Source organism: Streptomyces sp. NPDC044033, assembly GCF_056434425.1.
Map to the genome: position 1 here is coordinate 1 of NZ_JBWKFF010000036.1, position 57671 is coordinate 57671.

At 69.2% G+C, this 57671-nt stretch carries 41 protein-coding genes and 2 pseudogenes; 21 read left to right on the forward strand and 22 right to left on the reverse strand.

All coding sequences use genetic code 11. The features are described 5' to 3' along the window. Positions 1 to 267: 267 nt before the first annotated feature. On the reverse strand, positions 268 to 1647 hold the full coding sequence (locus tag AC07AB_RS37655; protein ID WP_478576605.1) for an IS1380 family transposase: 1380 nt from the start codon (positions 1645 to 1647) through the stop codon (positions 268 to 270). Positions 1648 to 3420: 1773 nt separating this feature from the next. After that, positions 3421 to 4212 carry an aminoglycoside phosphotransferase family protein gene (locus tag AC07AB_RS37660; protein WP_478576607.1) on the reverse strand — a complete coding sequence of 264 codons (792 nt, stop codon included), beginning with the start codon at positions 4210 to 4212 and terminating at the stop codon, positions 3421 to 3423. A gap of 443 nt (positions 4213 to 4655) precedes the next feature. Here AC07AB_RS37660 and AC07AB_RS37665 point away from each other — a divergent pair, with 443 nt between their 5' ends. Beyond that, on the forward strand, positions 4656 to 5939 hold the full coding sequence (locus AC07AB_RS37665) for an alpha/beta hydrolase family protein (protein ID WP_478576609.1): 1284 nt from the start codon (positions 4656 to 4658) through the stop codon (positions 5937 to 5939). A 154-nt stretch (positions 5940 to 6093) separates the two neighbouring features. Here the strand turns inward: AC07AB_RS37665 and AC07AB_RS37670 are convergent, their stop codons facing one another. Together AC07AB_RS37670 and AC07AB_RS37675 are read right to left on the reverse strand one after the other, a co-directional pair. Further along, the gene (locus AC07AB_RS37670) at positions 6094 to 8073 is read right to left on the reverse strand and encodes a PE-PGRS family protein (RefSeq protein ID WP_478576610.1); all 1980 of its coding nucleotides are present in this window, start codon (positions 8071 to 8073) and stop codon (positions 6094 to 6096) included. A gap of 318 nt (positions 8074 to 8391) precedes the next feature. After that, positions 8392 to 8898, reverse strand: coding sequence for a hypothetical protein (locus AC07AB_RS37675; RefSeq protein ID WP_478576612.1), 507 nt, complete (start codon positions 8896 to 8898; stop codon positions 8392 to 8394). Positions 8899 to 9308: 410 nt separating this feature from the next. Here AC07AB_RS37675 and AC07AB_RS37680 point away from each other — a divergent pair, with 410 nt between their 5' ends. Continuing rightward, positions 9309 to 9884 carry a restriction endonuclease gene (locus AC07AB_RS37680; protein ID WP_478576614.1) on the forward strand — a complete coding sequence of 192 codons (576 nt, stop codon included), beginning with the start codon at positions 9309 to 9311 and terminating at the stop codon, positions 9882 to 9884. A gap of 456 nt (positions 9885 to 10340) precedes the next feature. On the opposite strand, the gene AC07AB_RS37685 is transcribed toward AC07AB_RS37680, so the two are convergent. Then, positions 10341 to 11984, reverse strand: a complete 1644-nt coding sequence (locus tag AC07AB_RS37685) for an alpha/beta hydrolase (protein WP_478576616.1) — start codon at positions 11982 to 11984, stop codon at positions 10341 to 10343. A 609-nt stretch (positions 11985 to 12593) separates the two neighbouring features. Beyond that, positions 12594 to 15266, reverse strand: coding sequence for an ATP/GTP-binding protein (locus AC07AB_RS37690; RefSeq protein ID WP_478576618.1), 2673 nt, complete (start codon positions 15264 to 15266; stop codon positions 12594 to 12596). A gap of 945 nt (positions 15267 to 16211) precedes the next feature. Between AC07AB_RS37690 and AC07AB_RS37695 the strand changes: the two genes are divergently transcribed. Then, entirely contained in the window at positions 16212 to 17366 is a 1155-nt protein-coding gene (locus AC07AB_RS37695) for a lipid II:glycine glycyltransferase FemX (RefSeq protein WP_478576620.1), read from the forward strand. A 15-nt stretch (positions 17367 to 17381) separates the two neighbouring features. On the opposite strand, the gene AC07AB_RS37700 is transcribed toward AC07AB_RS37695, so the two are convergent. From AC07AB_RS37700 to AC07AB_RS37730, 7 genes and pseudogenes are all read right to left on the reverse strand, one after another. Then, positions 17382 to 18755, reverse strand: a complete 1374-nt coding sequence (locus AC07AB_RS37700; RefSeq protein ID WP_478576622.1) for a UDP-N-acetylmuramoyl-tripeptide--D-alanyl-D-alanine ligase — start codon at positions 18753 to 18755, stop codon at positions 17382 to 17384. Positions 18756 to 18937: 182 nt separating this feature from the next. Beyond that, positions 18938 to 19561, reverse strand: a complete 624-nt coding sequence (vanX, locus tag AC07AB_RS37705) for a D-Ala-D-Ala dipeptidase VanX (RefSeq protein WP_478576624.1) — start codon at positions 19559 to 19561, stop codon at positions 18938 to 18940. Next, positions 19554 to 20621, reverse strand: a complete 1068-nt coding sequence (gene vanA / locus AC07AB_RS37710) for a D-alanine--(R)-lactate ligase (RefSeq protein ID WP_478576625.1) — start codon at positions 20619 to 20621, stop codon at positions 19554 to 19556. The genes vanX and vanA overlap by 8 nt, the downstream gene beginning before the upstream one ends. Then, the gene (locus AC07AB_RS37715) at positions 20614 to 21618 is read right to left on the reverse strand and encodes a D-isomer specific 2-hydroxyacid dehydrogenase family protein (RefSeq protein WP_478576626.1); all 1005 of its coding nucleotides are present in this window, start codon (positions 21616 to 21618) and stop codon (positions 20614 to 20616) included. The genes vanA and AC07AB_RS37715 overlap by 8 nt, the downstream gene beginning before the upstream one ends. A 708-nt stretch (positions 21619 to 22326) precedes the next feature. Further along, complete coding sequence (locus AC07AB_RS37720) at positions 22327 to 23418, reverse strand: sensor histidine kinase (RefSeq protein ID WP_478576627.1); 1092 nt, start codon at positions 23416 to 23418, stop codon at positions 22327 to 22329. Beyond that, entirely contained in the window at positions 23411 to 24079 is a 669-nt protein-coding gene (locus tag AC07AB_RS37725) for a response regulator transcription factor (RefSeq protein WP_478576629.1), read from the reverse strand. Before AC07AB_RS37725 ends, AC07AB_RS37720 begins: the two co-directional genes overlap by 8 nt. A 1124-nt stretch (positions 24080 to 25203) precedes the next feature. After that, positions 25204 to 25486 (reverse strand): annotated as a pseudogene (locus tag AC07AB_RS37730) (translation initiation factor IF-2); the annotation flags it as partial. Between the two features lie 380 nt (positions 25487 to 25866). On the opposite strand from AC07AB_RS37730, the gene AC07AB_RS37735 reads away from it, so the two are divergent. Next, entirely contained in the window at positions 25867 to 26505 is a 639-nt protein-coding gene (locus AC07AB_RS37735; RefSeq protein ID WP_478576630.1) for a GDSL-type esterase/lipase family protein, read from the forward strand. A gap of 876 nt (positions 26506 to 27381) precedes the next feature. On the opposite strand, the gene AC07AB_RS37740 is transcribed toward AC07AB_RS37735, so the two are convergent. Beyond that, on the reverse strand, positions 27382 to 28005 hold the full coding sequence (locus AC07AB_RS37740; RefSeq protein WP_478576632.1) for a TetR/AcrR family transcriptional regulator: 624 nt from the start codon (positions 28003 to 28005) through the stop codon (positions 27382 to 27384). Between the two features lie 124 nt (positions 28006 to 28129). On the opposite strand from AC07AB_RS37740, the gene AC07AB_RS37745 reads away from it, so the two are divergent. From AC07AB_RS37745 to AC07AB_RS37755, 3 genes are all read left to right on the forward strand, one after another. Further along, a complete protein-coding gene (locus tag AC07AB_RS37745; protein ID WP_478576633.1) occupies positions 28130 to 29581 on the forward strand; it encodes an amidase in 1452 nt (483 codons plus the stop codon). A gap of 405 nt (positions 29582 to 29986) precedes the next feature. Then, positions 29987 to 30922 (forward strand): alpha/beta hydrolase, encoded by a 936-nt coding sequence (locus tag AC07AB_RS37750; protein WP_478576635.1) that lies wholly within the window; start codon positions 29987 to 29989, stop codon positions 30920 to 30922. 870 nt (positions 30923 to 31792) lie between these two features. Beyond that, entirely contained in the window at positions 31793 to 32134 is a 342-nt protein-coding gene (locus tag AC07AB_RS37755; protein ID WP_478576637.1) for a hypothetical protein, read from the forward strand. A gap of 344 nt (positions 32135 to 32478) precedes the next feature. Here the strand turns inward: AC07AB_RS37755 and AC07AB_RS37760 are convergent, their stop codons facing one another. Continuing rightward, complete coding sequence (locus tag AC07AB_RS37760; RefSeq protein WP_478576639.1) at positions 32479 to 33195, reverse strand: TetR/AcrR family transcriptional regulator; 717 nt, start codon at positions 33193 to 33195, stop codon at positions 32479 to 32481. A gap of 103 nt (positions 33196 to 33298) precedes the next feature. Here AC07AB_RS37760 and AC07AB_RS37765 point away from each other — a divergent pair, with 103 nt between their 5' ends. From AC07AB_RS37765 to AC07AB_RS37775, 3 genes are all read left to right on the forward strand, one after another. Continuing rightward, positions 33299 to 34525: an FAD-dependent monooxygenase gene (locus AC07AB_RS37765; protein ID WP_478576680.1), complete on the forward strand. Its 1227-nt coding sequence runs from the start codon at positions 33299 to 33301 to the stop codon at positions 34523 to 34525. A 266-nt stretch (positions 34526 to 34791) separates the two neighbouring features. Beyond that, complete coding sequence (locus tag AC07AB_RS37770; RefSeq protein WP_478576641.1) at positions 34792 to 35001, forward strand: hypothetical protein; 210 nt, start codon at positions 34792 to 34794, stop codon at positions 34999 to 35001. A gap of 286 nt (positions 35002 to 35287) precedes the next feature. Continuing rightward, positions 35288 to 35788 carry a hypothetical protein gene (locus AC07AB_RS37775; protein ID WP_478576643.1) on the forward strand — a complete coding sequence of 167 codons (501 nt, stop codon included), beginning with the start codon at positions 35288 to 35290 and terminating at the stop codon, positions 35786 to 35788. Between the two features lie 332 nt (positions 35789 to 36120). Here the strand turns inward: AC07AB_RS37775 and AC07AB_RS37780 are convergent, their stop codons facing one another. The 3 genes from AC07AB_RS37780 to AC07AB_RS37790 all read right to left on the reverse strand — a co-directional run bounded on the left by AC07AB_RS37780 (position 36121) and on the right by AC07AB_RS37790 (position 39255). Next, the gene (locus tag AC07AB_RS37780) at positions 36121 to 36552 is read right to left on the reverse strand and encodes a hypothetical protein (protein WP_478576645.1); all 432 of its coding nucleotides are present in this window, start codon (positions 36550 to 36552) and stop codon (positions 36121 to 36123) included. A 619-nt stretch (positions 36553 to 37171) separates the two neighbouring features. Then, positions 37172 to 37732, reverse strand: coding sequence for a TetR/AcrR family transcriptional regulator (locus tag AC07AB_RS37785; protein WP_478576647.1), 561 nt, complete (start codon positions 37730 to 37732; stop codon positions 37172 to 37174). Further along, entirely contained in the window at positions 37729 to 39255 is a 1527-nt protein-coding gene (locus tag AC07AB_RS37790; protein ID WP_478576649.1) for an MFS transporter, read from the reverse strand. Before AC07AB_RS37790 ends, AC07AB_RS37785 begins: the two co-directional genes overlap by 4 nt. Before the next feature lie 713 nt (positions 39256 to 39968). Here AC07AB_RS37790 and AC07AB_RS37795 point away from each other — a divergent pair. From AC07AB_RS37795 to AC07AB_RS37815, 5 genes and pseudogenes are all read left to right on the forward strand, one after another. Next, positions 39969 to 40583 (forward strand): sigma-70 family RNA polymerase sigma factor, encoded by a 615-nt coding sequence (locus AC07AB_RS37795; RefSeq protein WP_478576651.1) that lies wholly within the window; start codon positions 39969 to 39971, stop codon positions 40581 to 40583. Continuing rightward, positions 40580 to 41257, forward strand: coding sequence for a hypothetical protein (locus AC07AB_RS37800; protein ID WP_478576653.1), 678 nt, complete (start codon positions 40580 to 40582; stop codon positions 41255 to 41257). The genes AC07AB_RS37795 and AC07AB_RS37800 overlap by 4 nt, the downstream gene beginning before the upstream one ends. A gap of 96 nt (positions 41258 to 41353) precedes the next feature. After that, positions 41354 to 41533 carry a hypothetical protein gene (locus tag AC07AB_RS37805; RefSeq protein WP_478576655.1) on the forward strand — a complete coding sequence of 60 codons (180 nt, stop codon included), beginning with the start codon at positions 41354 to 41356 and terminating at the stop codon, positions 41531 to 41533. 784 nt (positions 41534 to 42317) lie between these two features. Further along, positions 42318 to 43469 carry a serine hydrolase domain-containing protein gene (locus tag AC07AB_RS37810; RefSeq protein ID WP_478576657.1) on the forward strand — a complete coding sequence of 384 codons (1152 nt, stop codon included), beginning with the start codon at positions 42318 to 42320 and terminating at the stop codon, positions 43467 to 43469. 365 nt (positions 43470 to 43834) lie between these two features. Further along, a pseudogene (locus AC07AB_RS37815) lies at positions 43835 to 44194 on the forward strand (helix-turn-helix domain-containing protein); the annotation flags it as partial. 38 nt (positions 44195 to 44232) lie between these two features. On the opposite strand, the gene AC07AB_RS37820 reads toward AC07AB_RS37815, so the two are convergent. Continuing rightward, positions 44233 to 45024: a GNAT family N-acetyltransferase gene (locus tag AC07AB_RS37820; protein WP_478576682.1), complete on the reverse strand. Its 792-nt coding sequence runs from the start codon at positions 45022 to 45024 to the stop codon at positions 44233 to 44235. A gap of 166 nt (positions 45025 to 45190) precedes the next feature. Then, positions 45191 to 46114 carry a LysR family transcriptional regulator gene (locus tag AC07AB_RS37825; RefSeq protein WP_478576684.1) on the reverse strand — a complete coding sequence of 308 codons (924 nt, stop codon included), beginning with the start codon at positions 46112 to 46114 and terminating at the stop codon, positions 45191 to 45193. A 206-nt stretch (positions 46115 to 46320) separates the two neighbouring features. On the opposite strand from AC07AB_RS37825, the gene AC07AB_RS37830 reads away from it, so the two are divergent. From AC07AB_RS37830 to AC07AB_RS37840, 3 genes are all read left to right on the forward strand, one after another. Continuing rightward, the gene (locus AC07AB_RS37830) at positions 46321 to 47211 is read left to right on the forward strand and encodes a 3-hydroxyacyl-CoA dehydrogenase NAD-binding domain-containing protein (protein ID WP_478576659.1); all 891 of its coding nucleotides are present in this window, start codon (positions 46321 to 46323) and stop codon (positions 47209 to 47211) included. Positions 47212 to 47287: 76 nt separating this feature from the next. After that, on the forward strand, positions 47288 to 48208 hold the full coding sequence (locus AC07AB_RS37835) for a hypothetical protein (RefSeq protein ID WP_478576660.1): 921 nt from the start codon (positions 47288 to 47290) through the stop codon (positions 48206 to 48208). A gap of 468 nt (positions 48209 to 48676) precedes the next feature. Further along, a complete protein-coding gene (locus AC07AB_RS37840; protein WP_478576661.1) occupies positions 48677 to 49546 on the forward strand; it encodes a 3-hydroxyacyl-CoA dehydrogenase family protein in 870 nt (289 codons plus the stop codon). A gap of 664 nt (positions 49547 to 50210) precedes the next feature. On the opposite strand, the gene AC07AB_RS37845 is transcribed toward AC07AB_RS37840, so the two are convergent. Further along, the gene (locus AC07AB_RS37845; RefSeq protein ID WP_478576662.1) at positions 50211 to 51425 is read right to left on the reverse strand and encodes a hypothetical protein; all 1215 of its coding nucleotides are present in this window, start codon (positions 51423 to 51425) and stop codon (positions 50211 to 50213) included. A gap of 455 nt (positions 51426 to 51880) precedes the next feature. Here AC07AB_RS37845 and AC07AB_RS37850 point away from each other — a divergent pair, with 455 nt between their 5' ends. Continuing rightward, positions 51881 to 52684 carry an aminoglycoside phosphotransferase gene (locus AC07AB_RS37850; protein WP_478576664.1) on the forward strand — a complete coding sequence of 268 codons (804 nt, stop codon included), beginning with the start codon at positions 51881 to 51883 and terminating at the stop codon, positions 52682 to 52684. A gap of 421 nt (positions 52685 to 53105) precedes the next feature. Here the strand turns inward: AC07AB_RS37850 and AC07AB_RS37855 are convergent, their stop codons facing one another. Continuing rightward, the gene (locus AC07AB_RS37855; protein WP_478576666.1) at positions 53106 to 53405 is read right to left on the reverse strand and encodes a hypothetical protein; all 300 of its coding nucleotides are present in this window, start codon (positions 53403 to 53405) and stop codon (positions 53106 to 53108) included. An 877-nt stretch (positions 53406 to 54282) separates the two neighbouring features. Here AC07AB_RS37855 and tap point away from each other — a divergent pair. Then, complete coding sequence (gene tap, locus AC07AB_RS37860) at positions 54283 to 56544, forward strand: telomere-associated protein Tap (protein WP_478576667.1); 2262 nt, start codon at positions 54283 to 54285, stop codon at positions 56542 to 56544. Between the two features lie 6 nt (positions 56545 to 56550). After that, entirely contained in the window at positions 56551 to 57108 is a 558-nt protein-coding gene (tpg, locus tag AC07AB_RS37865) for a telomere-protecting terminal protein Tpg (protein ID WP_478576669.1), read from the forward strand. Positions 57109 to 57671: the final 563 nt, after the last annotated feature.

Here is a 57671-nt window from a genome sequence, read left to right on the forward strand (position 1 = left end):
AAGGACCTCGACAATCCTCATTCTTGCTGGTCAGAGGCACTTTTCGCTTACCTGACCACCCGTCGGACAACTCGCTTCATGAAAGCGCGAGGCTAGCCTCGATCGTTCATGAGTCCTCGTTGGTTCGCTGACGGGGACTCTGCGTGTGTCTGGTGCGGTGTTTGCGGAGTCGGCGCAAGTCGAGAGCCCGTCCTCGCGTCGGGTGTGCGCCGGGTTCCACGGCTCCGGAGTGCTGCCGTGGCTTGGTCGGGCGGTTGAAGTTGCTGGTCAGCCGGGATTCGGTAGGACTGCGAGTCGCTGGATCGCACGGGTGATCACATCTGTCCAGGGCCACCGAGCGGTGAAGCGGAGCCAGCGGCGGCGACCGGTGGTGATGATCTGTGCGGCGGCACAGAACAGCCTCAGACGAAGGCGTTTGGGTTCCCGGCGGCGGGTGTCGCCGGTCAGGGCGAGCATCGGCATCCAGGCCAGGAGGTCGAGTGCGAGGGAGACGATCTCCAGCCAGATCTGGTTCTGCGCGGTGTCGTGCAGGGGCAGGTTGCGCAGGCCGGTGTCGCGGGCATTGCGGATCCGGTCCTCGCAGCGAGCCCGTCTGCGGTGGCGTAGTTCCAGGTCGGCGAGCTGGCCGCCCTTGGTGTTGGTCGCGAAGCAGGTCAGCCGTAGTCCGTCGAGGTCGGTGAAGCGCAACTGGGCGCCGGGGTGCGGCCGTTCCTTGCGGACGATCAGTCGCATGCCCTTGGGCCAGGTCGTCAGGTCGGGCACGTCGGTGATCTCCGCGACCCAGGCACCGGGCCGCTCGGTGCCGCCCGCGTCATAGGCCGGCGTCCACGCCTTCTTCGGGATCTTCAGCACGGCCTGATGGACGGCGTCGGTGATGGTCATTCCCACCGAATACGACAGCCACCGGCCCGGCCGGGTGAGCCAGCCGAGGAAGGCATGGGTGCCGCCGGCGGAGTCGGTACGGATCAGTGTCTGCCGTCCGCGCCGCAAGGATTTGGGCAGTTGGGCCAGGGCGATCCGGGTGGTCTCGATGTGATCGGCGGCGGTGTTGGAGCCCGCGTTGCCGGGCCGCAGCAGGGCGGCCACCGGCTCGCCGGACCCGGTCTGACCGTGGTCGACGAACGCGACGAGCGGGTGATGGCCGAAGGTCTTCTTCCAGGTCGCGGAGGCGTCTTGCTTCTCGGAGTGCGCGAGGACCAGCACGCCGTCGATGTCCACGATCACCGATCCGTCGGCAGCCGGACTGTTCTCACCCGCCAGCTCCCAGACCCGACCGCGTACTTGGGAACGCGCGTCCCGGATCGCCGCGAGGGCCTTCGGGCCGGAGGCGGCAAGTGTGTCGATGAGAGGGGGGACCGTCGGATCGGATGCCACCGGGCCGAACACGCCCGGCTCGGCCCGCAGCAGGCCGACATCGGCCAGGCAGTCCCCGCCCAGTGCGACGGCCAGGGCCACATCCAGCAGGACCTTGCCCGAATCATGCACGGCCCGCGGCTTGCGCCACGACGCCAGCGCCGCCGATATCGCAGTGTACAGGCCGGACTTGCGGAGAGTCTCGACCAGCAGCACCGCCCCGGCCTGCGAGACCACCGACCGGCCGCCGCCCTCGACACGGACACGCGGGTACGACCCGCTACGCTTCTTCACCTGGAGAGTGCTTCTTTCCTTGCAGCTGACAGGACCCTCGACAAGTCCCATCGTTGCAGGTCAGCGGCACTCTCCGCTTTTTTGATCAAGACCCGGACAGGCCCACTCGCGAAAGCGCGAGGCTAGGCGTCTGGTCTGATCCTGATGGACGCCAACACCCGTCTCGGCTCTCTTGAGGAGGGGGCAGAGGCCAGGGGGTGTGCCATGGTACTGGTAGATCCTAGGCCGTCGTCGACCTCTGCCACTGCTCTGGGAAACGACTCTGGGAAACGACTCTGGGAAACGACATCGGCGGGGTCCTTACGGGAACGAGGGACCCCTACATGCCCTGCGCGCCGGACGGACGGCCTGCGTTGTGGCCGCCGGAGGGGCGGGAATCAGTGGCTCCGGTGTACGAGCCGTCGACCCGAGCGGCGGTGCGGGAGCTCAACCCACCGTCACCCAGGGGGCGTTCTTCCATCCGGCGCTCCGGAGTCGGCACGGGTGCGACCACTACGGAACCTGTCCGGTCTGTATCGACCAGCAGAGCCGCAGACCACCTTTACCCCTGAACCCTCCTGCGCACTGCGTCGAGACAGGCGGCTATCGCGTCCCGGTCGCGTGCCAGGCACTGGAGGCGTTGTCTCATACGGTCGCATTCGTGTTCCAGCGTGGCCGGCAACTCCGGCGTGACGTCGGGCGAATAGCTGGCCCGGGGCTTGTCGAGGCACGGCAATACCTCCCTGATGATCCGGGCCGGCGGCCCGGCGTCGAGCAGTCCTCTGCTCTGCAGAACCCGTCCCACGGAGCGTTCGACGTACACGCGTTACCCGTTCGAGGAGCGGCGGACAGCGACCAGTTCTTGTTCCTCGTAGCAGTGAAGGGGGCGGCGGCACATACTCGTGCGCCGCGACAGTTCCCCGATGCGCACGTGCCCCAGCCCAACCCATGGCCGTTCCCATTGGCCTTCGCATTTATGTAGCGGTTCGAGCCTGTACACCATACGCAGCCGAAGACCGCATCAGATGTGAGGTGAGCACTGATGGGCATCCGGCTCTACGACTACAGCCCGATTGTCGAGCGCGGCCCCACTCGCCGGCCCGAAGGCGCCCGAACCGCCCCTACTGGGCGCCGAATAGCGAGAAGCCCTATCGGATCTGCCACCCCGCGACGAGCCCCTTCCCGGACGGACGCCGCACCACTGGCCCCGGGTCCGTCGAATTGCGGCTGACGCGACGATGGCACCGGGAAGGCGTCCGATGGCTGATCGACAGCCTCGACCGGCACCGGCACCGGCACCGGCACCGGCACCGGCACCGGCACCGGCACCGGCACCGGATACGCGCGAGCGTGCTGCTCAACTCCGACGTCGCCGATCGCCGATCACCGACGCGGGGCGAGCCCGGAGCTGAGCATGGCTCGCCCACGGCAGGAACAACTCCATCTTCCAGGCCGACAGGCCGCTCGAAGGGGAACGTGCGTGCCTCACTGAGGCGGCCGACACCCGTCGAGAAGGCCGCCGGTCGGCCCATTCGCCACAGGGGCCTGGTCAAGTGCTGGAACTGACTCGGCGCTGGAGTACGTCGCGAACCGCTCCGGGGCGTGGCTGACGGTCAGCGCGACGAGATCGCCGATCACCACACCCGGTTCAGCACTGTTCAGGGTTGGCGGATGTCGATTGTGTGGGGGAGGGGTGTCGACGTCGGTGTGTGGTGGGCGAGTTGCCCGTTGTTCTGCCGGGCCCTCCAGCACTCCCCGCGGGTGCGGCCCTTGTTCATGGACGAGAGCTGCCGCTCAGCCGCGAGCCAGCGCCACGAGGAACCGGGTTTCGGCATCGTCCCGACCCGCACAGAGTCTGGTGACCGCATCCACGACAGCGACAGCGCGGCACCAGGCCAGTACGCGACCGGAAGATTGGCCGGGGACCAGAGCCGCCAGTTCCTCGACGTTCCGCTCCAGTTCGGCGAGCTCCTCCACTCCGGCCATCACCCAGTCCACGGCGTCGAAGTCGGGGTCGCCCAGCGCGGGCCGGGGATCGATCGCGACCATGTGCTGTCCGGGCCCGGACAGCACATTGGCCGGATGAAGATCACCGTGCACGAGTCCCGCCGTGCCGCCGCCGGCGAGATCCAGGGCGGCTGCGCGAGCCCGGTTGAGTACCGCCGGGTCGAACACCTCGCTCAGACCGGCGTTCGACAGCCGGCGGTCGGCGAGCTCGAAGAGGAAGACCACTCGGTGCGCAAGGGGCTGTAGTACGGACCCTTGCCCACGAGCAGGGGAAGGAACGCGCAGTTCCCGCAGCAGGACCGCCACTTCCGGCAGACTCCAGGTGAGCTGCCTCATCGGTGTTCCTGGCTTCACGTCCTCCAGCAGCAGGGCCCCGACGGTCAGATCCTCCGCCAGGAGTTCGACGACCGACGGTGTGGCGGCCCAGGCGCGCAGCGCCTCTGCCTCTCCGGCGGCGATCTCGATGTCAGGGGTGAGCTTCAGCCACACAGTCGCCCCGCCGTCCCGCTGTGCACAGCGGAACACCCGTGAGGTGCTGCCTCCGCCCGCTGCGAGGACGGTCAGGTCCCAGCGATTCACCAACTGCTCGACCAGCGTCGGCAGTCGATCGCACCAGCCCAAAACTTCTGATCCGAAGCGCACAACAAGGCGGCTACGCACCTGCGGCGCTACACAAGCTATCCCCTCCACCGTTTCCCCGTTCGTCGCTGTAGGGCGCAGAACATATCAGGACAGCGGCACTTCGACGGAAATTCTTGCGGTGCATCCCATTCGCTGTGGCCCCGGCCTCAGCGGTACCGCACCGACCCGGAGAGCACGCGGCGCGCGTCGATCGGGTTGCTCACGGTCGTCTGCTGGATCAATCGCGGCCTCGGCCGACGCCGCACCATCGGCATCCATCGGCATCCGGTCAGCGGGCCCTGGGGCTCCGGCCAGCGGACCCTGGGGTGGCCTCAAGACCACCCCAGGGGTGGGGGGTTCTCGGATGTCGGGGCGATCGGCGCGTCCGTAGCGTTCGGGGCATGAGAGACGAGACGTACGGGACCGCCAACCCCATCTGGAGTAACCAGAGTTGGCGGACGCGGCGGAGGATCGCCGCTGCCGCAGCCCTGCTGCTGGCCGCGGTCGCCGCGACACCGGCGGTCGCGGCGGGGGAGCCCCGGGGGCTTTCCCGGGGAGCGGAGACCGCCGCCGCCTCCCGAGGGGCGCTGGTCTCCGTCACGCCGGTCGCCGTCCGCGGCGCCGGGCAGGTCGAGCGGTTCCTCGCCGAGCGCGACGTGGCCACCGACTCGGTACGGTACGGCGTGCGCTCGTACCGGCTGACGTACCGGACCGTCGACCCCTACGGCCGGCCCACCACGGCCACCGGTCTGCTCACACTTCCCACCGGCGGCGGCCACCGCCTCGACCTGGTCTCCGACACGCACGGCACGATGGTGAACCGTTCCTACGCGCCCTCCGTCGAGGACGACTTGGGACGCGTCCCCTCCTATCTGAACGCGAGCGCCGGACGGGCGGTCGCCGCGCCCGACTACCTGGGCCTCGGCCAGGGCCCCGGCCGTCACCCGTACATGCACACCCGCTCCGCGGTGACGGCGTCGGTCGACATGCTGCGAGTGGCCCGTACCGCGGCGGAAGGTCTCGGCCGCCCGCTCACCGGCGACGTCTACGCGACCGGCTTCTCCCAGGGCGGCCAGGTCGCGATGGCGCTCGGGCGGGCCCTTCAAGGGGGAGCTGACCGGCACTTCCGGCTGAAGGCACTGGCTCCGATCAGCGGCCCGTACGACCTGGAGGGGGAGGAGATCCCGGCGCTGTTCGACGGCCGGGTCAACGACACCAGCGGCGTCCTCTACACCTCGTACTGGCTGGTCGCCCAGAACCGCGTGCACCCTCTGTACAAGGACCCGGCCGAAGCGTTCCGCGCACCGTACGGGCAATGGGTCGAGGAACTGTACGACGGCGAGCACGGGGAGGAGACGATCCTGCAAGCGCTGCCCGCCACGGTGGAGAAGATGCTCACCCCCGCCTTCCGCGCGAAGATCCGGCATCCCACCGGGAGCCTGCTGGAGGCCATGCGCGCCGCCGACCACACCTGCGACTGGAAGCCGACCGTGCCGGTACGGCTGTACGCCGCCGCCGGCGACACGGACGTACCCATGGGGAACGCGGGCAGCTGTGCCGCGCAACTGGCCGAACACGGGACGCGGGCGCCGGTGGTGAACCAAGGGGGCGTGTCCCACGGTGGATCGTTCAAGGCGGCGGCACCAAAGGTGGTGCGGTTTTTCGACACCGTACGCGGCGGGTGACGCGGGTCTGCCACGCCGTACGCGGTCGGTGACGCGGGCGAAGGCGGTAGCCCGGAGGAGGGGCCACAGCCCACCGGCGCCACACTCCGAACACGTTCGAGCTATTGGCGGTCCGGGCTGCCAGAAGCTGTGGAACGGCCGTAGTGCTGCCGGATCATGGCCCGGATGTGGCACCGGCGGGAGGCTGGATGCGCTGGAGCATCTGTTCCATGGTGAGGACGGGCAACCCGGGGTGCGCGGCTGCCTCCTGCGCGGTGTCGGCGTCCCGCAGCAGCCGGATCAGCACGTGTGCCGGCAGTCCGGGATGCTGGGCGGCCACGTGGCGCACGTTCCCATGCGGGTCGTCGAGCAGTCGCACTGCCGACGCGGCTGACAGCCGGGGGGCGCTCGCGGCCCGGTACCGCACTTCCGCATCACTGTCCCGGCTGAACCGCTCAACCAGTTCGGCGGTCGACTCCGGGTCGTCCAGGGCCAGTTGGCGCATCCGCGGGCTCGGGTAGTCGGCGTAGCGGAGCAGGTCGCGACGGGGGAAGTTCGGATGGCCGCAGGGGCGATCGGGGGTGCTTTGGCTGCCGGTCCACCACTGCCACACCCTCAACAGCATGTCCGCGGGCGCGTCGTCGCAGGACTCCGCGAGGAAGAGCTGGACGACGCTGTCCTCGTCGCGGGCAAGGCGTTCGACGACGTCCGCCGGGAGGCGCCGGGCTCGGGCGACACTTCTGCGCACGAGGGGGTGGGAGGAGGCGGCCAGGCGGCGCATGGCGCCGGGATCCTCGTGCAGCGCCATGACCCAGTCGAGCGCGGCGTAGTGGAGGCACGGCTCGAAGTCGATGGGCATGCCCGCTCGCTGCTCCTCGGTGAGGTCGGAGCGCGTGGCCACCACAGAGCGGACGTTCTCGACGGGATCCCGGGCGAGGAGGCCGACCAAGTCCGGATCCAGGTGAGGGTTGCCCGCGAGGGAGCGGCGCTGGGCCGGCCGGCCGTGACGGGCCAGGTGCTCGGCGAGGTCGCGTTCCAGACGGCAGGTCTCCACCACACGCTCTTGACGTTCCACGGTGTCGAAGACCGATCGGGGCATCGGGTGCTCCTGGTGGTAGTGGAGCAGTGCCTCCGTGCGAACCGTGTCGACGGGGTCCCCCAGCAGCTCGTGCTGGGCCGAAACGCTCACATAGGCCCAAGCCCTCCGGCAGGCCGCGGCCCGTACGGACGGTTCGGCGTCGGCAACCAGGGCGGTGCGTATCCGGAGGGGCGGCGCGGGGAGACGAATGGCTTCTTCGCGGACCCGTGCGGACGAGTCCGCAGCGAGCTGCTCGTACGCGGCGTCGGTGAGTTCGGCATGCCGGTCCGCCGCCATCATGGTGAGGATCCACCGGTCCCGGGGGTCCTGTTCGCCCAGGATCAGGCGGGCCCACTGCTCAGCGGTGATGTTCGGCTGGGCCTCGGCCAGCGACTGCCGCTGCTTCCGCTCCGGGTGCTTCATGGCCGCTTCGACAACCGCCTCCGGCAGGGGGCGCCACAGGAGGTAGTGCGACAGGCCCAGGAGACGGGCGCGCAGGTTTTCGGGTGCGGCCGGGTTGAGCGCCAGTCCGTTCGCCCACATCTCGCGCAGTTTCTTGGAAGGCCCCGGCCCCTGGAACATCGCCGCCCAAGCGGCCTTCCGCTCCTCCAGCGTTTCTTGGACCGCCGCCCGTGCGACCGCATCTTGCCACTCTCCGATGCGGTCCAGCATGACGAACCAGACCTCGTCCTCCTCGGTGGTTGCCCCGAGCAGGGTGTTTCCGTCCGTCGACAGGGTGACGAACTCCGGCTGCCCGGGCCGTTCGCCGAGGACTCCGGTGAGGTCCCACCGACCGGTGAGCCGCACCCTCGTCCAGCGCCTCGGCCCGCAGCCCGTCCAGACGCCGGCGACATCGATGAGGAACACGCCGTCCTCACCGATGATCCCGTTGCCGACCGCGAGCCGGTGCCACTCTGCGTTGAGATCGACGACCAGGTCGGGCAGGTCCCCTCGCACAGCCACGGTCGGTTTGGCGGTACACGAGATGACCGGTCGCCAAGCGACCCGGGGCGGCAGCACCTCCTCGACCCGCCAGCCACCCACGACTTCCAGTCCCGCCCGCTGCAGCAAAACCATGAGCTGGTCTTTTCTACCCGTCATGGGAGCCCATCCTGCCCGGACGGCTCGCTGCCTTCCCGAGAGCCGAGGCCGAGCAGTCCGATCGGTGCCTGTCGGCGCTGCCGCCTCCGGCTGGTTCAGGGAGACCGCCGGGTCACCGCCTCGCTCACGAGCGTGGCGCCGGTCGGCCGCACGCCGCACGTACAGGGCTGTGGCTGTCCTGTGCTCCAGCCTCTGGCATGAGTCGATCGAGCGGGCCTCCTCCGACAGCGGGCCATCCGTTATGGCGTGGGCAGGCAGGCTGGTACGAAGCCTCGGTGCGTGAGTGGTCGCGGATCAGTCATGGATCAGTGAGGCGTGAATGCGGGTGATGGCGCGCATTACCTCATCGCGGTTCTTCGCTTGTTTCATCCACGCGGGCAAGCGGGCCACCACCGTCATTTTCCGGCCGTGGTCGTGCCAAGGGGCATGCTCGCGCAGCGGGGCCTGAACGAACCGTCTGATCAAGTCCAGATGTTCCAGGTTGTAAGCCCATACCCACCCGTGCCTGGTCTCGGTCTGCAGCCACAGCCGGACATGGAAATACGGATCCGCGGCAGGCTCACAGCCATCTCGGTGGAAGGCCACACACCCACGGACCCACTCGCGGGAGAACCCGCAGCTACGACAGACAAGACGCCGCGGTGCGAACAGGTCCTGGTCATGCGCATCAGCCGAATCCGGGGCCGGCACCACATGCGCAGCCCTGTCGCAGGCAGGGCAGCGGACAAGGACGGACTTCAGGAAGTCATACTTCGTGCTGCGCGAATCCCGAAACCGCAGTGGAGTGGAGATCGAGCTCATCACACAAGTATGCGACCTGCGGTAGCCGATGGATTCCTCGGCTTCGCCTGCCCTTGAATCGTGGCACAAATGCACACGCTGCTCAGCCAATCGTCGTGATGGGTGATACCAGCCTGTACGGCCTCGACTCCGCCGAAGGCGGGGATGTACAGGAGCGAGTGGTAAGCGGGCGTGTCTGCCTGTGACTCCGTCTGTCACGGCGGTCTCGACGGCTTCGACGGCTTCGGCGGTCTCGGCGGTCTCGGCGGTGACCATGCGGCGGATGAGCGCCCTTGGTACGCACCGCACCGCACCGCACCGCACCGTGCCCGGCCGCTTCCGGCGGCAGGAGCGCCTTGGCCGGGCGGGTAGAGCTGCCCCCGGATGGGGAGCGTAGAACGCGCGGGATCCGATCCAGGGAGGGGCGGAACATGGGAACGGTGCTTCTGGTGGTGTCGGCCGTTGCGGCCGGGGCGCTGTTGATCGGGGGACTGGTGCGTGCCGGGCGTCGTGAGGCGCGTGCCGAGCAGGTGCGGCTCGCGGAGCAGGATCGCGTCCAGGCCCTGAGGTCGATGGAGGCGGTCTGGTTGTTGGGAGACCGCGAGTTCGAGGAGTACGTCGCGGAGTTGTGCCGCAGGGACGGCTGCACCGAAGTGCGGCGCGTCGGCGGCGCCAACGATCTGGGGGCCGATGTGATGGGCCGGCTGCCGGACGGCCGCAGGCTGGTGGTGCAGTGCAAGCGGTACGCGAAGCACCGCACGGTCGGCAGCCCGGACCTCCAGAAGTTCAACGGCACCGCCCGTAGCGAGCACGGAGCGGACATCCCTCTCTTCGTCGCGTCGTGCAAGTTCACCAAGCAGGCCCGAACCTTCGCCGCCCGGCACCGGCTGGTGCTCGTCGATGTGGACCTGCTCGGGTTCTGGAACAGCGGGACGGCCCTGACGAGCATCCTGGACCTGGACATCGGACGGTCCGGGACCAACCGCAAACTGACTCCGGGAAGCTGACCCCGCTGTTCCTCCGGAGTCGCGTGTGCTGGCCCGTCGGCCGGCTGTCGCACTTCGAGCTGGAGTGCGGCCACGTAGCGTTGCCGTCTCCTGCTCGCCGTGCGGGTGCGTTGCGGGGCGTGGCTGACGCGCTGCATCGGCCGTTGCCGCTCGTACGAGTCACCGGCCGCGCCCGGTGCGGTCCGGTCCCGGAGTCGGGGAGCAGCCGCGGGCTCCGGCTGTTGCGGGTGGCAGTCGAAGCACGACCAGGTCAGATCGGACTGTTCACGGAGCAGGGCGCGTCGAGAGGCGTGCACCGGCCGCCCGTGGCGCACCGCCTGAGGGCCTGACGAACCGGTTTCCTACGACTCCGGTGCTGACGGCGCACGGGGGGCGGGGCCCGGTCAGGAGGCCCCGCCCCACCTTCAGTGGGTCATGTGGCGATGGGTGATGGGACGATGTTGGATGGGGTCGGGCTCAGAAGCGGTCCGGGGCGCGCCCCGGGAGCGGAGAGCCGGGGAGCGCGTCGCGCTTCTGGTTCTTCCGGGCCTGCGCGTTCGAGTCGGCCGTCGCGTCGCAGGTCACGTCCTTCGCCGGGAGTTTGCCGGTGAGCAGGTAGTCGGTGACCGTGCCGTCCGTGCACGCGTTGCCGTTCGGGTAGACGCCATGGCCCTCGCCGCCGAGGACGGTGACCATTTTCGAGCGCTTCAGGTCGGCGTGCAGGGCCTGACCGCTGGGCAGCGGAGTCTGCGGGTCCCACTCGTTCTGGACGATCAGGGAGCCGGTCTTGTTGTGCACCTTGGTCGCCGGTTCCACGGACTTGTTCCAGAACGCACAGGGTTTGACGCTGGACGCGAAGTCACCGTAGAGCGGGTAGCGGCCCTTGTCCTCGATGGCGTCCTTCCGGTAGCTCTCAGGATCGTGTGACCACGCGGCCGAGTTGTCGCCGCACACCACGGCCCAGAAGCTCGACAACGTGTTGTCGGACGGGACCTCGGCGGCGTGGGCGGAGCCTGACGTCCTGGTTCCCTCGGGCCTGGCGAACGCCGCGAGCTTCTTCGCGGAGGCGGGCTTGCCGGCCGCGGCCTTCTTCAGCTCCACGACCCCCTCGGTGGCGTACTCCGGGGTGAAGACCGCCCCGCGCAAACCGCTCCGGATGTCATCGCCGGTGTTCGGCTGCCCCTCTATCTCGATGGGCTTCTCGTCGGCCTGCGCGACCAGGTCCCAGAAGGTCCGGCCGACCTCCTTCGGGGTGTCACCGAGGCCGTACTTCTCCGAACGCTCGGCGGCCCACTCGGTCCACCGGTCGAACGCGGGCTCGGCGCCCTTCGCCCACCACTGGATCATCCCTCGCCAGGCGTGCGCCGGATCGACCGCGCTGTCCAGCACGAACCGGTCGGTCCGGCCCGGGAAGAGCTGGGTGTAGACGGCGCCCAGGTAGGTGCCGTACGAGTAGCCCACGTACGAGATCTTCTTCTCGCCGAGGATCGCCCGGAGCAGGTCCATGTCGCGTGCGGTGTTGCGCGTAGTGATGTGCGGGAGTGTGTCGCCCGCCTTCTCCTTGCACTTGTTCGCGACGTCACGCGCCCAGGAGACGTCCTTGTCGAACGTCTTCTCCTTGTACGGCCGCAGCCAGTTCTCCTCCTCCGGTTTCAGACCGCAGGAGAGCGGGCTGCTCTCTCCCACACCGCGCGGATCGAAGCCGATGAGGTCGTACTTCTGCCGCGCGGACTCGGGGAGTTTCTTCTGCATCGTCATCGGCATGTAGCGCCCCGGCCCCCCGGGGCCGCCGGGGTTGGAGAACAGGACGCCGTGCCGCTTGCCGGGCGCGGTGCTCTTGATCCGGGATATGGCCAAGTCGATCCGCTTGCCCCCGAGAGCCCGGTAGTCCAGCGGGACCTTGATCGTGGCGCACTCGTACTCCGCCGGAGAGTCGGCTTCGCACCGCTTCCACTGCGGCTTCTGCTTTACGTACCAGTCCAGCGCACCCTTGGCGGCGGACGAGGAGGCGGTCGACGGGGCGGCCGCCGGAGCGGCGGTGGCCGTCGAGGTGGCGAGTGCGGGAGCCAGCGTCGCCGTGACACTCACGGCGAACAGGGGCGCGAGACGTCTTCTGCGCACGATATCGATCCTTCCGGTCGCATGTTCGGACAGGAATGATCTTTCAGGAACCGGCCACGCATACGGATCCACCGCCGGGCTGCGCCTTCCATCCACCCTGGGGATGACACAACACTCGCGGATAGTCCCCGAGTTGTAGGGGCCGGGCCACCCTCAGCGGTGTGCGCGACCCGCCTCGGCAGCCGGACGACGGAAGAGGGTCGCCCGGGGCGGGCTCGGTCCCGCCCGGCCCGCGAGGCGTTGACGAACGCGTCGGTTCACCTACGCGGCGACCTCCCGGGACCGTTCACGGACCGGCAACGGAAGACCATTCGCTGGTGTCCGCCTCGGCCAGTGCCGTAACGGTCAACGAGTAGGCTGGACCGGGGAGTTCCGGCGTACCGTCGGCGGGGCGTCTCGACAGTCTCGACCGCCTTGGCCGGCGTCATGCCTCCACGGGACCTTAGGTCACTCACCTCATGCACGCGGCACAGCGGACGGCCAGATCGGCCCGGGTGCCACATCATGTGACATCCGGCAGCACTCTCTGCGCGGTTCCTACCGGCCTTCAAGTACAGGCGGTCGTGGTCATGATGGCCACCAGGACGACAGCCATGATGAGGAGTGCCATCATCTGTTCCCTCCGCGCCGGGTGGTGACCAGGGTGCGCCAGCGGTCACGGGTGGCTTGTTCCCCGTCGATCCACCGCACGGTTGAGGCCGGCCGGGCCGGGAGCGGGAGGCCGGCCATGAAGTGGGCGATGTCGGTGTAGTAGGCGTAGTCGCCGTCGCGGGTCAGTTCGCCGAGCCGGTCGGTGGCGGCGGCCAGGTCGCGGTGGGCGCCGCGGACAGCGTGGTGGAAGCATCGGGCGAGTTCGAGGGGGGCCCGGAGTGCGGTGAGGCCGGCGACGTCGATCTCGGTGCGCAGGGTACGGGCGCGGTCTTCGACGCTGTCGGTGCCGGCGTCGCGGATGAGGGCGGCGATGTGGGTGGTGAGGGTGGTGGCGCGCAGGTCGAGGCTGTCGAGAAGCTGCTGGGCGTAGAGGAGTTCGTCGGCGGTCCGGTTGGGGTCGGCGAAGGAGAGGGCGAGGGTGAGGTGGGCCTGGGAGGTCGCACGTTCCCCTGCGACGCCGTGCTGCTCGGCTTCGTCCCGTGCCGCCGCGTACGCGGCCACAGCCTCATCGATGGCACCGTGGGGCCACTGGATGTCGCCCATGACCCGGTGGTGCCGGCCTTCCCAGCCCAGGGTTCGGGCGGCGGCCAGAGCAGTGGGGAAGTCGCCGGCGATGCGGGCGAGGTGGGCCAGGCCGCGACGGGCGGCGGGGGCGAGGCGGCCGCCGCCGTCGGCGACACGCTGCATCGCGGCCCGGGAGGCGTCGGACTGACCGAGGTCGCGGTGGGCTTTGGCCCGGTAGTAGAGAGCCATCTCCGTCAGATCGGCGGGGAGTAGGCCGGTGTCGGCGACGGCGGTCAGGCGGGCGGCGGTGCGCTCGCGGTGCTCGTGCTGGCGGCGGGCGAGGGTGCTGAGCAGTCCGACCAGGGCGTCAGCGGCCGTACGCGGCGCGCCGTCGCCGGGTGGCTCCGGTGTGGCGGGTGGGGCGAGGGGCTCCCAGACGGAGTCGCTGACGTAGTTCCAGGCCGCGTCGGAGAGCCAGCCGAGGCCGATCGGGAAGTCGCGGGCGAGGCGCAGTCCCTGGCGCAGACAGCCGACGAGCAGGCGGCGGTCGGACGGGGCGGTGCGCCACTGCTCGCCCAGTGCAGTGAAGGCCCGCTCGGCGGCCTGCTGCCAGTCCTGCGGCGTCCAGCGGTCGTCGGTGTGGTCGTCGGCGGTGCGCAGGGTGGAGCGGATCACGCCGTGGAGGTGGAAGGGCCACAGGGCGAACGGGGCCTCGCGTACGAACGGCCGCTCGGTCAGGCGTGAGGCCGCCGCTTGGTGCGGCAGGCCGGCTGCCCGAGTGGCCAGGGCCACGTCGAAGGCGTCGAGGAGACTGACCGAGCGCAGAACGTGCCGTTCTTCGGGGGTGAGGTCGCTGAGGGTGCGGGCGATCAGGGCGGGGAAGGCGTGATCGAAGTCGGCCGGGGCCGGGGTATGGCCGCTGCGGCGCAGTTGCAGGAACCGCATGACGGCTAGGTCGAGGTAGAGGGGCAGGCCGTGCGAGCGGGTGGTGATGACCTCCCGGACGTCGGCGCTGATGAGCGGCTGCCCGTTGCGGGAGAGGCGGTGGGCGAGGTAGTCGCCGCAGTCCTCGGGGGAGAAGTCGCCGATCAGAACCTGGCGCCCACGCCCGTGGCTGGGCGTGGCGGTGCCGGCGGGCCGGATGTCGTGGGCGGCCAGGCCGGGCCAAGCGCTCGGTCCGGTCCAGTCGAGCTGCCCCTGCAGAGCCTCGTCCGCCCATTGCAGGCGGCTGCGTCCGGTGACGACGAACAGGACGTTCGGCATCAGCCACACCACCCGCTGGAGCAGCCGCTCCAGGTCCCGGTGGGTGCGGTCACCGATGTCCTCGAAGGTGTCCAGCAGCACCACCGGCACAACGGCCTTCTTCGCGGGGAGGCGGGCGAGCTCCCAGGCGAGCAGGTGCGGGTAGAAGGACAGCGCGTCCAAGTCGGCCTCGGCCTCCAGGAGGTCGGCCAGGCGGGCGCAGCCGGCCAGAGCGCGCACGGATTGGCGACGCTCGCGCAGCGCCCGCACCAGGGCCTCGGTTACCTGGCCGACCGCCGAGCCCACCATGCCGGGCAGGGCCAAGGCGCCGGCGACCTCGCCGAGCGCGGACTGCAGCTGCTGTGGCAGCACCTTGCCGAACCGGTTCGCCCAGCCGTCGCGGCGCAGGTACTCCTCCAGCGGCTCGCCCGGGTGGGTGTGTTCCCAGTAGCGGCGCAGTGCCAGGTCGAAGGCGGGGAGGGGCCGTCCGAGCGCGGTGAGCGCGAGCCGCAGGGTCAGCACGACGCGTTCGAAGTCCATGCCCGCCGAGCGGGCCAGGTCGATGCGCACCGGCAGGACTCGCCCGTCGGGCCAGGGGGGCTCGCCCCACTGGGCGGGCCGGTCCGCGCTGAGCGCGAGGGCGGCTTCGAGTTTGCGGGACAGCGTCGTCTTGCCGATACCGCCGACCCCGTGGAATACGAGAACGTTGTCCCGGGCGGCTTCGAGGTCTTCGACGTCGAAGCTGACGTCGGCGACGCGGTGCAGGTGCCCGGTCAGTGCGGCTGCGACCGCCTCCCACTGCGCCTGACGGTTGGTGAACGCCTCCCGGGCGGCGAGGGCCTGGTCGTTCGAGCTGAACAGTGCACGCAGATCTTGGCCTGCCACGACAATCCCCCAGACGATGATCACCTGGCCTCAACCTAGCCCGCCGCCACTGCCGCGCCCAGTCCCGGCACCGCTGCCGGCCGCCCCAAGAGTATTCCCGGCCACCGGAGCCTCGCCGAGCCTTCGCTCGGACCGGGCAATGCGGTAGCCGCCTGCATGAGAGCGGCGAGTGGCCCGTGGGGCCCTGCTCGGCAGGATTCCCGACCGCGTTGTCACCCTTGCCGAACGACAAAGTAATGATGTGGACGGTGTCGTTCTCGGCCGTGTCACTTCTATTTCGCCAGCGGGCCCGGGTAGAGGTACTTCTTCTCCGGGATCTTCGTGCTGTGTGCCCAGGCGTCGAAGAAGCCGGTGAGGTTCTTTCCGGAGACCTTCTGGGTGAGCGCCTCGAACTGCGGCCAGGCCGCGTTGGAGTAGCGGTGGTCGTGGGTCCACTGCTTCAGGGTCGCGAAGAACGCCTTGTCGCCGGCGAGCCCGAGACATATGCGCCGCCGTCATGCAGATCTGCTCCTGTTCGGCGGGGTCAGCGGGTGGTGGAGAGCTGCCATACGACGCCCGTGATGGCGTTGGCGCTGACGGTCTCCGTCTTCGGGTCCACGTTGTCGATGCGGTCGCATGCCTCGTGCAGGCAGCTTCGTGGCCACGCGGATCGCTGCCCGGCCCGTCGACGGACGTAACTTTATGCGCACCCTGCGCACCCTGCGCGAACTCGGCGCCAGTAGCGCGGTGCCCGAGCCGAGCCGCGACATCGAGAGGTTCGCCGACGCCCTCCCGAACCGATTCCTCGTACCGCTGGACGACCTCACTCCTGACGGGGGCGCGCGGCTGTCGCGCCGGGCCGGTGGGCAGATCTGTGGCGGGCGCGGAGCGCCTGAGCGGCGCATATCGTCGGCGTATCGAAAAGCGGATACGCGCCGGCAACACAGGGCCGATTTGACTGGCGTCATGTCCTACCGTGAACCAGCACCCGTGTCCCTCCCTGTGACGCTGACCGTGGCGCCGATCAGCGACGCCGAGCACCTGGCCTTCGTGCGGGCGCGGCGGTCGGTGAACTTCGTGCAGACCCCGGCGTGGGGGCGGGTGAAGACGGAGTGGCGCAGTGAGTCGCTCGGATGGTTCGACGGCGGGCGGCTTGTGGGGGCGGGGCTTGTCCTTCATCGGCCGGTGCCGGGGCTGTCGCGGTTCACGCTTGCGTATCTGCCGTGGGGTCCTGACATCGCCTGGTCCGGGGACATCGGTGCGTGGTTCGACCCGCTGGCGGCATATCTCAAGGCCCGCGGCGCGTTCGCGATCCGGCTGTGCCCGCCGGTGCGGACGCACACCTGGGATGCGGCGCAGATCAAGGACGGCGTGGCCGATCCGGGGACGCGGCGGCTCACCGGACTGCCCGACGGGCACATCGATCCGGTCGGTGCCGAGGTGAGCCGACGGCTCCAGGCGGCCGGTTGGCTGCCGCAGAGCCCTGAGGACGGGTTCGGTGCCGGGCAGCCGCAGTTCACGTACGAGGTGCCGCTGGCGGGAAGATCCGAGGACGACGTCCTGAAGGGCATGAACCAGCAGTGGCGCCGCAACATCAAGAGGGCCGCGAAGGCGGGGGTCGAGGTCGCGGTCGGTGGCGCGTCGGACCTCGCGGCATTCCACGAGCTCTACGTGCACACCGCCGCGCGCGACGGATTCCGGGCGCGACCGCCGGCGTACTTCGAGACAATGTTCGCGGAGTTGAGTGCCGAGGATCCCGGGCGGATCGCGCTCTATCTTGCGCGCCACGAGGGTGAGTTGGTGGCCGCCACGATCCTGGTGCGGGTCGGCGCGCATGCCTGGTACGCGTACGGCGCCTCGTCGACGGCCAAGCGCGAGGTGCGGGGTTCCAACGCGTGCCAGTGGGCGATGATCTGTGACGCTATGGCGGCGGGCTGCGACGTGTACGACCTGCGGGGCATCACGCCGACGCTCGACGCCGCTGATCCGCATGTGGGCCTGATCCGGTTCAAGGTCGGCACCGGGGGGTGGGCGGTGCGGTACGTCGGGGAGTGGGATCTGCCGCTGCGACCGCTGGTCTACCGCGCCTTCGACCTGTACATGCGGCGGCGCGGGCGCTGAGGCCGCGCCGCGCGGTTACCCGAGTGCGGTGGCCACCTCGTCGAGGCGGGCGCCGCGCGACGCCTTGACGAGGACGATGTCGCCGTCGGTGAGGTGCTCGCGCAGCCAGGCGACGGCCGCTTGATTGTCGGTGAGTGCGATCGCCCGCTTTCCCGCGGCGTCGGCGACGGGACGGGCGGTTCCGCCGACGACGGCCACCAGGTCGGCGCGCGCGGCCGCGTACTCGCCCACCGCTCGGTGTTCGGCCTCGCTGTCGGCGCCGAGTTCGAGCATCGCGCCGAGTACGGCGATACGGCGGCGGCCTGCGACGGCTGCGAGCGTGTCCAGGGCGGCTCGGGTGGAGTCGGGGTTGGCGTTGTAGGAGTCGTTGAGCAGGGTCGCGCCGCAGGCAAGGGTGCGGAGCTCCATGCGCCACCTGGACAGTGAGGCGGTGCCGAGGGCCACCGCCGAGGTGACCAGGGGGATGCCGGCCGCGAGTCCCGCCGCGGCGGCGGCCGCCGCGTTGAGTGCCTGGTGGGCGCCCACGAACGGCAGCGCGACACGGGCCGAGGCGCCCGAGGTGCGCAGCGTGAAGGTCGCCCGGCCCTGGCGGTCGAGGACCAGGTTCTGGACACGCACGTCGGCGTGTTCGGCGCGGCCGAAGGTCAGCACCGGCCCGTCGGTCAGCGTGCGCATCGCGATGACGCGGGGGTCGTCGGCGTTGAGGATGGCGGTGCCGCCGGGTGCGAGGCCGCGCACGAGTTCGCCCTTGGTCCGTGCGATGGCCGCGCGCGAGCCGAACTCCCCGATGTGGGCCTGGCCGACGTTGAGCACGACCGCGATGTCGGGTGCGACCAGGCCGGTGAGGTGGGCTATGTCGCCGAGGTGGCGGGCGCCCATTTCGAGGGCGAGGAAGCGGGTGTGCGCCTCGGCGCGCAGCATGGTCAGGGGCACGCCGAGTTCGTTGTTGTACGAACCGTGTGTGGCGACGGTCGGCTCGGCGCCCGAGAGGACCGCGGACAGCAGGTCCTTGGTGCTGGTCTTGCCCTGCGAGCCCGTCACCGCGACGACGGTCAGCCGCTCGCGCAGCCGGGCCACGGCGTGGGCGGCGAGAGTCTGCAGTGCGGCCGGTACGTCGTCGACGACGACGGTGGGGAGAGGTGTCGGCCGCGAGCCGAGCACGGCGGTCGCACGGGTGCGGCCGGCGTAGTCGTGGCCGTCGACGCGCTCACCGGCCATGGCGACGAAGAGACCGCCCGGTTCGCCGTGCCTGCTGTCGAGTACGGCCGGCGCACTCACTGCGACGGTCGCGTCACCCGTGACCCGGCCGCCGACGAGCGCGGCGATCTCGGCGAGGGAGAGGGGGAGCGGGTGCGGGTGCGGGGCGAGGGATGGCTGGCTCTGAGTCATGGGTCCAGTGAAGGCGGCGGGGTGTTGCCGGCGCGTATGCGGTTCTCGATACGCCGGCGATACGTGGTGGGCTCTGGTGCGGCTCGCCCTCGCGGCTCGGCGTCCGGGGACAGGGACAGGGGGCGGAGACGGGGGCGGGGGCCGGCCGAGACTTCGGCCGGACCGCCGGAGCCTCGCCGTATTCATCCCGGACTCACCTGTGCGATGGGAAAGTCGAAATAGGTGTCCGGGTAGGGCTCGTCCTTGAGCGTGTAATGCCACCATTCACAGGCGTAGGAGCTGAATCCACTGGTCTCCATGATGGAGCGAAGACGCCTGCGGTTGTCCGCTTCGACCCGCGAGATTCCTTCCGCTCCGTGGTGCGAGACCGAGTCCATCAGATCGTGGTCGCCACCCATGGCGGCGAGGTCGCCGCTTTCCAGGTGGTACAGCGTCAGGTCGACGGTACTTCCGCGGCTGTGGCCCGACTTGGCGGCCACATATCCGTTCTCGAACATCTCGGGCCGGTCGATATTGGGGTAGTGGCGGTGCTTGGTGCGGCCATCCTCCGGCTGCTCCGACCAGCGCAGGAAAGAGTCCACGGCGCGTTGCGGGCGGTAGCCGTCCCAGAGAAGCAGGCCGAATCCGTGCGCGGCCGCCTCTTCTCGCGCGCTCTGCAGTGCCGCACACAGGGCCCTGGTGCCGACGATGCGATTGACCAGGTATCCGTCGACCGGTTTTCCGGTGAAGTTGTCCCAGGTAGCGTATTTGGCGTCCCAGCGGACCCCGGGCGTGTACTCGTCTATGAAGACGAAGTCGTTACGCATTGGCCTGCTCCGTCGGAGTCAGGGACCGGGCGAGCGCCCCGGTCACCAGGCGGTCGATCACTTCGGACAGCGGGATCCCGGCGGCAGCCATCATCCTCGGATAACGGCTGTATGAGGTCATGCCGGGGAATGTGTTGACCTCGTTGAGGACGACTTGCCCGTCGTCCATGAGGAACAGGTCCACGCGGGCGAGTCCACTGCAGCCCAGGGCGCGGTAGACGGCCTTCGCCGTTTCCTGGACGCGTGCGCGGGATTCAGCCGGAATGTCGGCGGGGACGATCGGCGTCGAATTGTCGGAGCCGGCCTCGGGTTCGTCCTCCTGGTGGATGCGGAAGAATCCGTGGGACAGGGCGATGCGGTCGACTTCTCCCGCGGTCAGGTCCGTTCCGCCGCCCAGGATGGCGCAGCCGACCTCGCTGCCGACGACCGCCTCCTCGACCAGGATTTTCGTGTCGTACCGCCGGGCGATGTCCAGCGCGGCCGGCAGTTCTTCCGCATTCGCCACCTTGCTGACCCCGAAGGACGACCCCGAGCGGGCCGGCTTCACGAAGACGGGGTAGGTGAGCCGGTCGACGTCGACGTCCTCGTCCGCCGCGACCGTCCAGAAATTCGGTGTGGCGATTCCGGCGCCGGCGGCGACCACGTAGGCGAGGGACTTGTCCATGCCCAGCGCGGAACTCTGGACGTCGCAGCCCACGTACGGGATGCCGGACAGTTCGAGCAGGCCCTGGATCGCGCCGTCCTCCCCGAGTTTTCCGTGCAGGACGGGCAGCACGACATCCAGGCCGATCGTCTCGTACTTCCCCTGGTCGAGGACGAGCAGCCCGCGCACGCCGCGGTCCGGGGACAGCGCGGCGGGCCGGTATGCGCCGTTCTCCCAGTCCGCGGCGGGGCCTTCGCAGAGTTTCCAGGCGCCGCTGCGCGTGATTCCGATGAAGTACGGCTCGTACGTGTCCGGGTCGAGGTTCCGTGCGATCTCCTGCGCGGACTTGATGGAGATGGGGTGTTCCTCCGAGCAGCCTCCGAAGAGGATTCCGACCTGGAGCTTGGCCTTAGGCATGCTGGTTCCTGCTTTCGAATTCCAGGCAGTTGGTGATCGAGTTCTCGACCGTGTCGCTCAGGGCACGGTCCGTGTAATACGCGATGTGCGGACTGATGAACGCGTTCGGCATTTCCTGCAGACGCAGCAGTGACTTGCTGTCGATGGGCGCGTCCCGCCGGTCGGCGTAGAACACGCCTTCCTCGCCCTCGACGACATCGAGGGCGACACCGCCCAGGCGCCCGTCCTCCAGTGCCGCGACCAGCGCGGTCGTGTCGATGAGGGCACCGCGCCCGGTGTTGACCACAAACGCGCCGGGTTTCATCCGCTGGATGCGCTCACGGTCGAGAAGATGGTGCGTCTCGGCGTTGAGCGGCGCATGGAGCGTGACGACGTCGCTCGACCTCAGCAAGTCATCGAGCGACACCTCGTCGCCGGGGCCGCCAGAGCCGCCGGGGTCGCCGGATTCACCGGCACGATTTCCGTACGCCAATATCCGGCATCCGAAGGCGCGGAGCCTTTCCATGACGGCCGTTCCGATGCGCCCCGTACCGACCACGCCGACGGTCAGGTCGCGCAGCTCTTTCCCCCGTACGTCGTGCAGCCGGTAGTCGTGCACATCCGCACGGCGGACGGTGGACTTGGCGTGGCGCACTGACATCAGCAGCATCATCACCGTGTAGTCGGCGACGCTGTCGGGGGAATAGCAGACGTTCCCGAAGGAAATGCCGACGCGGCCCGCATAATCCACGTCGATGTGGTCGTACCCGATGCTTCGTGTGGAGATGTAGGAGACGCCGACTCGGCTCAGCGCACGAAGTGTCGCCGGGGTGATCCGGGTCTTGTGTCCGACGCTGATGCACCGGTTTCCGGATGCCAGATGGGCGGTCTCCTCCGACACTTCGGATTCTGTGATCGTCGTTGTCACTCCGAATCGGGGCGCCAGTTCCCGGAACCGTGCGGCTTCGTCCCGCCCGCATCCGAAAGCGGTGATTCCCACTGGTTCGCTGTAGGTCATGCCTCCATTCAAGGAAACGGGGTGTTGCCGGCGCGTATGCAGTTTTCGATACGCTGCCGATACGCTGACGGCCCGTTTTACCGGCCCGCGCGGTGTTCGCCGAGCAGGCCACCAGCCGGTCGCGGTGGCTGTTCACGGTGGACGGCGCCACCTTGGCGAGTCGGGCCAGGCCGGCGGCCGTCCAGGCGCGGCCGTCGAGCAGGGCCAGGCACATGGCGGCGCTGGTGCGATCCGTCAGCAGGGCGCCCAAGGAGGCCAGGTCGGGCTCTTCGGCCAAGGTGTCGGCACCCCGCTCACCGGGGTCGACCCGGTGCCGGAGAGTAGGCGCGCGATATACCGGCACGAACCCGACAAGATCGCGCCGCTGACTTCACCCCCGCCGACGCCGAACTCGTGACTCCACCACGCGTCGCTGAGTGCGTCCTTCAGCGGAGGCGCGCGCCTGCGCGTTCACGCCGGATGGGGAGAGCGGTTTTCTTCGGAGACCGCCGCTCGGACCGGGTGAGGCCGCGGGGCGCCGACCAGTGGCCGCGGTTTCGACTGGTCGCTGACGCCGGACGACACCATGGACCAGGTCGAGGGGCTGCCCGCGCGGTAGGCGGTACTGGTCGAGGGACGCCGGGGCGACGAGCGGCATCCGGAACTCGGCCGGAACATTGCGGTGTACGTCGACACGGCCGCACCACCCGCGTAGCGGCTGGGGCCGCATCACGACTGCGAGTGCGTACGCGCGGGCAGTTGCACCGTGATGCGCAGGCCGCCGGTGTCGCGCGGGGTGAGGGTGAGGGTGCCGTCGTGTGCGCGAGTGATGGTGGTGACAATCGCCAAGCCGAGGCCGACGCCCGCCTGGTCGGCGTGGATGCGTTCGGTGCCTCTCTGGAATGGTTCGGTGAGCGTCGAGACCAGGTGCGGAGTCAGTTTCTCGCCGGTGTTTTCGACCGTGAGTATCACGGTGCCGGGGTGGGCGCTGGTAGTAACCCACACCATGCCCTGTTCGGCCAGATTGTGGACGATCGCGTTGTGCACGAGATTCATGGCCAGTTGCAGCAGGAGCGTCGGCGATCCGCTCGTGGGGGTGATGTCGCCGCGGGTCTCGATGGTGACGCCGTTCTTTTCTGCGAGGAGGACCAGCGTTTCGGTGGCTTCTTCCGCCATGAGGGACAGGTCGACCTGTTCTCGGGTGAAGGACCGCTGGCCGGCTCGGCTGAGCAAGAGCAATGCTTCAGTGAGGTCGATCGCTCGGGTATTGACAGCTTGGAGGCGGTCAAGGACTTCGCCGGTGTCGTGTGATGGATCGGTGCGGGCCACTTCGAGAAGTGACTTCGAGATTGCCAGTGGGGTGCGTAGTTCGTGCGAGGCGTTGGCCGCGAATCTCTGCTGCTCGGCAATGTGTGTTTCAAGCCGTTCGAGCATCGCGTCGAAGACATCGGCAAGTTCGCGGAACTCGTCCTGGCGGCCCGGCAGCCGGATACGGTGCGAAAGCGCCCCAGTCGCGGCGGTGCGGGTGGCGTCCGTAATACGGGTCAGGGGGGCGAGCATACGGCCGGCGAGGACCCATCCTCCGAGGAGGCCGAACACCAGGAGGAACACCATGACCGCCGCCGCGACGGGAGTGAAACCGCGCACGAAGGTGGTGCCCGGAGTCGCTTTCCATGCCCCCTCTTCGTTGGTCTTCAACCACCCCTCCCGCAGGAGCCACCAGCTCACGGCGGCGAGCAGCAAGGCACCGGCGAGCATGAGGAATCCGGCGTAGCTGAGGGTGAGCTTGAGGCGGACGCTGAGGCCGGGGGATCTAGCCACTGTCGCCTCCGATGCGATAGCCGACGCCGGGCACGGTGGCGATGATCCAGGGTTCGCCGAGCCGCTTGCGCAGCGCCGAGACGGTGATGCGGACGGCGTTGGTGAACGGGTCGGCGTTCTCGTCCCACGCGCGCTCCAGAAGTCCCTCGGCGCTGACGACACCACCCTCGGCGGCGATGAGGACCTCAAGTACGGCGAACTGCTTGCGCGTCAGCGCGACGTAGCGCCCGTCCCGGTAGACCTCGCGTCGGAACGGATCCAGCCGCAGCCCCGCGATCTCATGGACAGGAGGCCGGCTGTGGGCACGCCTGCGGTCGAGCGCCCGGATCCTGAGGACGAGTTCCCGCAGTTCGAACGGTTTCGTGAGGTAGTCGTCGGCGCCGAGTCCGAAGCCGGATGCCTTGTCGTCGAGGCGGTCGGCCGCGGTCAGCATAAGGATCGGCATACCGCTGCCCGAGGCCACGATGCGCTGGGCGATCTCGTCACCGGAAGGGCCGGGGATGTCGCGGTCGAGGACGGCGATGTCGTAGCTGTTGATCTCCAGCATTTCCAGGGCGATGTCGCCGTCGCCCGCGAGGTCGGCCGCGATTGCTTCCAGGCGCAGGCCATCGCGGATGGCTTCCGCCATATAGGGCTCGTCCTCGACGATCAGCACACGCATACTCTCGATGTTACGAGCGGGCACATATCGTCCGCGTATCAAAAACCGCATACGCGCCGACGACTCCGCGCCACCGTTCATCAGTGCGTCGTGACCGCCTTCAACGAGCATCCCGGGAAGGCATATCGAGGGCTGTGACCTGCATGAACACCGCGATCTTCCTATCGACGAGCCCTCGATCAGCGTCACCCCCGAGGGGGCATTGGTGCGGACGGCGAGGGAACACGGCAGGTCACGTCGACGGCCTCCCTCGCCGCGTCCGGACCCGTCGGTAGCGTCAGGCTCAACTGCACGATCCGTACGGGGCCGTTCCGGGGCGGGCGGCGGGCAGGCGGCGGACGCTGCCGAGGGCTGCGGCCTGTTCCCGAAGACGTACGATCTCGTCGTGCTGTGCCGAGTGGACACAGCAGACATACCCAGGGGCGGGCCGGGCACGGCTCTCCCTTTGGTCCGTGCACTCCCGCGGTGGGATCGGCGCAGGAGGCCACGAGCACATCGCAGTGGCCACCCACGAGTTCGGCGATAGCCCGGTCGTCCAAACCCAGTTCGCCGACCAGCTGCCGAAACTGACGGGTCAGGTCGGCGCCCTGCTCGTCCGACAGCACCATGGGCGGTTGCCCCCTGCGGGGCAGATCGCCGTGGGTCTGCTCGACGATGTCATCCAGGGCACTCTGCTGGGCCTCGGTCATCGAGGACAAGTAGTGGTCGCCTTCCACTTCCGGGGTGTGGTTGGGGTCGATCGTCGAGCACCGGCTGCCGATCCAGGAAGAGCGGCCCCGGTGGGATTCGAATGTCGTGCGGATCCGGTGACGGTGCACCAAGACCGGTGCCCCGTTGGCGTCGACCACCCCCGAATCTCGGGGCCAGCCGACGGTGGTGGACTTGTAGGGGCGCTCGTACGGTCACGGCCGATCCGATGGCGCGCCTTCTCGTGCGAGATGCTGGCGCCTTCGCCCAACTCCCGTGTCGTCACCGGGCCGTGGTGCACCATCAACCAGAAGATGTTCTTCCTCGTCCAGCCGTGCACGTACGGGTCCTGGCCAGTCTCTGCCGTTGCTCTGGCCGCCCGGTACGCAGCCCATGACTCCTTGGCGATCGTTCGGGCTGCACGGGTTAACCCAGCAGGCAAAGCGGGAGTTGACCTCAACTATGTCCAGGCTGCTGTCCGGGGAGGGGCGGGGGAGAAGGGGACGGGTGACGGACCCGGTGCCCGCGCCCGTCTCCAGAATGTTCAAGGGCTGCGTTCAGTGTTCGTTCACCGGGCCGGTGAGCAGGCGGGCCAGAGCTGCTGCTTGGGGCGATGGCGCCGGTGGTGCGCAGGTCGCGGACTGCTTCGAGGAGGAACATCCAGCCCTCGGCGCTGCGCTGCGCGAGGACACGATCGTAAGAGGCGGTCCAGTCGTCCATGCCTCCGAGGCTGAAGACGTCGCCAGTCCTGCATATCAGCGCTTGTACGCCCCCGCATGGACGGCACTTTGGCCAAGGCGTACGTGCCGCTCAGCGGCCCAGAGGGGAGCCGTCCCGACCGCCGGGGCCGTGACGGCTTCGCCGACCCGTCCGTCCCGTGGGCGGCCCGGCACGCCCTCTGCCGGTGCGAAGTCCGGCAGTCGTACGAGCGTTGGCACCGTCTCCCCTCTTGCCGCATCTCGCCGCATCTTGCCGCAGATTTCGGGAGCCTCTTCACTCACGACCCCCAGGCAGTCGGCATTTACAGTGTCAGGGCCTGAGACGCGCACCGGCTCGACTGGGAGAGTGTGCGTGTCGGTCCGGCTTATAGGGTTGGCCGGATGAGTAGGCGCGTACGTATTTGCTTCGTTGGTGACTCCTTCGTCCAGGGGATCGGCGACCCGGAGTACCGAGGCTGGGTCGGTCGGGTGCTCCAGGCCACCCACGGCGACATCACGGCATTCAACCTCGGTATCAGGCGCAATACCTCCGGGGATGTCCTGCGTCGCTGCTGGCAGGAGATCAGGCCCCGGACCCTGACCGGCGTCGACAACCGGCTGGTTGTCGCTTTCGGCAGCAACGACATGATCGAGGAGGACGGCAGCGTCCGCGTCGACCCGGCCCGCTGCCTGGACAACCTGGCAATGATCCTGGATGAGAGTCCGCGCCAGGCCGTAGCTCCCTTGGTAGTGGGTCCCCCTCCGGTTATCGACGCGGGTGACCAACATCTGCGACGGGTCACGGAACTCGCCGACATGATGTCCGCCCTCTGCCGGTCACGAGACGTCCCCTTCATTGCCACGACCCGGGAACTGGCCGAGGACCCCACGTGGGTCCGAGAGGCCATGGACGGTGACGGCGCTCATCCAGGCAGTGGCGGCTACCGGAAACTGGCTGACATCATCCTCGGCGGCCAGTGGCATGAATGGATCGCCCACCCGGGTGGCCAGGCGACTGCCGGGCCCGTAAAGCCAGTCTGATGGCGGTGGTCAGAAACAGTCCGGTGCGGAACGTCTCTGCCAGCGGTGCCCTTTACTGCTGGCAGGGTTGCCGAACCACCGAGTTCTCACCGCCCCTATGAAGGGGTACCAACGAGCCGGTTTGTCAGCGTGGCCACCAGGCCGCCGTAGTTCTCATCGCCTCTCCGAGGGATACCAACTGCCGAGGATTCCCGCGAGCTGGGCCTCAGGGCTGGTCGGCCCGTAGTACGGGGTGGTGGGCATGTCGCAGGAGATGAGCGAGGCCGCCAAGTGCGGCCTACGGCTTCACCGACAGCAGCGAACACACCCGTCTCGGTGACACCGCTTTCCACAACGGCCCCGTCGGCCTGGTCGCCCAAGCCACCAACGGCACCGACACAGGATTCATCCGCGACCCCGGGGGCACACCCTCCACTCCATGGCCCGTGAGGGAACGGCTTACTACTACCTCACCGACGCCCTCGGCTCCTTCACCAGCCTGACCGACGACACCGGAGCGAAGGCCAACACTTACGCCTTCAACCCCCGTGAGCTTTGGTTCCGTCACAGGGATAGGCAATGCGGTCAGTCTCGTTAGGGAACGCCTTGACGAGCAATAAGAAGGGGGCTCAGCCGCAGAGATCCGCGCGTGGAATCCCTCTGCACGCTGGGACAGGCCTTAGACAAGACCAATCGTTGCGAGTCAGGAGCGCTCTCTGCCTATTTGATCAGGGCATAGGCGAGCGCGCCGGTAATAGGCGAAGCTGACCAGCGAGAACGAGGATCGTCCAGGTTCCTGTTCCCGCTCCGGTCAAAGACGCTTTCCAGGTGAGCGGGTGCGCCAGGTCACATTCGCATGCCCACGTTGAGCGCTGGTCGGGCGGGCGGCGCGGGCGGTCAGTTGGCCGCCCTGTATGCGCCGAGGTGGGAGCGGTGCCGGTCCACGATTCCCTCGACGATCTTCATCAGGCGGTCTCCCGTCTGATCGATGCTTCCGTTCTGTGTGCTGACCTGCGCCCCTTCGAGTACGAAGGTGATCTCGGCCGCGGCCTGTCCGGGGTCGGGCATCTGGGCTTGGGTGCACATGCCGATCAGCCTGCGGGTCTGGTGGGCCTTGTGGTCCTCGATCACTTGCCGTGCCGGATGGAGGCGGTCGGGCAGCTCGGCGAGGGAGTTGATGAACGGACAGCCCCTGTATGAGATCGCCGGCAGTCCTTCGGCGATGAAGCGGGCCAGGCCCAGAATCTGCTCCTCGGGCCGGTCGGGGTATTCGGTTTCCACGCGGTCGAAGGCCGCCTGATAGTCCGCGGCGACGATCCGCAGCCACTCCGCGACCAGCGCGTCTTTGGTCTCGAAGTGCCGGTAGATCGCCATTTTGGTGGTCTCGGCCTTGTCGGCGATCGTCTGGACCCCCACCTGCCGGATCCCTTCCCTCTGGAAGAGCTCTTCGGCCGCATCGAGAATGCGCTCACGAGGCGGCAGCTTCGCCACTCTGCTTGGCCTTCTGAGGGTCGATGCCATGACTACTCCGTCACTCCGGTCGGTCGTGCGGTTCACGACCTCTCTCACGGTACCAGTCCGACCCCTTCGATACCGTAGGGTATCGTTCGGTACTTGAAGGTATTGTTCTTGTCAGGGAGTGGCAGTGAGAGTTTCTGAGTACGTGAGCTTCGACGCAGTCGGGCTGGCGGAGCTGGTGGCCAAGGGCGAGGTACTCCCCGCCGAGCTGGAGGCAGCCGCGCGCGAGGCTGTACAGGCAGTTGATCCGCGGATCAACGCCGTCGTGGAGACCTGGCCGACCGACGACGAACCTGTCCCCGGTAGCACACCACTGGCCGGTGTCCCTTTTCTGATCAAAGACATCGCGGTGGCCATGGCCGGGAGGCGGATGGAGCTGGGAAGCCGCCTGGCGGCCGGTAACGTCGCCGGCGCCGACTCCTCGCTGATGCGGCGCTTCCGGCGCGCGGGCCTCGTGACGTTCGGGCGCACCGCGACACCGGAGATGGCCTATGGCATCTCGACGGAATCAGCCTTGTACGGCGCGACCCGCAACCCGTGGGACCTGGAGCGCAGCGCGGGCGGATCCAGTGGAGGCGCGGCCGCCGCTGTCGCCGCCGGGGTGCTCCCGGTCGCCCATGGCACCGACGCCGCCGGATCGCTCCGTATCCCCGCCGCCTACAACGGCCTCTTCGGGATCAAGCCCACCCGTGGCCGGGTGTCCATGGGGCCCGACGTCGACGAGGTCTTCAACGGCCTGGCCGTGCACGGCAGCGTCAGCCGCACCGTACGCGACAGTGCGGTACTGCTCGACCAGATACGCGGCCCGGAGTCGGGCGACCCCTACTTCGCCCAGCAGCCGTCACGGCCGTACGCGGAAGAAGTCACCCGTCATCCGGGCTCGTTGCGAATCGGTGTCCTCGCCCAAGCGTGGGGCGGACGCCGCACTACCGCCCCGGTGACCGACGCCCTCTCCCGCACCGTGCGGTTGCTTGAATTCCTCGGCCACCAGGTGAAGGAGGTTGAAGTCGACCTCGGCATCGACTGGGAGGAATTCGTCCTGGCCAATGCTCGACTCATGACGGTGAACCTCACCACCCTGGTCGACGGGCTGGCCGCCGCCTTCGGCCGTCCCATCGACTCCTCGACCCTTGAGCCGACGACTCTCGCCGGCTACCACTACGGGCAGCGGGTCGGCGGCGCGCAATTCCACACCGCTCTCGCGATGCGGAACCGAGTGGCCCGAAGCCTGGCGCGGTACTTCGACGAGTACGACATCCTCCTCACGCCAACCCTGCCGGAGCTTCCCGTGTCGCTGGGCACTCATACGGAGGGTGCGGAGACACTGGACGGCCTCGGCTGGATCGAGCGCATCAATGACCTGTCGCCGTTCACCATGCCGTTCAACGTGGCAGGCACGCCCGCCATGTCCGTACCCGTGACGGCCGACGCCGGGACGGGGCTCCCGGTCGGTATGCAGTTCGTCGCCGGATACGGCCTCGAAGGCCGGCTCTTCCGCCTCGCCGGACAACTCGAACAGGCAAGTCCGTGGTCAGGCCGAATCCCCACGGTATGGGCAGGGAACCACCCAGCCCGCTGAAGAATGCTCCTGGCACGCTACAGAGAGACATCGACGGATTCTCGCCGGTCCCAGGACTGAAAACTCTCGCGGCGCACGGGACGGACACCCTCAATGCCGAGGCGAAGCCGCGGGTATGCCGACCTCGACGTTTTGGGGCGGTCCTCGTGACTGCCCCATCACGGTAATGACCCGGCCTCGGAGGATCCTCTCGCGCACGCGATCGCGATCGATCCGCCTGCGGCGCACAGCTCGGGAAAGAACATGACGTCCATGCCGTCGGGGCCGTGAACGCAGGCGGGCAGGCCGTGAGAAATCCGAGGTGAATGCGAAGCCGAGCCGCGAGCGGACGTAGAAATTCATTCAGGCCTGAGCGGCCGTGACATCACGACGCATGAACAGAGACCCATTGAAGGAGTGTCCGCCATGGTTGAGCGCATCGACGTGCGCATTCCCCTGCCCGACGGCATCGAACTGGCCGCCTGGCTGTTCCTTCCCGAGAAATCCGAGCAGCCGTTGCCCGCCATCACCATGGCCCACGGTTTCGGCGGCACCCGCCACCACAGCATCGAGCACACAGCCCGCCGCTTCAGCGAGGCCGGCTACGCGGTTCTCCTCCACGACCATCGCAACTTCGGCGACAGCGGCGGCACGCCTCGCCAGGACATCGATCCCTACCAGCAGATCGCGGACTGGCGATGGGCGATCACCTACCTCGGCACACGCGGGGAAGTCGACGAACAGCGTATCGGCATCTGGGGATTCAGCTACGCCGGTGGTCACGCCCTGGTCCTCGGCGCCACCGACCGCCGCATCAAAGCCGTTTACGCCCAGGCCCCCACCGTCAGCGGCTACGAGACCGGACTGCGCCGCGTGCCGCCCCACGAGGTACGCGCCCTGGAAGACCGCTTCGACCAGGACGAACGCGACCAGCTGGCCGGCAAGCCGCCGGTCTACGTACCCTTCGTCGACACCGACACGAGCCCTGGCTCCCCAGCGGCCTACCCGCAGAAGGGGGCGGCCGACTTCTACCTGCACCGGGCACCGGACAACACGTGGACGAACGAGGTGACCCTTCAGTCCAACCGCCGCGCCCGTGCCTACGAACCCGGTCAGTGGATCTCCCGCATCGCCCCCACCCCCCTGCTGATGCTCGTGGCCAAGGGCGATGACGTCGCCCCCGCCGACATTGCCCTCGACGGCTTCAACCGCGCCCGCGAACCGAAGAAGCTCGTCCTCACGGACGGCGACCACTTCTTGTCCTACATCCAGCAGTTCGAACTCTCTTGCACGGTCGCGATCGAGTGGTTCGATACCCAACTCAGGACCGCCGAGAAGAACGACTCCCGCCCCGACCAGTAAGCCCGCTTCGCTGCGTCCGGCCTCGGCACGGACACTCGGGTACCACCCGATACGCTCACGCACCTGAAGAGTGCCTCTCCCCGTGCGGCTGACAAGGCTCTGGATACATCGCATCGTTGCAGATCAGGGGCGCTATCCACCTATTCGGTCAAGGCATGGACGAGCGCGCTGACGAAAGCGCGAGGCTAGGCAAAGGCGGCGGTGCGTACCCGATTCTGGGCGCGCCAGCGCTCGACTGCTCGCCGCTGACCACGCCGCTGAACGCATCGTTGACGCGCTGCGCCACAGCACGCACACCATCGCCGCCGACGTCGAGCCCGCGGACACGGCTCCCTTCATGGTCGCGTAGGGCATGTCATACAGAACCACGCTGAACCGCGGTGCGCCCCTCATCGATGCCCCGGTGGCTGAGCCGATTCCGACGGGCTCTCGTGACCCCACGAGGAGTACCAGCAGCCGGTGTGGACGTGGTCGCCAACTGCGCCGAAGGCCGCCGGCGGGAGCACGCCGCTCAGTACCTGCTGACGGTGCGACTGGAGCAGCGGCGAGAGCCGGCCGCCACTCACACCGAGGCGGCCAGACCCGCCCCCTTGGATCTTCCGCCTGCCCGAGCTCGCTGCCTGGCCCCTCGACAGCGACACGGCCAGCGTGACCGCATGGCCACCGATCCGAGGGGCGTCGACCTCGCACACCAGCCCTGGTTGCCGCCCACGAACAGGTGGTGAAGAAGAACGGCCTCGGGCCCGCCCCGGCTTCCTGCGGCTCCGACCAGGTGACGGCGGGGGCCGCGCGGCCTGGCATGCCGTGGTGCGCCCGCTCCTGCCGCCACACTACGAGGGTCGACCACCCCCTTGTCTCCCGGAGCCCGCCATGCCACAACCCGTCACCGGACCGACCGAGGGGGAGACCTTCCCGGCCCTGTGCGGTCACACGCACCTGTTTCCGGGGGCCCGCTGCCGTCTGCAGGGGCTGCCCGATCCCCAGTCCTTCGCCGCCGACCCCTGGCCGATCGGTGTGGACCTGCGCTTCTCCGACGCGGTGGGCGCCGACGCGCAGCTACGCACCGACGACCCGGCGGGCCCGGTTATCACCGTCCCGGCCTACACCACCGGCGCGGGCACGGGGATCGAGGAACGCACCTGGCTCGTCCGGGAGTTCAACTTGGAGGGAGAGGAGGTCGAGCTCACGATCGGCAGCCGCGCCTCGGCCTGACCACCTCACCCGGCCCTCCGGCACCTACCCGGCCGACCTGTCCGGCCTGGTGCGCGGAGAGTGCTCTACGTACGACCGCTGTTGCTCGTCAGAAGTCGGCCGTTGGCCCATTGGCCCCGTGAGCAGAAGAACTCCACCAAAGTGCGGCGCACGACGCGCTCTCCGGCCGACCTCGTCCGTCATCCAGCCGGTGTTCACGGAAGTGCGGTTGAAGACGTTCGCCGTAACGGTCAGGTGCGCGCGTTCGAGGGCAACGGCCAGGGCAATCAGGCAGCCGGAGTACATCGGAAACGTGCCGTAGCCCCGGCCGCAGCAGCCCCAGCAGAACGATGAGGCGGCCCTGATCAGTTCGTACGCTGGGCGATGAGTAGACCCAAGCCGTCCAGGATGCGTTGCAGGCCGAACTCCAGTGCCTGGTCCTGCCCGCCGTGCTGGGCCGCCGAGGCCAGTGCGGCGGTGACGGCGGGGTAGTGCTCGCCGTGCGCCTGCATCAGCTCCCTGAGCGTAACGCTGAGCTGCGCTTCGGGGCCGCCCGCCGCCCCCGAAGCGCGGGCCTGCTGGGCGATTGAACGTACGTGGCCGGACAGCAGGATGACCGCGTCCATCCGCTCCGTACCCGAGAGTCCGGTGCCGTCCAGCGCGGCGATGGCCCGCTCCATCCAGGCCAGCTCCCTGGGCCCCATGACCCTCGGGCCGACGGTGGCATCCAGCAGCCAAGGGTGCCCGTGGAAGACGGTGGCCAACAGGTTTGCCCAGTCGCTGAGTTGATGCCGCCAGTCGCACCGCAGGTCGTTCGGTAGCGGGGCCTCACCGATGGCGGTCTCCACCATCAACGCGACCAACTCGGCCTTTGCGGGCACGTACCGGTAGAGCGCCATCTTGGTGACGCCGACCAGTCCGGCAACCCGTTGCATGGATACGGCGGCCAGCCCCTCCGCGTCGGCGATCTTGGTACCGGCCCGCGCGATGCGGTCCAGGCTGAGCGCCGGCTTGGGTCCCCGCGAGGGCTTCGGGTGCGGGCCCCAGAGCAGCCGTGCCGTCCGGTCCCGTTCGTCGCTCATTTCTCCGCTCCCGTCTCCGGTCTTGCACGCCATCAGAACTGTGTCTACGGTACACATTAATAATCAGTGTCCAGTGGACACAGTTGTGTGGAGAGTGATACCCATCAGTAAGAACGTCCTCGTATCCGGTGCTGGCATCGCGGGCCCGGCACTGGCCTACTGGCTCGGTCGCTACGGGTTCAAGCCCACGGTGGTCGAGCTGGCACCAGCCCTGCGCGGCGGCGGGCAGGCCGTCGACTTCCGCGGCGAGACGCACTTGACCGTGCTGGAACGCATGGGGGTGCTCGCGAAGCTGCGCCGGATCCAGACCGGCGGCAGCCCGATTCGCTTCGTCGACGGGCAAGGCAGGCAGTTGCTGCACCTGCCGGCCGAGTTCACCGGCGGCGACTTGGAGGTACTCCGCGGAGACCTGGCCCGCGTGCTCTACGAGCACAGCCTCCCGCATGTCGAGTACATCTTCGGCGACTCGATCACCGGTATCACCGAGACCGGCGAAGGTGTGCAGGTCACCTTCCGGCACGGCGTGCCCCGGGAGTTCGACCTCGTGATCGGCGCGGACGGACTGCACTCCAACGTGCGCCGGATCACTTTCGGCCCCGAGGGGAGGTTCGTCCGCCATCTCGGCTACTACGCAGCCACCTGGCAGCTCCCCAACTACCTTGGCCTGGGGCCGGTTTCGGTCGGTCACAATGCGCCAGGCCGTCTCGCCAGCGTCGGCGGCGACCAGTGGGACGCGGCGAAGGCCGGTGCCTTCTTCGTCTTCGCGGCCCCTCAGCTGACGTACGACTGCCATGACCCGGAGCAACAGAAGGCCGTGATCGCCAAGGCGTTCGCCGGGCTCGGCTGGGAGGTGCCACGGCTCCTCGACTCCCTGCGGCAGGCCCCGCAGCTGTACTTCGACTCGATCAGCCGAGCGGATGTGGACACCTGGTCCAAGGGGCGGATCGGCCTCGTCGGGGACGCCGCCTGCGGCGCGACCATCGGCGGCATGGGTACGGGAACCGGCATTGTGGCCGCCTACGTGCTGGCCGGCGAACTCGCGCTGGCCGAGGGCGACCACGGTGCGGCATTCACCCGGTACGAGGACGCGATGCGCGGCTATGCCCAAGGCTGCCAGAAGGGCGGCGACCGCACCGGGAAGTTCCTCGCTCCCCGCACTGCGACCGGATGCCGCGTCCGCAACGGCTTGCTGAGGAGGCGCTCTGTCCTGAACTTGATGCTCAAGGAAGGGCAGAAGGTCAGCACCATCGTCCTGCCCGACTATCGAGCCGAGCTGGAACGCGCTCGGAACTCGGTGCGCGGCATGTGTCCGGAACCTCTTGAGTCCTGACAGAGCCACCTGATGAATTGGCCGTGGCTGCGCTCGCGTTGGCGTGACGACCCGGGAGCTTGGGTTCAGCTCGCGGTCGAGTCCTTGGCCAGCGCGTCCATGAAGTCCATGAAGTCCATGAAGTCCACGAAGAGGTCGATGAGCGGGCGGGCTTGCTCTTTGGTGCCGTGCTGCACGGAATAGGCGATGCCGCCCATGAGGAGGAGGACATTGTCGGGGCGACGTCGGTTCGTAGGCTCCCGTCTCGGACGCCGGCCGCGAGGAGCGTGGCGACAGCGTCGGTGAGGAGTGCGCGGCTGCCGGAGCATGGGCCGGTCCCGGAGGCGATGACGGCGTTGAGGGCTTCGGACAGCCTGCCCCTGCGCCTGACTCTCGGCTCCGACACCTATAGCGCCATCCACGTGGAGCTCATCGAACGCCTCGCCGCGGTTGAAATCCAGAAGGATCTCGCTGAATCCGTCGCCTTCACCCACTGACCCGCCCTACCGGCACGACACGTCAGAAAGTCTCGCCGCCATCTCGGTGTTCGATCCTCGGGTTGAGCATGAACCCCGTCGCTCGGCTGACCGACCAAGGCGGTTCCTGTCGTTCGACGAAAGCCGATCGCCAACAAGGAGGCGGACACCGCCCTTTTCGGCTGTTGAACATGAGGATCCGCTGGGGCAGTCGGCGCTGCGAGGGAACCGACTGGCACAGCACGACGTCTGGCACAGGACGATCAGGCCGTCGCTGGAGCCGGAACGCCCGAAAGGCAGCTGCAATATGTTCGTCCCGCTGATGTGTGGCGCCTTGATCGCTGTACCGCTCTGGGGCATCGCGGTCGTGGTGAAGCTGATATCGGTGGCCTTCCCGGGGCGCCGACCGGACTGGTCCAGGGACCTGCTGGGCTGGAGCGCGGGCATGGCGGCCGCCGCAGCCGTCATCGTGTACACGATCGGGCTCGGCGCAGTCCAGTGGGACGCGAGCGAAGCCGAGTCCGGCGCGAATTCCTCCCCCGCTGTTCCCTGCCGCTCCCTCGCGCCCGACGCACTTGACCAACTCGCCGGGTACGAACCGTCCTACTTCCCGCTGGGCTTCGATTGCCTGCTGGATGACGGCCACGTCGTCGCGGCCAGCGGCCCCTACAACTCGCTGAACGTCCTGTCCGCCGCCTTCGCCCTGGCAGCGGTGCTGTCGGTGCTCGCGGTGGGGGTTCTGGACGAGCATCGGGCGAGGGCGGAGAAGAAGGCGGGGCGAGCGGATAATCCGAAGGAAACACCCTAGCCCGTAGCCCCGCGCGTGATTGGCGACCCATCTACGCGCAGTCGCAGCAGTCCCTTCCGGCAGAGCCCAGCAGCAAGTCCCATGATTTCTTCGCGGGCCCATCGCCTCCTGACATTCGAGCGGACGCGGCCGGCTTCGACGGCTGCTCCCAGGGTTCCGTTCTCAGCGACGGGCTGAAAGGCCATCAGGCGCGCGTGGTTGTCGCGGATGGCACCGCCGTCCAGGCATGTACGCGTGTCACTCACCAGTACGCAGCCGTAGCCGACCGCCACAAGTCCTCATCGCCCCTGAACGGGGTACCAACTCGGTGGCCTGGCTTGCGTAAGGAGAGTTCAGTGGCCGCCGCGCGGTTCGAAGCAGCCGGTCTCCGGGAAGCGGCCGTTGAATTTGACCAGGTAGTTGGTGGGCTGTGTGAACGCGGTGACGCAGGCGTCATGGCGGACCCGCAGGGCGATGCTGGCGCCTTCGGGCCTGACGGGATGGGTGTCGGCGAGTCCGAACCGCGTTCCCATGTCCTGCACGATGAGCGTTCCACGGCCCTGCTCGCTGTCTGGGCCCTCGTCGCGGTAGCCGAGCTGGAGCAACGCCGCCCGCACACTCTTCGGGTCCCACACTTTCTGTTTCCAGAGGCGTTTGACGACGGGTTCGATGCGGTCAGCTTCTCTCCGGGCGACCTCCTCGCCGGCGGGGGACATGTCTTCGGGGATCTTGAAGCCGTTGTTCTCGCGGTAGTGCGGGGCACCGCCGTGGGAGTCGGGTTCCACATTTCCCCGTGCGGGCCCGGCAGGGGAGTGTGTGGGCGAAGGGGAGAGAGTGGTGCCGAGGCTCGGGGCGGCGCCGGGCACCGTCGGGCCGGTGGGCTGCCGACCGCAGGCGGTCAGGGGCAGGGCGGCGCCCAGGAAGAGGATTGCAGCAGCGTATCTGGATCTGAATATCCGCATAAGGAGGACCTTGCCACGGCACCGACGCAAGCAACGGCTTGGGTGCGGAACCTTGCCAGAGGTCGGCTCCGCAGTCAGCAGACACCCTCGGCAGCGCCGCCTCAGCGCCGCCGCCTCAGCGCCGACGGCCTCGCCACGGGGTACGTCGGCCGCGGCCCGGACGTCACCCCCGTCCCCCGCGACCTCGACAAGCCCGTCATCGGCCTTGCGGCACCTCGGGCCCCAGGGGGCAGGAGCAGGGGGGGCCGGGACTGCTGCCATCAGCCCCGGACACACCGCTCAGCACACCGGGCCCCGCACCGCGGCGCAGCCCGTACCGCCTCCGAAGGCCCCGTGCCCGCCCGGACCCCGGCCGTCATCCCGCCGTCGTACGGCGCCCGTCGGCACGCGGCCCTCGGCAAGACCACCCCGACCGCGCTCTGAGCCGCTCCGCGGCCAGCGGTCAGTCCTCCCTCAGGAGGGTGCCCCGCAGCAGCTCGATCAGGTCGCCGGGGTCGGCCTGGGCCAGTTCGTCGAAGGCTCCGGAGTGCCGGCCCAGCAGGACCCCGGTCATGGCAGCCGCCATCAGCTCGGCGCGCAGCCGCGGCCGGTCGGCCCCTTCGCGGACGAAGCGCTCGTGAAGGGGCTCGACGAGTCGCGTGTGCAGAGCCGTACGTGCGGCGTCCTGCGCCGCCGGGTCGCCCAGTGGTTGCACCGCAACCTGGAGCAGCGGGACGGGCCCGCGCCGGTCGGTTCTGTCGAAGACCTCACGCAGCCTCTGCTCGTCGAAGAGGTCGGGCGAAGCCACGTCGCCCCGCTCGGCGTGCAGCGCGGCGATGTACAGCAGCGTCTTGCTGCCGAAGTAGCGTGCGATCAGTGCCGGGTCCACGCCGGCCCGCTCACCGATGTCGCGGATGGTGGTGCGGTCGAAACCCCGCTCGGCGAACAGCTCGCTCGCCGCCGTCAGCAGAAGCTCGCGGCTGCGGGCCGCGTCGCGGCGGCGCCCCGGCGTCTCGCCGCTCACCGCTCCGCCCCGGTGCTCGCGACGATGCCCGCGCCGTCCGGGCCCGGGTCGGTGTCGGCCGCGAGCGCTCGACGTTCGCTTCTGGCCACCCTCGCCGAGGTGCCACGCGCGCCGGTCCGGATCAGGACGTACGCCACCACGGCGGTGGCGGCCCAGACCGCGCATCCCACCAGCCCGGCCGTCCGGTAACCGCTCTCGGGCGGAAGCCCCTGTCCGGCGGTGCCGGCTGCTTGGAGGATCACGGCGCTCAGAGCGCTGCCGGCGGAGTATCCGATGTACTTCACGACCTGATTGAAACTCATGGCGCTGCCTGTTTCGTGCGCGGGGACGCCTTCGACGACAAGCCCGGGCGTCACCGCGAAGTTGACGCCGACGCCGAGTCCGGCCAGGGCCATCGTCAAGAACACCTCCCACAGTCTGCCGTGGGCGAACACGAAGGTCAGCAGGGCCGCGAGGGAGAAGAGGCAGCTCACGGGCAGCAGACGCACCGGCGGCCGGGTCCGGACCAGGACCCGCACCACGCGGCCGGCCACCAGACTGCCCGCCGAGAACGGCACCAGGATCAAGCCGGTGACCACCACGGAGGCCCCGAAGCCGTACCCGGCGCTTGAGGGCGTCTGCACGTACCGCGTCACCAAGGAGATCAGCAGATACATGCCGACGCCGCCCATCATGGTGGTCAGGTGCGCGGCGAAGACCGTACGGTCACGGACCAGTCGCAGATTCACCAGCGGATGCGCGGAACGCAGTTCCTGCAGAGCCCAGCCGACCAGCAGCAGTACTGAGACGGTACCCAGCACCAGCAGCCGGGGCGACCCCCAGCCCCAGTGTTCCCCTTGGGTGAGGGCGTACAGGAGCCCGCTCATGCCGAGCGTGAGGAGCAGCGCCCCGGGGATGTCCATCGGGTGTGCCGGACGCTGTGGAGGGGCGGGGAGTACGACGGCCGCGGTGATGAGGGCCACCGTGGTGGCGATCACAGCGAACCAGAACGCCGCGTACATCCCGAGGTTCTCGGCGAGCAGCCCGGTGACGGGGTAGCCGATGCCGACGCCGGCCGCTGTCGTGAGCGAGAGCGTCGACAGCGCCGACCGGGCCCGTTCCGGCGGTACGGAGTCGCGCGCCGTGGCGATCGCCAGTGGAACGAGCCCCATGCCCACGCCTTGGAGTGCCCGCCCCACGATGAGCCAGGCGAACCCCAGCGGCAGTGCCGCCAGCAGGCTCCCGACGAGCACCACGGCAAGGCCGGTCAGGATCACCCTTCTGCGGTGCGGCCCGTCTCCCAGACGCCCCATGGCCGGCGTGGCCACGGCCCCGACCAGCATGGTGATGGTCAGGGACCACTGCGCGTCGGCGGTCGAAACGTGATCCACGGCAGCGATGGTCGGGATCAGCGGTGCACCGAGGCTACTGATGATCGCGACAAGCATGCCGAGAGATACGAGAACGGGGACCAAGGCCCGTTGTCGCCAGGCGGCGGGGGCGGGGCCGGATATCGGGTGCACGGGACGGGCTGCTCCTGTCATCAGACACTGACATCAGATGATGTCTTCAGTTGATGACAAACAGTGTCTCACCCGCGCGGACCTCGGCCGATCGGGGGAGTCTCCGGCGGGGTGCCTGACCTCCCGGCCTCATGGATCGAACGGGATGCTGGGTTCATGGGGTGCTGGAACGCGGGCAGGGTCGCGCGTCCGGGGGGCACCGGGTGTTTCGGCCCCTCCGGCGCAGCCGCCCCCGGCGGCGGCGGAGACCGTCTGTGACATCCCCGCGGGCCGAGTCGGGGACCGGTCGACGCGGTCTTGGCTCGCTGAAGGAGCTGCCCGGCACCTCGGGCCCGCGCGCCGGGCCCGAGGTACCGGCGTCCAGCGGTAGCGCTGCCGCGCGGCGGAAGCTTTTCATCGCTTCCATCCATTTCTGTACTGCTATGCGGATACCTCTCGCCTTCTGATCGCATCCCGTGTGATGTACGCCACTTCGATGAACGAACGTGGTCACCGGCGCGGCCATCCGCTCGCCGCGTGTGCTGGTCAGGGGGTGCGCCCGGCAGGCGTGATCTTGCTTCTCGTATGCATATGTATGTGCAACGTGAGATTTTCCGGGTGGTGCATGAGTGGTTCGCGTTCGAAATCGCTTAGGTGGTGAGTGAGGCCCAACAAGCCTCTGGCGCAAGTGAGTTGACGTGTTACTGCCTCAGTGGAAAGAGACCTGCGATGACCATCTCCCAGGGGAGGTTTGTGTGAGCGGCGATGACGTCCACCAGGACGCGGCATCGGCGCCGCGCCGCCCCCAGCTGACCCAGCCGGTCCCCGCCTCCGTGGACCTCCCGATCGACTTCGAAGCCTTCTACCTGGGCCACCAGGAGTTCTTCCACACCTTCGCCGAACTGCATCTCGGCAGCCGTGCCGCGGCCGAGGAATCCGTCCACCAGGTCTTCCTGGAGATCCGGGCGGGCTGGAACGGCCTGCTCCAGGAAGAAGACCTGGAGCAGCACACCCTCGCGGTCCTCCACCGGCACGTCACCGCCCAACTGGAGCGGGACGGACGCGACCCCGCGTTCGTCATCAACGGGCCGATAGCGCGCCGCCTGCGCGCGGTCCGGGACGAGCTGGAACTGGCGGACGGTCCCTGCGGCCTGTACGAGGCGATCACCCTGCTGCCGCCCCGCCAGTTCACCGTGATCGTGATGCGCCACCTCATGGGCTACCCGACCCGCCAGATCGCCCGGTTCATGGGGCTGGACGAGCGCACCGTCGACTACCACGGCCGCAAAGGCAGGGACCGGCTGCGGGTGCACCTGCAACTGCCGCCGCACCCGAGCAGGAACAACAAGAGGAAAGGGCGAGGACAGTGACCCAGACGATCGACGACCTCCTGGCCGACGCGTACGTGCCCACCACACCCCCCACCGCGTTCGACGTCGGAGCCGCCCTGCGCCGCCTGGCCGCGGACGCCGCGCAGACCGCGCCGCCGCCGGACATGGCCCGCGCCGCCCAGGCCGGACAGCGCCTCGGCGTCGTCTCCCGCTGGGTGCTGAACGGCCCAGGGGCGGCCGGGCACGTCGACCAACTCGCCGAAGGGGCCGGCCCCCACGCGCATCTGGTGGAAGAGAAGGAGATGGACGTCGCCGGGGCGCTGGTGTTCGCCTGCCTGCTCCACCTGACCGGGCACCCCGAATCCGCGCAGTTCTGGTGGCAGTTGGCCGCCGGAGCCGGCAACCGCGCGGCCGCCTACTGCCTGCACCTGCACCATCTCCACCTCGGGGAGCCCAGGGAGGCCAGGCACTGGTACCACCAGCTGACGCACTCCATGACCGACGAATCCAGCTTCCCCGACGACACGTTCATCGAAGGTCTCGAAGTCGTCGCCCACTACGTACGCACCAACGGCTCCATGGCGAAGGGCCCCACCGGCGGCCTGGAGGAGGAGATCGACCGGCTGGCCTCCCGCAGCGCCGCCTGCGTCATCGTGCCCCGGCCCGACCGGCGCCTGGCCGACCGGCTCCACCAGTTCACCGGCCGCCGCTGACAGAACAGCGGAGGAGCCCATCCGGCCATCGGTTCCAAGGCCACCAGCCGGAAGGGCTCCCTGCCCGGCATTCCCCCGTACGGAAGGACACCTGCCATGCACGATAGCCAAGAGCGCCCCGACCCCCGCAAGGCCGTCACTCGTACGCAACGGCTCGTGCGATGGGCCGTACGACAACGCCGCGCCGCCGCGGGGCACTTGCTGCGCGGCGCTTGCTACGGCATCGGCGCCGGCGCGGCCAGCGTCATGGTCTTGTGGATCCAGGAAAACCTGTGACCACCGCACCCCCCGGCCCCCTGCTCCGCCACTGCGCGGCGGAGCGGGCAGTCGTTCCTGTTCCGGCCCACGCCAAGAGACCTGACGCAGGCTCGTACCGCCGCCGACGGGTGTTACGTGGCGGGGTGGATCAGCATGAGTACGGCGTCCGGGACCGGATCGCGGGTCTCCCGCGCTGTTGCGGAAGCGGGGGCGATCGCGGGGCCGAGCCGCCACTGTTCCGACACGCCGCAACGGCCGTCTCGTAGGCCCATTCGGGGAGTCGGTGGCGTCTCCTGCTGCTGGCAGCTGCCCGGCAGACCGGCTCGGGGAATCCGCGGAGTTGGAGCCCACGGAACTGTCCGAGGCGAACAAGGCGGAACGGCGGGGGCTGGCGGCTGCGCAACGGGAACCCGGCGCAAACGCGGAGATCTTCGCCCCGGCCCGCCCCGCTCCGTCGTCGGCACCAACGCGTTACCCGTCGTCAAGGAGTGGCTGGAAGGGCCGGGGTCAGCACGCATTCACTGCCGATGGCTGGGGGCTCCAGATGAAGGCCGACGCGCTGGCGCGAATCTGGGACCAAGCAGCAAATGCGGTTCTCTGAGCGGTTGCGGGGGAGGGGCGTCGGCGAGCTACCGCACCGTTCGGCGCGGTGTACGGCAAGGCTCCGCAATGCGGCTCGTGGGTCAACTGACTTGGGGACAGCCCCAGTCGGGCTCCTGCGGCTGTCCGGATGGTGCGCTGATCCGCGCGCCAGCAGGCTGGTCCCTGTTGCCACAGCCGCGTACAAAAGGAAGGGCCCATCATGTCGAAGCGCTCTCACCGTCGCCGGATCACGGCGGCGGCCATGTTGGCCGCCACCACCCTGGCCCTGGCGGGCACACTGCCCGCGTCCGCCGCGCAGACCCGGGCCGCCGGCCCGGTGCAGCGCGGGCTGGACCGGCTGGTGCAAGAGGACGGCTACCCCGCCGCATTGGCCGCCGTGACCGGTCGCGATGGGCACACCCGTAATGCCGCCGCAGGCGTCGCGGACCTGCGGACCGGGGCGAAGGCGCCGGTCGACGGGCAGGTGCGGGCCGCGAGCGTCACCAAGTCCTTTACCGCCGCAGTCGTCCTGCAACTCGTCGGCGAGGGCAAGGTCGCACTCGATGCCCCGGTCGAGACCTACCTGCCGAGGCTGCTGCGCGGCGACGGCATCGACGGCCGTCGCATCACGGTGCGCCAACTGCTCCAGCACACCAGCGGGTTGCCCGACTACACCCAGTACATGGACGACCTGGTCACCAACCGCCACCGTTACCACGAGCCCCGTACGCTGCTCGACCACGCGCTCCAGCACAAGGCAGAGTTCCCGCCCGGCACGAACTGGAGGTACAGCAGCACCGACTACGTGGTGGCCGGGCTGCTGATCGAGCAGGTCACCGGCCGCCCGGTGGGTGAGGAGATCACCCGCCGGGTGATCGACCGCATCGGGCTGCGGCACACCTACTTCCCGACCGTGGGCGACCAAAGCATTCGGGACGTCCACCCGCACGGCTACGTCTCGTTGAAGCCCGGCGCACCGCTGCTGGACGTCACCGAGATGGACCCGTCCGCGGCCTGGGCCGCCGGCGCCCTGATCGCCACCCCGAGCGACCTGAACCGCTTCTTCGGCGCCCTGCTCGGCGGCAAGCTGCTGAAGCCCGCGCAGCTCGCCCAGATGCGGACGACCGTGGCGATCCCGGCCGACGCCGGGTACCCGAAGGGCACCCGGTTCGGCCTGGGCCTGTCCAGCCAGCCGCTGAGCTGCGGCGGCCTGATGTGGGGGCACGACGGCGACTTCCGCGGCTACGCCGCCTACCCGTCCGCCACCGACGACGGCCGCGCCGCCACCATCGCCGTCACCGCCAATCCGGGCCCCGCCAAGCAGGGCCGCGAGGACGCCGAGCGCCTGCTGGACACCGCACTCTGCGAGTGACCCGCCAGCTGGACACCGCCCTGTGCCGGTGACCCGCCAGGCCGTGCCGCACCCGCTCAACGGGGACGGCGAGCACTGGCCGGAGGAGAAGCCGACGAGCCATGCATCATGCGAATGGCCTCGGCGAGTGGCGGCCTGACGGGAGGCTCCTGGCCGCACCGCAGCGACCACTCCGCGGTGGCCCACCTCGGACCGGCGGTTCTGGTGTACGCCAAGCCGAGGGAGGTGACTCGCCCCGGCACCGGATGATCGGTTTTCAGCGCTGTGACCGGAAACGATCACCGGGTTGGGGCCCGACCGGCCTTGTCCAGGTCGGATGTGACGACAGGTCTGTTCGGCGCGGGGAGGGTAGCGGGGAGGGTGCGGTGGCGGAGCTGGTGAGGGCTCGTCGATCGACTGGAGCGAGGGGGCAGAAGTTGCAGCGGATCGTGCGGCGGAGCAGTACCAGCACGGTGCGGTTCCGTCGGGCGATGATGCTGCCGTCCCGGTGATCGCGCGGCCGGTGCGGGCCGACGAGGGAACGGTGTGTGACGTGCTCCACCGCTTCGACGAGAGTGGGCTGCCCTGCCTGGCCCCTATGCGGGAGGGAATCCGTCCCCGCGTGCTCAGCGATGACGATGGGGGAGTCCGTCATCCAGACGGCCACCACCCGCCCCGTAACGCTGGGCAAGCCCTTCGCCCGCTGGCCGATCCGCAGACTCGCCGAGCATCTGCGGACGAGCCGCGTTGGCAGGGATCACGACGTCCGCTCGGTCGGTACAAGTCAATGCCGGGGCGGTGACCATACGTATGGCGTGGCGGTTGTCACGGCGTGAAAGCCCAGTCGTCGCAGGATCGGGGCGCTGTCGTCGGTGGCGTCCACGAGCAGGAATCTGATGCCACGGGCGACGGCGATTTCCGCGCGGGCGGTAACCAGAGCGCGGTAGATGCCCTGACTGCGCCATGCAGGCAGAGTCGTGCCGCCCAGCAGATGGGCGAACTCTGTTCCGGGGCGGAAGATCAGCCACGCGGCAGAGATCACTTCCCCGTCGGCCTCGGCCGCTATGACGGCGATCTCGTCCCGGGCTGTGGCGATGCGTGCGATGAGATCATCGCCGATCCAGCCCCACTCCGGCCCCCAGACGGCCGTTTGCACGTCGGATATGCGATGCATGTCGGCGTCTGCGGTGACCTGACGGAGGGCGACGTGGTCCGGTAGAACGGGCTGTGCGGCCATCTCCTCCGCGAGACCGATGAGGACCGTGGTCTGCTCTTCCGGAACGAAACCCGCGGCTCGCAGGCGGTCGGTGAGATCGTCCGGCTCGTCATGCCCGCGGACCTTCCACTTCACCATCTCACCACGCGCCGTGAAGTAATCACGCTGCCGTGCGATGAGCCGGTCGAGCTCAACGCCACGTACTCCGACGTCCTGTGGGGCGAAGACGAAGCCGTGCGGTGGTCCGATTCTCCGCAGCAGGGGCCCGTCCTGCTCGAATGTGACATCGGCGCGCGGATTGAGTGATGCTCCACGCATCTGCTCGTCGTAGGCCGTGAGTAAGCCGTTGATGTCCGTCATGATCAAGACAATACGGGCCGTGGCAACCCCGTTGCCGAGCACGGCGGCGCCCACCGCCTGGCCTCCGAGCCCGCCGACCTCACTGTCGCCATCACCGAGTGCGCCGTACTTCACAGGGCGCGAACCCCGGAGCCGCATGAGTCCGGATGAGGTCTCGGGACGGCTGTCACAGACCTTGCGGGTTTCCCGGTGGCAGGCTGGTGATCATTTCCAGCAGGCGGATCACGGCCCGGTCGGCGTCGGGGCGGTAGACGGCGTACACGGTGGTGTCCAGGCGGCCGGTCGGCCCGTGGAGCGGTACGAAGCTCACGCCCGGCACCGCGAGGTGCCGCAGGTCCTCGGGGAGCAGGCTCACGTACAGACCCGCGGCGACGTAGCTGAACAGGCCGCTGAGGTCGTCGGCGACCACTGCCCCGCGAGGGGTGAATCCCGCCTGGTGACAGACGTTCTGGAGCTGCTCGGCGAGGACGGGCAAGGCGGTCGGGTCGGGCAGGACGAAGTCCTCCTCCCGCAGCTGGGACAGGGCGATGCCACCGGTGTCGGCCAGCCGGTGCTCGCACGGCACCGCGGCACCGATCCGCTCGGTGGCGATCACCCTGCTGACGAGGCTGTCGGAAAGCCGCGCGGGGTCCCGCAGGAAACCGAGGTCGAGCGCCCCGGTACGCACCCGGTCGGCCACTTCCTGCGAGGAACCGTGGTGCAGATGCACCCGGAGCCCGGGCAGGCGCTCGGCCGCCGTCCGCAGCATCGTGGGCAGGTAGAGGTGGCTGAGAAGGCTGACATAGCCGACCCGGACATCCCCTTCCAGGCCGCTCGCGACCCGCCGGGCCCGCTCGACCATCGCGGTCTGCAGATCGAGCAGCTGCCGCGCGTCGGCCGCGAAGACCTCACCGGCCGCGGTCAACCGCACACCGCCGGGGCCGCGGTCCAGAAGGCGCACGCCCACCACCTGTTCCAGACGCTGGATCGACTGGCTGAGCGGCGGCTGGCTCATGCCGAGGAGCTCAGCGGACCGGCCGAAGTGCCTCTCCTGCGCCACCACCAGGAACTGTTCCAGCAGCCGCCGCGACAGGTTGATATTGCTTTCCATATCACTCACTACTAGATCATATATTGGACAGACTGGACTCCTCGGAGGTCCACTGGAATGGATCAAACCCGCCGGAGCACGGCCGGCCGGCGCTCGTCGTACGGCGCTCAAGTGGCCGCCCCTTCTCCCGTCCCGTTCGCTGGGTACGGGGGCCGCTGCCGTGCCTCCCGAGCTGGTTCCTCTTCTCTTCCTGTGAGGTGATTTTCGTGGCCGTCGTGACGATCGTCGGCGCCGGCGTCATCGGTGTCTCCTGGGCGCGTCTGTTCGGCGCGGCAGGCTGGGAGGTCCGGGTCAGCGATCCGCGGCCCGACCTGCCGGAGCTGGTGGCGCGCGAGCTGTCGGGCCTGTCGGTGACGGCCACCGCCGATCTGGCCGAGGCGGCGACCGGCGCGGACTTCGTGCAGGAAGCGGGGCCGGAGCGCGTCGAGGTCAAGGAGCAGATGTTCGCCACGCTGGCCGCGTGTACGCGCGACGATGTGGTGCTGGCCTCGTCCTCGTCCTCCCTGCTGCCCTCGGTGATCGCCCGGGGCAACCCGGCGGCGGACCGAATCGTGATCGGCCATCCCTTCAATCCGCCGGAGCTGATGCCGCTCGTCGAGGTGGTGCCGGGGCCGCAGACATCCGCCTACACGGCTGACAGGGCGGTCGAGGTCTACCGCGGGCTCGGCAAGCTGCCGATCCGGCTGAAGAAGGAGATCCCCGGGTTCGTGGGGAATCGCCTCCAGAAGGTGTTCAACGACCAGGCCGCCTACCTGGTGCAGCAGGGCGTGATCGACGTCCGGGACCTCGACGACCTGGTCCGGGCCTCGCTCGGCCTGCGCTGGGCCACCGTCGGTCCGTTCGAGAGCGGCGTCCTGGGCGGCGGACCTGGCGGCATGCGCCATTTGGCGGAGCACGTCGGCTCCCAGATGTCCTTCGACATCGGTACCCCGGATCCGGAGCGGATGGGCGAGGTGCTCGACGCCGTCGAACAGGCATACGGCACCGGTGAGTCGGCCTACGAGCGCCTCGCCGGCCTGCGCGACGGCCGTACCCGCACCGTCCTCAAGCCGCTGGGCTGGACAGAGCCTGCCACCGGGGACGGCCGGCCGCGGTGACGCCGCCCCGGCCGGTGGTCTGACAGGCCGAAACACCAAAGACAAGCAAGGACAAGCAAGGAGAAGGACGGTCACCATGCCGCGAGAACTACTGGCGTTGCAGGTCGTACCCGGGAAGGTGCTGAAGGTCGGCCTTCCGGACGGCCGGGTGAGCACGTTCCTCGACGACGCGGGCGCCGCTCCGGACGGCATCGTCGTGGACTCCCACGTCGTCTACTGGACCACCATGGGTGCTCCCCTCGTCGACCCCGAAACACCCGGCGAAGCTTGTCAGGACTTCTCCCGCCGCAACGGCGGCGTCCACGCCGTGAGCCTGGACGACGGCTGCCGGAGTGACGTGGTGCCGACCGGAGCGATGACGACCGGCAAGCAGCTGACCAGCGACGGCGCCGGCACGCTTTACTGGGGGGATCGCGAAGGCCATCGGATCAGCCGGGTCCGGACGGACGGCAGCGAACTGACCGACCTCGTGGTGAACCCCGCCGAAGACGGCATCCTGGCCGAGTGCGTCGGAGTGGCGGTCGATCCCGTGCGCGGGCACCTGTACTGGACGCAGAAGGGCCCGGCCAAGGGCGGCAAGGGCCGCATCCTCCGCGCCGGCCTGGACATCCCCGCCGGCGAGACGGCCGAGGACCGCTCCGACATCGAGGAGCTCTGGCACGACCTGCCGGAACCGATCGACCTCCACCTCGACAGCGGCTGGCTGTACTGGACCGACCGCGGCGCACCGCCCAATGGCAACACGCTGAACCGTGCGCCCGTTCCTGAGCCTGGCGCGACGGGGCGGGCGCCCGAGATCGTCGCTGACGGGTTCACCGAGGCGATCGGCCTCGCTGTCGACAGCCAGGAGGGCATCGCCTACGTCTCCGACCTCGGTGGTCACATCCGCGCCGTACCCCTGCCCGACGGCCCCGCAGCCGGACAGGAACCACGTGAGATCGCCGCGTTGCAGTCCCCGTTGACCGGACTGTGCCTCCTCCCGCCCGAGAAGCCCTGACGAGGGGATCCGCGCGAGCCCGGACACGACACCGGACCCGGCTCGGCTTCCGGCAGCCACACCTCAAGGTCCCGCAGCCGGCCGACCGGATCACGGCGAGAACGCCAGGGCGGCGCGGCCGACCGCGTAGTCCGCAGGGCCGCAGGACCGCCAGCGGCCGGAAGCCATAGCGCTCCATGAGGTGCCGAGCGCCGCGCCCCGCCCCAGGTCCGGCGACGAGGGCAACGCCCCGCCCCAGGTCCGGCGACGAGCGCCGCGCCCTGCCCCAGGACCCGCGGCGAGCGCTGGCAAGCGCAGGTGGTGGGCCCAAGGAGAGCGCCCACGCCACCGGCCTACATGCCGTACCTCCCCCGCATGGATCACACAGGTCGTTCGGCGGCATGGCCCACCGGACCGTTGGAGGGGCGGGCAGGCCCCGCCCCGAGGGATTTCACCAGCCGCAGCACCCCAGAAAGCAGAGGAACCGACATGGCCTTCACCATCCCCACAGACATTCAGAACCGGCCGGTCACCGTCATCGGAGCCGGCACCCTCGGCCGGCGGATCGCCCTGATGTTCGCCACGCGGGGAGGACACGTACGGATCTACGACAAGTCACGTCAGGCCGATGAGGCGGCGCTGGCCTACGTCGAGGAGCACGTGGCCGAGGTCGCGGCAGGCATCGAGGGCGGAAAGCCGGGCCAGGTCACGGTCACCCACGACTTGGCCGAGGCGCTGCTCGACGCCTGGCTGGTGGTGGAGGCGGTCCCGGAAAGACTGGACCTCAAGAAGGAGATCTTCGGGGAACTGGACCAGGCCGCCCAGCCGGACACCATCCTGGCCAGCAACTCCTCGTCGTACGCCACCAGTGAGTTCATCGACCGGGTCGAGCACCCCGAGCGCGTACTGAACATGCACTTCTACATGCCACCGCAGCAGAACGCGATCGACCTCATGTCCGACGGACACACCGACCCGGGCATCCTCGACCTGCTCACGCGCGAGCTGCCACGCTTCGGCATCTTCCCCTTCGTGGCACACAAGGAGTCCACGGGCTTCATCTTCAACCGGGTCTGGGCCGCGATCAAGCGCGAGGCGTTGGAGGTCGTGGCCGAGGGAGTCTCCACGCCCGAGGACGTGGACGAGATGTGGAAGATCAACACGGGGCTCGGCACCGGACCCTTCCGGATGATGGATCAGGTCGGCCTGGATGTCGTCCTGGACATTGAGAACCACTACGCACAGGAGCGCCCCCATCTGCCCGCGGGCCCCAGGGAACTGCTGAAGAAGTACGTCGACGCCGGCCACCTGGGCGTGAAGTCCGGCCAGGGCTTCTACACGTACGACAACCAGCGTTGACGCGGACGACGAGGCAGTCCGGGAGCCGGGCTGCCAGAGGCCCCGGGCCGATGCACTCGGCAGCGGCCGGCCCCCGGGGTGCTCGGTGAGGACCCTGCCGGCTCGTCAGCCCTCGGAGCAGTTGGACTTGTCCGAGTCGTAGAACGCCTGGCGGCCCGGGGCGGGGGCCGCCGCCGGTTGGTGCCGACCTGCGGTGCGACGCCGTTGGCGCGCGGCGCCACGGCGGGCTTGACCTCGACGGCGGGCTCGTTGCCGGGGCGAGCCGCGCGGCGGACAGCGGAACGTACGTACCTCCTCGTGAACCGCTGACCGACCGGTGCCGACGGCGACCAGTACGTAGGGCCTTCGGAGGGTGGCCCGGCTGGGACCACCGGGCTGACGGAACCGCTGACGGTCGCGCGAAGGCCCCGTGCGTGATGGTTTCCATGCCGCCGGAGACCCACGACGTGCTCGGGAACGGCGTAGCCGCCCGCCTCCCAGCCACCGACGAGGCGTCCACCGCGACTGCTGTCCGAACAGCGCTTGACCTGCATCTTCCGGCCGGGCAACCCATCGGTGCGGCTGAAACTCAGCCGGCACCGATGGATGCACTGTTCGTGTCCGGAGGGCCGGCACGGCCACTGCGCCCACGCCCTGACTCGGCGATGTGCGCGAAGGCGCCTCGTCAGGAGTCGGCCGGGGCGGCCGACCGCAGTTCGGCGATGCAGTCGGTGATCGCCCTTTGGAGGGTCTCCAACTGTTCGAGGAGCTCCTCCTCATAGAGGTCGGCCGCGTCGTCGAGCGTCAGCTCCTCGAACGCCTTGGCGGCCTTGCGTACCCTTCCCTGGAACCGCGACCGGCGTTCGTGCGCGCGCAGCTGCGGATCGCTGTCGACGGCCTCGGCGACCAGGGAGCGCATGGTCTTCTGCGCGTCGGCGGCGTACGGGGCCTCGTCCTCCGCGTCCAGCCCCTCGATGAGCGCGAGGTGCTGCTTGGCCTCGGCCACGACGTGCTCCGGGGCGGGCACCCGGTCGCCGCTGGGGGTGGTCATCTCACCGCTGTCGATGACGTCCCGGACGAAATCCACCGAGGTCGCCACGCGTGCCGCCGACGCCACCGTCTTGGACAGCTCGCCGGTACGGGCGATGTCCTTGGCCAGCTCCTGGCCCAGCTCCGGGTCGTCCTCCAGCCGGTCCAGCAGCGCGTGCCGGGCGGCCTGCGCGGTGCCCGGATCGGCGAGGATCGCGGCGCGCAGCGCCGTCGGGTTCTCCGCCACCTCCAGCGCCTTGGTCGGGCGGATTCCCTCCGCCTCGGCCACGGCGGAGATCGCCTGGCCGCGCGGCGAGTCCGCGCTGGAGCGCGAGGTGTAGTAGCCGAGCCACACGTCCGCGTCCGGAAGATCGATGTCCACGCCGGGCGCCAGCGCCTCGAACACCGGGACCACGCCGTCGTCCGCCGCCCGGTCCCAGGCTCGCCAGAACCGCATCACGCGCTCGGCGGAGCAGCCCGCGAGCCGCGCGAACTCCTTCGCCGACACCTTCGCCTCCGGCTCGTCCGCCTGCCCCGCCGGCGCTCCACCGGGCCGTACGCTGCGCGCCACCTTCAGCGCGAACGTCCATCCGCCGGTCCGCGCGAACGTCCCGAACTCCCGCGCGTCCCGCCGCACAGCGCTCTCGACATCCTGACCAGCCACTTGGGCGTCGGTCCCGGTTTCCTGGGCCGACACGGGCTCCTCGGTGGAGACCTGCTCCTGGGCGGGCGCCGGAAGCACGGGGGCAGCGGCGCCCCCCGCGGCAGCGAGAGGTTCCGTCCACACATTCGCCTCCTCCGCGGGAGCGGCCCCGGCAGTGGGGTCGACAACTTCCTCGGGGGCGGGCGCGGTATCCGGGTGCGCGGTCATGAGAACTCCGTCGGGTACGTGAACGTGACCCTCGATTATCCGCCATCGGACGTCGCCGAGTCGCACAGGTACCCCCGGCACGCCAAGACGCTGAAGGCCGCCGTGGACGGTTTGTGCGATTCGGGGTTCACCGACGGGACGTACGAGGTCGGCGCCGGGGCGGAGAAGATCCCGCCGGGCACGTACCGGACGACCAGGGCGCCGTGGACGGTGATTATGGGGCCCTCGCTCTCGGTGCTCCCGGAGGTGCCGAGAGCCGGAGTCGTCTCAACTCCGGTTCGTGCATCCGTGATTGATGGGGTAGCGGGTCGCTACGCTGCGCTTATGACGAGCGAAGCGCGGAAGCCTCCTGCACGCCCGCCCTCCCAGCCGCCTCCGGGGCGTCCTCCCAGCGGTCCGGGGCCGGACAAGAATCCGCCCTTCCCGCCGAACCCTCCGAGGCCGGGAGTCTGACCGTGCGCGTCGAGCGTCTCTCCTTCGACAGGCTCCCCGAAGAAACGCGCGCTGCGGTGGACGACCGGGTGGGAGCGGGACGTCCGAGAGCCGAGATGGCCACGGGGGAGAGCTCTGGTATCGCCACGCTCCTGTTTCTCCCGGACGGCGGAAAGATCTTCGTCAAAGGTCTCCCCGAAGACCACGAACGGGTCGGCGAACTGGAGGCGGAGGCGAAGGTCAACTCCTTCTTGCCCGAGTTCGCTCCCAAGCTGCTGTGGCAGCTGTCGGCGGGCGGGTGGAGGCTGTTGGGTTTCGAGGGTGTCACCGCCACCCCTTGGGCCGACTTCAAGCCTGGCGGTGGCCACCTGGAGCCTGTTGCGGCGGCGTTGCGGGATCTGAGCACCCGGCCTGCCCCGGATGTCGGCCTGATGGAGGCGTGGGACCGATGGGGCTACTACTGCGACCCCGAGGACGAGCCGCTGCTCCAAGGACACCAGCTCGTGCACGCTGACCCGGCGGCGACGAATTTTCTTATCGCCGGCGACCGAGCGTGGCTGGTCGACTGGGCGTGGGCGGCACAGGGGCCGGGATGGATCGACGCGGCCCTTTGGGGCTTCCGGCTGGTCCTGGACGGGAAGCAGCCCCCTGAGCAGGCAGAACAATGGGCTTCGGCCATCCCCGCTTTCGCTGAGGCGCCCCGCCGGGGGGTGCGGGTGCTCGCCGAGGCCGAGGCGCGGTCGTGGGAGGACTGGAGAGCGTACGGCGTGGCGGGGATCGAAGGAATCGCCAAGGCCGCCCGCGTATGGGCCGACTTCTGGGCATGAGCTGGGTGGGCGGCCGCCCTGAGCGCCCCTACGAGGGGTACCGACTACGCGGCCTGCCAGGGGCACCGAACAGCACGATGGTGGTCCTCATCGCCCCTGCGAGGGCGGGGCCAGGTGGCGAGGTCTCGGCCGGGCAACGAGACGAACTGCCATCCTCACCCAGCCGGTCCCGCACCGACATCGCCGGCAGCCCCTTCGGCCACGCCCCCATGCTGTGCGCACCGTTCACCGGAATCCGCTGGAAACTCCACGGCCGTAGCGACACCTCACCCACACCTCAGGGTCCGAAGCCGCCTCGCGCTCCTCAGCGAAGGACCCCGCGGCCCCGCTGGCAGCACCCCGAACACGATCACCAACAGAGTCACGGTATTGCTTCATCGCGAACTCTGTGAATCGTTGAACCACCAGCACGAGCACTTCTTCAGGCGGAAGGGCTTTGGGCGGGACAGTGCCAGTCGGCCGCGTAGATCGCGTTCCCCTCCGCGTCGCTGAGGTGGAAGCAGTCTCCGTTGGCCCACACCGCGACCGAATCGGGGCGATGGTCGACCTGGAACGGCTCGTCCCCGCGCAACGTCCCGGACCAAGAGCCATCACTCGCAGCCGAGTGGGTCGCCACGACGCAGGTCTGGTTCGGCAGGATTCGATAGATTTCGGCCCAAGGCTCCACGGCCATTTCCAACGCCTCCTCGCCATTGTTGCTGACCAGTAGTCGTGCTGTCATTCCTGTGAACATTTTTGACCTCCCCCTTGCCCTGCGGCGGTCAGTCACCCGAATCCGGTCCATGCGTGGGCATTCAGCACGATCCTCACACGCGCGTTCCTCCTGCCCAAATAGGAGCGCATTGCCAAGAGCGCCCTGCGGCCGTCGAATGCGGTCGTGAGACCGCTGCCCATGAAGAACGCGGGGAAGATCCGCCCGGAGTGTGGATCGACGTGACCGACCGCGTCCTGCGGGATGCTGCCCGAACCCGGTCACAAGGCGCCACGTGACCCGGCAGGCCAGGCCGGGTGTACCGGCTCCTGTTGTGCGACGAGGCCCTCCCGGAAGCCTGGGAATCCCCACCCGACGACCCCAGTTCACAGCTGACCGTCGCCCTCGCCGAGACGTGCCACAAACCCCTCAGCGATATCGAGCCCTATGGCGTCGATGATTGCATCGACCGGTAGATTATCCGCCCCTCGTCGCAGCCGTCGTCGCTGTCAATCGCGACAGGCAGGCCGTGCGGATCTACCGCATCGAAGACCGTCGAGCCTGAATGAGATCACCGAGGATCACCGATTCCATGGTCCGCCTTGCCCGGGTTGAAGGCCGCCTTGCTCTATCGGCTGGGCGCATATCTTGAGAGTGGCGATCACGGATGATAGGACCGAAACCGCTCGCCGGATCTGAGGGCTGGATGACGGCGAGTCACTGTTCGACGCGCACGGCGTCCCTCAGTACGTCATCTGTGGTTGCTGCTACAACGAGTCCGGGATCGGCGATGACACCATCACCCCGGACAGGCGTATAACGCCTTCCAGTCCCGCGCGATTCACGCGCGATCAAATGAGCGAATCGATGCGCGATTTGGGTATGGTGTCCATCGGAGGTGACCGCTGTGTCCACTGATGAGAACGAGCTGTTCAGCGCCGTCGATGCGCTGCTGGGGCAGGTCGCGCAGGACGATCTGCCGTCACCCGAGGAGCGTAAGCGTCTGCGTGAGGCGGCGGGCCTGAGCCAGGCGCAGATCGCCAGGGCGCTGGACACCCGCCGGGAGGCGGTGGGGAACTGGGAGTCCGGCCGGACGGAGCCGCGGCCGCCGAAGCGCGCCGCGTACGCCCGGCTCCTGGAGGGTCTCGCCGCGCGCTTCCCCGCGCCGGCGTCCGACCCGTACACGCCGCCGCCGACGGACTCCGCGGACGCGACCGCGGGTCCGGTCGACGCGTACACGCCGCCGCCGGTCCCGGCCTATGCGAAGGCGATCGGTCAGACCGTCGGCGAGGCGCACGTCCCCCCGCCTACGGCCCATGAGGACATTCCGGCCCCGGCCCTGAAAGCGCCGGCGGCGAGCAGCACCAAGCCATCGGCGTCGCGGCGCCCGGGCATTAAGAAGGCAGCGCAGAGGCCGGCCCCCCGAGTCGCCGTCGACCCGCGCTTCGAGAACGGCCCGCTGGCCGTGGTCGACGCTGACGCCGACGGGCAGGTGTCGGCGTACTGCGTCGGCGGCCTGGTCCTGGACGTACCCGCCAAGTCGATCCCGGCGCTGGTCGACTGGACGCTGGCCGAGGGCAGGCTCGGGCAGGCCCGGCTGCACCGCAACGGCCGCGACGCCGACCCGATCCTCGTCCTCACCGCGGCCGCGCTGGAGCGCTACGGCCTGCCCGCCGCCCTGTCGGAGGAAGAGTGGCGCCACGGGCGGCTCCCGGACAGTCACAAGGTGGTCAAGCAGATCCAGCGGGCCGGGCTCCAGCTCACCCAGCGCGGACTCGGGCCCTGGGCCCGCCTCTACCGCGACCCCGAGGGCTCCCGGCGCCGCTGCGTCCAGCTGTGCATCCTGCCCTGGAACGCGCTGGACGCCCGGGAGTGGGACCGCAAGGACGACCCGCAGCTGCCGACGATGCACCCGGCCGACCTCGCCCGCTACCTCGGCTCGTACGCGGAGCGGGTGATGACGCCGCGCGGCACCACCGCGACGACCGGCCTGGAGCTGATGACCGCGCTGCGCCCGCCGACCCGCGCGGAGAAGGACCCGGCGACCGGTGAGTTCCAGCGGGCCTTCAACGACGACGCGCTCACCGCCCTGTACGACGTGGTGGAGTGCGAGGTTCCCGACGAACACCCCGTCCTCAAGGGGAAGTTCGCCCGCCATCATCTGCGGACCCCGGCCGAGATGCTGATGGAGGAGCCCTACGACTGGTGCCGGCCGCTGACCGATGAGGAGTGCATGAACCGGTTCCTGGTCGCGGTCGACATCAACATGTCGTTCGCCGCCGCGGCCAACGGCCTCACCGTCGGGCTGAACGGGCCGACCCATCTGAAGAACAACCCGAGGTTCGATGCGGCGCTGCCCGGCTCGTGGCTGGTCGACCTCTCCCACGTCGACCTGTCCCGTGTCGACATCGGCGGCCGTACGGTCGACGGCGATCGGCTTCCGTCGCCGTTCACGCCGAAGGGCGACCGCCCCGAGGGCCCGGCCTGGTATGCCACACCGACCGTGGCCTACGCGGTGGAGCTCGGCTTCCAGGTCGCGCCGGTCGAGGCGTACGTCCGTACCCAGACCGGCCGCTACCTGGACCCCTGGTACAAACGGCTCCGCGATGCGTACATCGCGACGATGGCCGACCTCGGCGTCAGCACCGGCATGGGCGGCAGCGAGTTCCTGGAGGCGATGGCCCGCTCCAAGAGCGTCGATCCGACGATGGCGCTGCTGGCGACCGCCATCAAGGCGACGGCGAAGGGCGGCATCGGCAAGCTGCGCCAGCGCAGCCGGGGCCAGGTGCCGTACTACGAGCCCTACCCGGCCCTCAAGCGGGAGACGTGGCGCCCCGACATCCGGGCCGCCGTGCTCGCTGCTCAGCGGATCGGTCTGCACCGCAAGCTGATGAAGACGGCGGCCGCCGCCGGCCTGTACCCGGTCGCGATCGGCACCGACGCGATCGTCTACCCCTCGCCCGGCCCGGCCCCGCTGGACGTCCTGCCGCACACCGACGAGGGCAAGCCCGTTCCGGGTACGTTCCGGCTCGGCATCTCGCCGGGAATGGTGAAGCACCAGGGCACCCGGACCGTCCTGTGGGCGGAAGGGCAATTCGAGGAGCACGGCGGCGTGTTCAACGTCTCCAACCTGATCAAGACCGACCCGACCGTCGGAGAAGGGGAGTAGCAGGTCATGGTGGACTCGCTCGGGGACGGCCTGGACCGCGCGCTGGAGCAGGCGTTCACCCGCCGCATCCCGCAGAGCGCCCAGGCGCAGATGAAGTACCTGGTCAAGCAGCTCAAGGGCACTAGGGCCGTCGCGCAGGTGCTCGGTGTCTCCCAGCGCACGGTGGAGCGGTACGTCGCCGGGAAGCTCAAGCGGCCCCGCAAGGACCTCGCCGGGCGTATAGAGCGCGAGGTGAAGAAGCGGTGGCAGCCACAGGTCCGGGCGAGGGCGAAGAAGAAGGCCGAGTCCACGGACGGCATCGTCGTCTCCACCCGGGCGCGCTTCGGGTTCACCGCGGCCCCGGGAACCACCGACGACGCCCGCATCCGGCACATCAACCAGGCGCTGTCCCCGCGCTGGGCCGCGCGGCTGTTCGAGGCCCGTGACCAGGGCGCCACCGAACAGCAGCTCCTGAACATCGCCGCGCAGGGCCTGGGCGAGCACTACTTCCGCGACAACGGGCGCCGCGCCCGCGACCTGGACGTGGAGTTCACCGACGTTCAGGACATCGAGATCACCCTGTAGCCGGGGCCTGCCGCGAGGCACGTGGATTCGCCACCCCGCGGGAAATTCGCCGGCCTCTCCTCTGGCGACGGCGACCTGCGTGAACCAGGTACCCATCCACAGGGGGCCTTCGGCACCCAGGGGCTCGGGAACCTCGTGGCCCCCCGGCCATGAGGTATCGACGCCCAGCACGGCGAGACGTGCCCCGGGGTGCCGGAGGCGGTTGGGGGAGCACGGGACGCCACGGCAGCGGCGTCCCGTGCGGGGACAGGGTTCTCGGCGGAACGGGAAGCGGCGCGTGGGCGGTGCATAGCAAGGATGGTCCATCCCACGCGTCGGCCAGGCGGGCCAAGGCGGCTGGTGCGCTCGGGGCTTCGCGGGCGGCCTGGATGACCCGACCCGATCTCGATCACCAGGGACAGTCGGGCGGCTCCGGGGAGGTCGTCATCAGTGGTGACCGCCGACTCCTGACATCGCCTCGCTCCGCAGGGGGATGTACCGACTGAGCCGTCATCACATTCACCGTCCGCCGAACCCGCTGTCGGCCGGCAGCCGACCGGTCCCGGTCTGTGGTCGTGCGCCGT

What these genes read in the sequence shown, in the direction of transcription:
- AC07AB_RS37775 (WP_478576643.1), top strand. Translation starts at nt 35,288, where the DNA reads ATGTTCGTCCCGCTGATGTGTGGCGCCTTGATCGCTGTACCGCTCTGG.
- vanX (WP_478576624.1), bottom strand. Translation starts at nt 19,561, where the DNA reads ATGCGTAACGACTTCGTCTTCATAGACGAGTACACGCCCGGGGTCCGC.
- AC07AB_RS37760 (WP_478576639.1), bottom strand. Translation starts at nt 33,195, where the DNA reads ATGAGCGACGAACGGGACCGGACGGCACGGCTGCTCTGGGGCCCGCAC.
- AC07AB_RS37820 (WP_478576682.1), bottom strand. Translation starts at nt 45,024, where the DNA reads ATGACGGACATCAACGGCTTACTCACGGCCTACGACGAGCAGATGCGT.
- AC07AB_RS37835 (WP_478576660.1), top strand. Translation starts at nt 47,288, where the DNA reads ATGCCGCGAGAACTACTGGCGTTGCAGGTCGTACCCGGGAAGGTGCTG.
- AC07AB_RS37695 (WP_478576620.1), top strand. Translation starts at nt 16,212, where the DNA reads ATGTCCTACCGTGAACCAGCACCCGTGTCCCTCCCTGTGACGCTGACC.
- vanA (WP_478576625.1), bottom strand. Translation starts at nt 20,621, where the DNA reads ATGCCTAAGGCCAAGCTCCAGGTCGGAATCCTCTTCGGAGGCTGCTCG.
- AC07AB_RS37750 (WP_478576635.1), top strand. Translation starts at nt 29,987, where the DNA reads ATGGTTGAGCGCATCGACGTGCGCATTCCCCTGCCCGACGGCATCGAA.
- AC07AB_RS37700 (WP_478576622.1), bottom strand. Translation starts at nt 18,755, where the DNA reads ATGACTCAGAGCCAGCCATCCCTCGCCCCGCACCCGCACCCGCTCCCC.
- AC07AB_RS37675 (WP_478576612.1), bottom strand. Translation starts at nt 8,898, where the DNA reads ATGAGCTCGATCTCCACTCCACTGCGGTTTCGGGATTCGCGCAGCACG.
- AC07AB_RS37790 (WP_478576649.1), bottom strand. Translation starts at nt 39,255, where the DNA reads ATGACAGGAGCAGCCCGTCCCGTGCACCCGATATCCGGCCCCGCCCCC.
- AC07AB_RS37740 (WP_478576632.1), bottom strand. Translation starts at nt 28,005, where the DNA reads ATGGCATCGACCCTCAGAAGGCCAAGCAGAGTGGCGAAGCTGCCGCCT.
- AC07AB_RS37855 (WP_478576666.1), bottom strand. Translation starts at nt 53,405, where the DNA reads ATGACAGCACGACTACTGGTCAGCAACAATGGCGAGGAGGCGTTGGAA.
- AC07AB_RS37810 (WP_478576657.1), top strand. Translation starts at nt 42,318, where the DNA reads ATGTCGAAGCGCTCTCACCGTCGCCGGATCACGGCGGCGGCCATGTTG.
- AC07AB_RS37825 (WP_478576684.1), bottom strand. Translation starts at nt 46,114, where the DNA reads ATGGAAAGCAATATCAACCTGTCGCGGCGGCTGCTGGAACAGTTCCTG.
- AC07AB_RS37840 (WP_478576661.1), top strand. Translation starts at nt 48,677, where the DNA reads ATGGCCTTCACCATCCCCACAGACATTCAGAACCGGCCGGTCACCGTC.
- AC07AB_RS37715 (WP_478576626.1), bottom strand. Translation starts at nt 21,618, where the DNA reads ATGACCTACAGCGAACCAGTGGGAATCACCGCTTTCGGATGCGGGCGG.
- AC07AB_RS37805 (WP_478576655.1), top strand. Translation starts at nt 41,354, where the DNA reads ATGCACGATAGCCAAGAGCGCCCCGACCCCCGCAAGGCCGTCACTCGT.
- AC07AB_RS37845 (WP_478576662.1), bottom strand. Translation starts at nt 51,425, where the DNA reads ATGACCGCGCACCCGGATACCGCGCCCGCCCCCGAGGAAGTTGTCGAC.
- AC07AB_RS37735 (WP_478576630.1), top strand. Translation starts at nt 25,867, where the DNA reads ATGAGTAGGCGCGTACGTATTTGCTTCGTTGGTGACTCCTTCGTCCAG.
- AC07AB_RS37680 (WP_478576614.1), top strand. Translation starts at nt 9,309, where the DNA reads ATGGGAACGGTGCTTCTGGTGGTGTCGGCCGTTGCGGCCGGGGCGCTG.
- AC07AB_RS37755 (WP_478576637.1), top strand. Translation starts at nt 31,793, where the DNA reads ATGCCACAACCCGTCACCGGACCGACCGAGGGGGAGACCTTCCCGGCC.
- AC07AB_RS37670 (WP_478576610.1), bottom strand. Translation starts at nt 8,073, where the DNA reads ATGGTTTTGCTGCAGCGGGCGGGACTGGAAGTCGTGGGTGGCTGGCGG.
- tpg (WP_478576669.1), top strand. Translation starts at nt 56,551, where the DNA reads ATGGTGGACTCGCTCGGGGACGGCCTGGACCGCGCGCTGGAGCAGGCG.
- AC07AB_RS37665 (WP_478576609.1), top strand. Translation starts at nt 4,656, where the DNA reads ATGAGAGACGAGACGTACGGGACCGCCAACCCCATCTGGAGTAACCAG.
- AC07AB_RS37725 (WP_478576629.1), bottom strand. Translation starts at nt 24,079, where the DNA reads ATGCGTGTGCTGATCGTCGAGGACGAGCCCTATATGGCGGAAGCCATC.